Origin of the sequence: Virgibacillus sp. NKC19-16 (assembly GCF_021560035.1) — a bacterium.
Lineage (GTDB): Bacteria > Bacillota > Bacilli > Bacillales > Amphibacillaceae > Virgibacillus_L > Virgibacillus_L salidurans.
In genome coordinates this window covers 2,190,774-2,248,444 of the sequence record NZ_CP074373.1, presented here as the reverse complement: position 1 = coordinate 2,248,444, position 57,671 = coordinate 2,190,774, and the positions used below count along the sequence as shown (strand labels likewise).

General features: G+C 38.7%; 55 protein-coding genes, 1 pseudogene and 1 other annotated feature (2 of these 57 cut by a window edge). Of the genes and pseudogenes, 44 read left to right on the top strand and 12 right to left on the bottom strand.

The window, feature by feature from the left end; translation table 11 throughout:
- The 3 genes in view from KFZ58_RS11610 to KFZ58_RS11600 are tightly spaced (each overlapping or abutting the next) and all read left to right on the top strand, a layout consistent with a single transcriptional unit that may run on beyond the window.
- A protein-coding gene (locus KFZ58_RS11610; RefSeq protein ID WP_235791468.1) for a xanthine phosphoribosyltransferase crosses the window boundary here: on the top strand, positions 1-468 show its 3' portion. It extends 123 nt beyond the left edge of the window; the window shows 468 of its 591 coding nt (coding positions 124-591); its start codon lies off the left edge, out of view; the stop codon is at positions 466-468.
- Positions 465-1,757, top strand: coding sequence for a nucleobase:cation symporter-2 family protein (locus KFZ58_RS11605; protein WP_235791467.1), 1,293 nt, complete (start codon positions 465-467; stop codon positions 1,755-1,757). Before KFZ58_RS11610 ends, KFZ58_RS11605 begins: the two co-directional genes overlap by 4 nt.
- Positions 1,750-2,037, top strand: a complete 288-nt coding sequence (locus KFZ58_RS11600; RefSeq protein WP_235791466.1) for a hypothetical protein — start codon at positions 1,750-1,752, stop codon at positions 2,035-2,037. The genes KFZ58_RS11605 and KFZ58_RS11600 overlap by 8 nt, the downstream gene beginning before the upstream one ends.
- Here the strand turns inward: KFZ58_RS11600 and KFZ58_RS11595 are convergent.
- Positions 2,006-3,232 (bottom strand): DHA2 family efflux MFS transporter permease subunit, encoded by a 1,227-nt coding sequence (locus KFZ58_RS11595; RefSeq protein WP_235791465.1) that lies wholly within the window; start codon positions 3,230-3,232, stop codon positions 2,006-2,008. The two genes, KFZ58_RS11600 and KFZ58_RS11595, sit on opposite strands and share 32 nt — an antisense overlap.
- 499 nt (positions 3,233-3,731) lie before the next feature.
- On the opposite strand from KFZ58_RS11595, the gene KFZ58_RS11590 reads away from it, so the two are divergent.
- The 5 genes from KFZ58_RS11590 to KFZ58_RS11570 all read left to right on the top strand — a co-directional run bounded on the left by KFZ58_RS11590 (position 3,732) and on the right by KFZ58_RS11570 (position 7,662).
- Complete coding sequence (locus tag KFZ58_RS11590) at positions 3,732-4,559, top strand: dihydrodipicolinate synthase family protein (protein WP_235791464.1); 828 nt, start codon at positions 3,732-3,734, stop codon at positions 4,557-4,559.
- Between the two features lie 54 nt (positions 4,560-4,613).
- The gene (locus tag KFZ58_RS11585; RefSeq protein ID WP_235791463.1) at positions 4,614-5,093 is read left to right on the top strand and encodes a GNAT family N-acetyltransferase; all 480 of its coding nucleotides are present in this window, start codon (positions 4,614-4,616) and stop codon (positions 5,091-5,093) included.
- Between the two features lie 140 nt (positions 5,094-5,233).
- On the top strand, positions 5,234-5,986 hold the full coding sequence (locus tag KFZ58_RS11580) for a prepilin peptidase (protein WP_235791462.1): 753 nt from the start codon (positions 5,234-5,236) through the stop codon (positions 5,984-5,986).
- 74 nt (positions 5,987-6,060) lie between these two features.
- Positions 6,061-6,288, top strand: coding sequence for a hypothetical protein (locus tag KFZ58_RS11575; RefSeq protein WP_235791461.1), 228 nt, complete (start codon positions 6,061-6,063; stop codon positions 6,286-6,288).
- 72 nt (positions 6,289-6,360) lie between these two features.
- Entirely contained in the window at positions 6,361-7,662 is a 1,302-nt protein-coding gene (locus KFZ58_RS11570) for a DRTGG domain-containing protein (protein ID WP_235791460.1), read from the top strand.
- A 46-nt stretch (positions 7,663-7,708) separates the two neighbouring features.
- Here the strand turns inward: KFZ58_RS11570 and KFZ58_RS11565 are convergent, their stop codons facing one another.
- The gene (locus KFZ58_RS11565) at positions 7,709-7,999 is read right to left on the bottom strand and encodes a YtpI family protein (protein WP_235791459.1); all 291 of its coding nucleotides are present in this window, start codon (positions 7,997-7,999) and stop codon (positions 7,709-7,711) included.
- A gap of 92 nt (positions 8,000-8,091) precedes the next feature.
- On the opposite strand from KFZ58_RS11565, the gene KFZ58_RS11560 reads away from it, so the two are divergent.
- On the top strand, positions 8,092-9,039 hold the full coding sequence (locus KFZ58_RS11560; protein ID WP_235791458.1) for a DHH family phosphoesterase: 948 nt from the start codon (positions 8,092-8,094) through the stop codon (positions 9,037-9,039).
- Positions 9,040-9,092: 53 nt separating this feature from the next.
- Here KFZ58_RS11560 and ytrI read toward each other — a convergent pair whose 3' ends face one another.
- A complete protein-coding gene (ytrI, locus tag KFZ58_RS11555) occupies positions 9,093-9,602 on the bottom strand; it encodes a sporulation membrane protein YtrI (RefSeq protein ID WP_235791457.1) in 510 nt (169 codons plus the stop codon).
- Complete coding sequence (gene ytrH / locus KFZ58_RS11550) at positions 9,602-9,937, bottom strand: sporulation membrane protein YtrH (RefSeq protein ID WP_235791456.1); 336 nt, start codon at positions 9,935-9,937, stop codon at positions 9,602-9,604. Before ytrH ends, ytrI begins: the two co-directional genes overlap by 1 nt.
- A gap of 142 nt (positions 9,938-10,079) precedes the next feature.
- Here ytrH and dnaE point away from each other — a divergent pair, with 142 nt between their 5' ends.
- From dnaE to KFZ58_RS11510, 8 genes are all read left to right on the top strand, one after another.
- Complete coding sequence (dnaE, locus tag KFZ58_RS11545) at positions 10,080-13,433, top strand: DNA polymerase III subunit alpha (RefSeq protein WP_235791455.1); 3,354 nt, start codon at positions 10,080-10,082, stop codon at positions 13,431-13,433.
- A 120-nt stretch (positions 13,434-13,553) separates the two neighbouring features.
- On the top strand, positions 13,554-14,795 hold the full coding sequence (ystJ, locus tag KFZ58_RS11540; RefSeq protein ID WP_235791454.1) for an NADP-dependent malic enzyme: 1,242 nt from the start codon (positions 13,554-13,556) through the stop codon (positions 14,793-14,795).
- 11 nt (positions 14,796-14,806) lie between these two features.
- Positions 14,807-15,439 (top strand): FadR/GntR family transcriptional regulator, encoded by a 633-nt coding sequence (locus KFZ58_RS11535; RefSeq protein WP_370642269.1) that lies wholly within the window; start codon positions 14,807-14,809, stop codon positions 15,437-15,439.
- Between the two features lie 100 nt (positions 15,440-15,539).
- A complete protein-coding gene (gene accD, locus KFZ58_RS11530) occupies positions 15,540-16,400 on the top strand; it encodes an acetyl-CoA carboxylase, carboxyltransferase subunit beta (protein WP_235791453.1) in 861 nt (286 codons plus the stop codon).
- A complete protein-coding gene (accA, locus tag KFZ58_RS11525; RefSeq protein WP_235791452.1) occupies positions 16,397-17,356 on the top strand; it encodes an acetyl-CoA carboxylase carboxyl transferase subunit alpha in 960 nt (319 codons plus the stop codon). The genes accD and accA overlap by 4 nt, the downstream gene beginning before the upstream one ends.
- Positions 17,357-17,526: 170 nt before the next feature.
- Complete coding sequence (gene pfkA, locus KFZ58_RS11520) at positions 17,527-18,486, top strand: 6-phosphofructokinase (protein WP_235791451.1); 960 nt, start codon at positions 17,527-17,529, stop codon at positions 18,484-18,486.
- A 26-nt stretch (positions 18,487-18,512) separates the two neighbouring features.
- Positions 18,513-20,273 carry a pyruvate kinase gene (gene pyk, locus KFZ58_RS11515; RefSeq protein ID WP_235791450.1) on the top strand — a complete coding sequence of 587 codons (1,761 nt, stop codon included), beginning with the start codon at positions 18,513-18,515 and terminating at the stop codon, positions 20,271-20,273.
- A gap of 51 nt (positions 20,274-20,324) precedes the next feature.
- A complete protein-coding gene (locus KFZ58_RS11510; protein ID WP_235791449.1) occupies positions 20,325-20,714 on the top strand; it encodes an FxsA family protein in 390 nt (129 codons plus the stop codon).
- A 2-nt stretch (positions 20,715-20,716) separates the two neighbouring features.
- On the opposite strand, the gene ytvI is transcribed toward KFZ58_RS11510, so the two are convergent.
- The gene (ytvI, locus tag KFZ58_RS11505) at positions 20,717-21,823 is read right to left on the bottom strand and encodes a sporulation integral membrane protein YtvI (RefSeq protein WP_235791448.1); all 1,107 of its coding nucleotides are present in this window, start codon (positions 21,821-21,823) and stop codon (positions 20,717-20,719) included.
- Positions 21,824-22,102: 279 nt separating this feature from the next.
- Between ytvI and citZ the strand changes: the two genes are divergently transcribed.
- The 21 genes from citZ (at position 22,103) to KFZ58_RS11400 (ending at position 43,700) form a co-directional block, all read left to right on the top strand.
- Complete coding sequence (gene citZ / locus KFZ58_RS11500; protein ID WP_235791447.1) at positions 22,103-23,221, top strand: citrate synthase; 1,119 nt, start codon at positions 22,103-22,105, stop codon at positions 23,219-23,221.
- 89 nt (positions 23,222-23,310) lie between these two features.
- Complete coding sequence (gene icd, locus KFZ58_RS11495) at positions 23,311-24,582, top strand: NADP-dependent isocitrate dehydrogenase (RefSeq protein ID WP_235791446.1); 1,272 nt, start codon at positions 23,311-23,313, stop codon at positions 24,580-24,582.
- Between the two features lie 22 nt (positions 24,583-24,604).
- On the top strand, positions 24,605-25,543 hold the full coding sequence (gene mdh / locus KFZ58_RS11490) for a malate dehydrogenase (RefSeq protein WP_235791445.1): 939 nt from the start codon (positions 24,605-24,607) through the stop codon (positions 25,541-25,543).
- A gap of 492 nt (positions 25,544-26,035) precedes the next feature.
- A complete protein-coding gene (locus tag KFZ58_RS11485; RefSeq protein WP_235791444.1) occupies positions 26,036-26,512 on the top strand; it encodes a MaoC/PaaZ C-terminal domain-containing protein in 477 nt (158 codons plus the stop codon).
- A 126-nt stretch (positions 26,513-26,638) separates the two neighbouring features.
- Positions 26,639-27,331 (top strand): response regulator transcription factor, encoded by a 693-nt coding sequence (locus tag KFZ58_RS11480; protein ID WP_235791443.1) that lies wholly within the window; start codon positions 26,639-26,641, stop codon positions 27,329-27,331.
- Positions 27,328-28,701 carry a two-component system histidine kinase PnpS gene (gene pnpS / locus KFZ58_RS11475; protein WP_235791442.1) on the top strand — a complete coding sequence of 458 codons (1,374 nt, stop codon included), beginning with the start codon at positions 27,328-27,330 and terminating at the stop codon, positions 28,699-28,701. Before KFZ58_RS11480 ends, pnpS begins: the two co-directional genes overlap by 4 nt.
- Before the next feature lie 131 nt (positions 28,702-28,832).
- Positions 28,833-31,472 (top strand): DNA polymerase I, encoded by a 2,640-nt coding sequence (gene polA, locus KFZ58_RS11470; protein ID WP_235791441.1) that lies wholly within the window; start codon positions 28,833-28,835, stop codon positions 31,470-31,472.
- A 14-nt stretch (positions 31,473-31,486) separates the two neighbouring features.
- A complete protein-coding gene (gene mutM, locus KFZ58_RS11465; RefSeq protein WP_235791440.1) occupies positions 31,487-32,323 on the top strand; it encodes a DNA-formamidopyrimidine glycosylase in 837 nt (278 codons plus the stop codon).
- Between the two features lie 3 nt (positions 32,324-32,326).
- On the top strand, positions 32,327-32,932 hold the full coding sequence (gene coaE, locus KFZ58_RS11460) for a dephospho-CoA kinase (protein WP_235791439.1): 606 nt from the start codon (positions 32,327-32,329) through the stop codon (positions 32,930-32,932).
- Between the two features lie 103 nt (positions 32,933-33,035).
- Positions 33,036-34,067, top strand: coding sequence for a glyceraldehyde-3-phosphate dehydrogenase (locus KFZ58_RS11455; protein WP_235791438.1), 1,032 nt, complete (start codon positions 33,036-33,038; stop codon positions 34,065-34,067).
- A 693-nt stretch (positions 34,068-34,760) separates the two neighbouring features.
- Entirely contained in the window at positions 34,761-35,156 is a 396-nt protein-coding gene (locus tag KFZ58_RS11450) for a cytosolic protein (protein ID WP_235791437.1), read from the top strand.
- Positions 35,157-35,179: 23 nt separating this feature from the next.
- Positions 35,180-35,650, top strand: a complete 471-nt coding sequence (gene nrdR, locus KFZ58_RS11445) for a transcriptional regulator NrdR (RefSeq protein ID WP_235791436.1) — start codon at positions 35,180-35,182, stop codon at positions 35,648-35,650.
- Positions 35,651-35,675: 25 nt separating this feature from the next.
- Positions 35,676-37,037, top strand: coding sequence for a replication initiation and membrane attachment family protein (locus KFZ58_RS11440; RefSeq protein WP_304956796.1), 1,362 nt, complete (start codon positions 35,676-35,678; stop codon positions 37,035-37,037).
- 4 nt (positions 37,038-37,041) lie between these two features.
- A complete protein-coding gene (dnaI, locus tag KFZ58_RS11435) occupies positions 37,042-37,968 on the top strand; it encodes a primosomal protein DnaI (protein WP_235791435.1) in 927 nt (308 codons plus the stop codon).
- A gap of 139 nt (positions 37,969-38,107) precedes the next feature.
- Positions 38,108-38,962, top strand: a complete 855-nt coding sequence (gene ytxC, locus KFZ58_RS11430) for a putative sporulation protein YtxC (RefSeq protein WP_235791434.1) — start codon at positions 38,108-38,110, stop codon at positions 38,960-38,962.
- 350 nt (positions 38,963-39,312) lie between these two features.
- Complete coding sequence (gene thrS, locus KFZ58_RS11425; RefSeq protein ID WP_235791433.1) at positions 39,313-41,259, top strand: threonine--tRNA ligase; 1,947 nt, start codon at positions 39,313-39,315, stop codon at positions 41,257-41,259.
- Positions 41,260-41,404: 145 nt separating this feature from the next.
- Positions 41,405-41,529: a sequence feature (ribosomal protein L20 leader region), on the top strand.
- A 71-nt stretch (positions 41,530-41,600) separates the two neighbouring features.
- Positions 41,601-42,104 (top strand): translation initiation factor IF-3, encoded by a 504-nt coding sequence (infC, locus tag KFZ58_RS11420; protein WP_235794733.1) that lies wholly within the window; start codon positions 41,601-41,603, stop codon positions 42,102-42,104.
- Positions 42,105-42,133: 29 nt separating this feature from the next.
- Entirely contained in the window at positions 42,134-42,331 is a 198-nt protein-coding gene (rpmI, locus tag KFZ58_RS11415; RefSeq protein WP_222641629.1) for a 50S ribosomal protein L35, read from the top strand.
- Positions 42,332-42,356: 25 nt separating this feature from the next.
- Entirely contained in the window at positions 42,357-42,713 is a 357-nt protein-coding gene (gene rplT / locus KFZ58_RS11410) for a 50S ribosomal protein L20 (RefSeq protein WP_235791432.1), read from the top strand.
- 68 nt (positions 42,714-42,781) lie between these two features.
- Positions 42,782-43,060: a DUF1294 domain-containing protein gene (locus tag KFZ58_RS11405; RefSeq protein WP_235791431.1), complete on the top strand. Its 279-nt coding sequence runs from the start codon at positions 42,782-42,784 to the stop codon at positions 43,058-43,060.
- A gap of 67 nt (positions 43,061-43,127) precedes the next feature.
- Complete coding sequence (locus KFZ58_RS11400) at positions 43,128-43,700, top strand: TVP38/TMEM64 family protein (protein ID WP_235791430.1); 573 nt, start codon at positions 43,128-43,130, stop codon at positions 43,698-43,700.
- Between the two features lie 41 nt (positions 43,701-43,741).
- Here the strand turns inward: KFZ58_RS11400 and KFZ58_RS11395 are convergent, their stop codons facing one another.
- On the bottom strand, positions 43,742-44,134 hold the full coding sequence (locus tag KFZ58_RS11395) for a sigma-w pathway protein ysdB (protein WP_235791429.1): 393 nt from the start codon (positions 44,132-44,134) through the stop codon (positions 43,742-43,744).
- Between the two features lie 118 nt (positions 44,135-44,252).
- On the opposite strand from KFZ58_RS11395, the gene KFZ58_RS11390 reads away from it, so the two are divergent.
- The 3 genes and pseudogenes from KFZ58_RS11390 (at position 44,253) to KFZ58_RS11375 (ending at position 47,510) form a co-directional block, all read left to right on the top strand.
- Entirely contained in the window at positions 44,253-44,738 is a 486-nt protein-coding gene (locus KFZ58_RS11390) for a dUTP diphosphatase (RefSeq protein WP_235791428.1), read from the top strand.
- Between the two features lie 167 nt (positions 44,739-44,905).
- A pseudogene (gene iscB, locus KFZ58_RS11380) lies at positions 44,906-46,269 on the top strand (RNA-guided endonuclease IscB).
- Positions 46,270-46,424: 155 nt separating this feature from the next.
- Positions 46,425-47,510, top strand: coding sequence for a M42 family metallopeptidase (locus KFZ58_RS11375; RefSeq protein WP_235791427.1), 1,086 nt, complete (start codon positions 46,425-46,427; stop codon positions 47,508-47,510).
- 31 nt (positions 47,511-47,541) lie between these two features.
- Here KFZ58_RS11375 and KFZ58_RS19260 read toward each other — a convergent pair whose 3' ends face one another.
- From KFZ58_RS19260 to sspI, 6 genes are all read right to left on the bottom strand, one after another.
- Complete coding sequence (locus tag KFZ58_RS19260; protein WP_304956795.1) at positions 47,542-48,159, bottom strand: lytic transglycosylase domain-containing protein; 618 nt, start codon at positions 48,157-48,159, stop codon at positions 47,542-47,544.
- A gap of 66 nt (positions 48,160-48,225) precedes the next feature.
- A complete protein-coding gene (locus KFZ58_RS11365) occupies positions 48,226-48,897 on the bottom strand; it encodes an ABC transporter ATP-binding protein (protein WP_235791426.1) in 672 nt (223 codons plus the stop codon).
- A complete protein-coding gene (locus KFZ58_RS11360) occupies positions 48,890-50,029 on the bottom strand; it encodes an ABC transporter permease (RefSeq protein ID WP_235791425.1) in 1,140 nt (379 codons plus the stop codon). Before KFZ58_RS11360 ends, KFZ58_RS11365 begins: the two co-directional genes overlap by 8 nt.
- A gap of 2 nt (positions 50,030-50,031) precedes the next feature.
- Entirely contained in the window at positions 50,032-51,249 is a 1,218-nt protein-coding gene (locus KFZ58_RS11355; RefSeq protein WP_235791424.1) for an ABC transporter permease, read from the bottom strand.
- 49 nt (positions 51,250-51,298) lie between these two features.
- Positions 51,299-52,876, bottom strand: a complete 1,578-nt coding sequence (locus tag KFZ58_RS11350; RefSeq protein ID WP_235791423.1) for a DUF6583 family protein — start codon at positions 52,874-52,876, stop codon at positions 51,299-51,301.
- 179 nt (positions 52,877-53,055) lie between these two features.
- On the bottom strand, positions 53,056-53,280 hold the full coding sequence (sspI, locus tag KFZ58_RS11345; protein ID WP_235791422.1) for a small acid-soluble spore protein SspI: 225 nt from the start codon (positions 53,278-53,280) through the stop codon (positions 53,056-53,058).
- Between the two features lie 99 nt (positions 53,281-53,379).
- Between sspI and KFZ58_RS11340 the strand changes: the two genes are divergently transcribed.
- From KFZ58_RS11340 to pheT, 3 genes are all read left to right on the top strand, one after another.
- The gene (locus KFZ58_RS11340) at positions 53,380-54,135 is read left to right on the top strand and encodes a TrmH family RNA methyltransferase (protein ID WP_235791421.1); all 756 of its coding nucleotides are present in this window, start codon (positions 53,380-53,382) and stop codon (positions 54,133-54,135) included.
- 307 nt (positions 54,136-54,442) lie between these two features.
- Positions 54,443-55,477: a phenylalanine--tRNA ligase subunit alpha gene (pheS, locus tag KFZ58_RS11335; RefSeq protein WP_235791420.1), complete on the top strand. Its 1,035-nt coding sequence runs from the start codon at positions 54,443-54,445 to the stop codon at positions 55,475-55,477.
- A 15-nt stretch (positions 55,478-55,492) separates the two neighbouring features.
- Positions 55,493-57,671, top strand: partial view of a phenylalanine--tRNA ligase subunit beta gene (pheT, locus tag KFZ58_RS11330; protein WP_235791419.1) — the 5' portion only. 248 nt of this gene lie beyond the right edge of the window; the window shows 2,179 of its 2,427 coding nt (coding positions 1-2,179); it begins with the start codon at positions 55,493-55,495; the stop codon falls past the right edge of the window.

Below are 57,671 nucleotides of genomic sequence, written 5' to 3'. Positions count from 1 at the left end.
TTTTCCAAGCGATTCACAGGTTCCGGTATTACGAAAGTCTTGACCCTGGAATCATCCGGGATTGCACCGGCTGTTATGACAGGCTTGAGTTTGGGCGTTCCAGTGGTTTTTGCAAGAAAACACAAATCACTCACACTTCATGAACAGCTTTATTCAGCAGAAGTTTATTCGTATACCAAGCAAGAAGCAAATGACATAGCTGTTTCAAAAGATTATCTTGATGATCATGATAGGGTCCTGATTATTGATGATATTCTGGCAAACGGTCAGGCAGCGCTAGGAATGGTTAATATTATCGATCAATCCGGTGCTGCGCTGGAAGGAATCGGGGTTGTCATTGAAAAAGGATTTCAGGAAGGTCGCGAGGTACTGCGCAAACACGATATTCGTGTTGAGTCATTGGCAGCTATAGAATCACTGTCTGATGGGCAAGTCACATTTCAAACGAAGGAGGTGTTGTCACAATGAGAACAGCTGCCTTAAGTTTTCAGCATGTGCTTGCGATGTATGCTGGCGCAATTTTAGTACCGTTAATTGTGGGAGAGGCGTTAGGTTTAACATCCGAGCAGTTAACATATCTTGTACCAATTGATATCTTTATGTGCGGTGTGGCGACGATTTTGCAGGTTGTCCGTAATCGGTTTTTTGGCATTGGTTTGCCGGTTGTGCTCGGCTGTACATTCACTGCAGTTGGACCGATGATTGCCATTGGCGGTGAATTTGGGATAACAGCCATATACGGTGCCATTATTGTTTCCGGTATATTCGTTCTCGTTATCAGCCAGTTTTTTGGCAAACTGGTACGTTTTTTTCCACCGATTGTGACAGGGACTGTTGTTATGATTATCGGTTTGACATTGATCCCTACTGCTATAACCAATATGGGCGGGGGAGAAGGTGCTGCTGATTTCGGATCAATGGCCAATCTTTCACTGGCTTTTGGGACGCTTGTCTGCATTATTTTGTTATACCGTTTTACGAAAGGTTTTACCAGATCGGTTGCGATTCTTCTCGGTTTAACAGCGGGTACGGTTGCAGCGATGTTTATGGGGAAAGTTGATTTTTCAGCCGTTCAGGAAGCATCATTATTCCATATCGTTCAGCCATTCTACTTTGGCATGCCGACATTCGAATGGTCTGCCATACTCACAATGATTTTGGTGGCGATGGTGTCCCTTGTTGAATCAACAGGCGTTTATTTTGCTACGGGGGATATTGTGGAAAAAGATTTGTCAGAAGAGGATCTTTCTAACGGCTATCGTGCGGAAGGCCTGGCCATTTTCCTTGGTGGGATTTTCAATGCTTTCCCGTATACAGCTTTTTCACAAAATGTTGGTCTGATGCAGATGACAGGTGTCAAATCGATCCGTGTCATCATGATCGCCGGTTTGATGCTCGTTGCGCTTGGGCTGATTCCAAAAATAGCTGCCATAACAACGATTATTCCGACTGCCGTGTTGGGTGGTGCCATGATCGCCATGTTCGGAATGGTTATTGCCCAGGGGATAAAAATGCTGAATGGGGTCATTTCAGAATCCACGGGCAACGCCATGATCGTTGCTTGTTCGGTCGGCATGGGCATGGGTGTGACGGTCGTACCGGAATTGTTTCAGCACTTTCCATCAGGTGTTCAAATTTTGACAAGCAATGGAATTGTTGCAGGAAGCATAACAGCTATTATCCTGAATATCGTCTTTAATATGAAACCAAAGTGGGCACAAAACCAGGCAGCCACGGTACATCAGGAAAGTGCGTGAAGAATCATTTTGTGAATTAAAAAAGCCCAATTTCCCTCTAATAATTAACGGGAAATTGGGCTTTTCACTTTTTATTTACCCAGTAGATTATTTCTCTTTACTCAATAAAAGAGAAAGCAACAGTCCTGTAATGGCAAATAAAAAAGCAACGAAAAAGGCGGTTTTTACTCCGGTTAAGAAGTTTAACGAATATGTCGTGTCGGATCCAGCGCTTGCACTGGTGATAAAAGAGATAATAAATGTTAAACCTATTGATCCCCGAATTGGCGAGCAGTATTAATAATCGCTGTTCCATGAGCAACCAAAGCATCAGGCAGCGCGTTTATACCCGCGGTCATAATCGGCATGTTGATCAAAGCAACGCCGGCCATGGCCAACATGAATAAGATAGATACGATAACGAGAGATGTGTTTAACCCAAGGAAAAAATGGTATGAAAGTGTACTGATAGATAGCAAAACAAAACCGATAATCGCTATGATTGTGCCACCGTATTTATCGTACAATGTTCCTGCAAAAAGTGACATCAAAGCAAGCGTTAACGCCCCAGGGGTAACGACAAGTCCCGCGTGTAAAGCTGGCAGTTGCTGCGCGTTTTGCACATACATAGGTAAAATCGTTTCAATTGAAATCAGCAAACTGAAGGAAAATATAGAAATTACTGTAACCAGAGCAAAAAGTGGAACTTTGAGCACGCGCAATTCCAGGATCGGTGTCTTTAACCGCAATTGTCTTACCACAAATAAACCAAGTGACAATACGCCTATACTTATGCTAATAATTGTACTTGCCCCAGAAACTCCAGTCGATTCTATTGAATTAAATCCGTATAGAATGCCACCAAAACCAATAGTTGACAGCAGTATAGAAAGAATGTCAATTTGTGTCTCTCGTTGCTGGGTAACATTGCGCATAAAGACGTAAATCAACAGCAAAATCACTGCCGCAACTGGAAGTGTTAAGAGGAACAAGGAGCGCCACTGGAAATAATTAAGCAGCACACCGGATATCGGAGGGCCAATGGCAGGTGCCACATTAATAACGAGTCCAGCCAATCCCATCGCATAACCTCGCTTTTCCCGTGGATAAACGAGAAAAAGTAATGTTTGCATCAATGGCATCATCATCCCGGAACCCATTCCTTGGATGATTCGTCCCGCAAGCAACACTTCAAAGGAAGGAGCAAACAAACCGAGTAACGTACCTAAAGAAAACAGGGTCATTGCGCTCATCATTAATGTCCTTGTTTTAAATCTATCAATCAAATACGCCGTAATAGGGATAAGAATGGCCAATGCTAACATATAGCCAATGGTTAACCACTGCACTTCACTTGCGTTAATCTCAAATTCAGCCATGATTTTTGGAAAGGCTGTAATCAGGAGAAATTGCGTGAGGACGGATAGAAAAGAACCCGACAGTGCGATCGCAACAATTAAACGTCTATGTCTAAGTGATAAATTTACCTGTGCCATCGTTTAACCCACCTTTCTCATTAACTGCAGAAAATAGATTTATCTTTATTTTGCTTCCCATATAGACCTTACGCTTCATTAATTATGTTGTCAATTTCTTGAAAAATGTAAAGAGATTGTGTCTATGTAGTTGTGCTAACATCACGTGAAAAAAACACTGTATGTGAATTAGGAAGATTAAATAGTGAAAAAATAATCGGATTGATAGATATGGGCTAAAAAGTGAAGGTCTATCTTTTCTATTGGAATATAATGTATAATGAAAATATATGAGATGGTTAAGAACATGGAGAAATTACGAAACATCTCTTCAAAATAATATCTTTGAGGAGGAAAAAATTAATGGCAATAAATTTCGATAATACCAAAGACATAAAAAGAGAGCAATTAAAAAATTATATAATGATGTACAATGGTATGCTTATACGGATGAATTTTACTTCTTATGCTAACTGACAGTTTAGTTTAAGTAGATAAAAAGAATAAAGGGGAGCACATAATGCTAACAGAAAAAGTTCATATTGCTGTGCCAACAGCTTTTTTTGAGGATGAATCCTTAAATACACAAGGGACAATAAGTCATATAAGAGACTTGTATAAACAAGGAGTAAAATCTGTTCTCGTCTCTGGAACTACTGGTGAACAGCATAGTTTAAACCTTCAAGAGAAAATTGAAATAATACACGGTTTAGAACTGGAAGAAGAACTGATTCGTAATATGGAAATCATATTTGGTGTGGCTTCCTTTAGACAGAAAGAGGCAGAGGAATTGGCTGAAAAGATTCGACACACAAAAATATCCGGTATCATGCTTGGGTATCCACCGTATGTTATACCGACACAAGAAGAAGCATTCGTTTATACAAAGAGGATTATGCACCTTAGTAATAAACCTACTATCTTATATAACAATCCAAAAAGAACTGGATTTGATTTATCAGAAGAAAGTATTATTCAATTAAGTAAGATAGACTTAGTGGTTGGAATAAAAGATGCTGGCAACAAAGAAAAAGTGGAACGGATTAAAAACGGTATGCATAAAAATGATTTATATTTTTATGCTGGTGGAGAAGTGGATTTAGAAGAAAAAGTATTACATGGATATGATCGCCTTTCTTCCATTGCTGGGAATGTTTCCCCAACAGAAATAACTCAATGGTTTCAAAGAATAATTATGAAGCAAAAAGTAAGTAAAGAAGAAAGCGAAAAAATAGAACATATTATGGGAACCGTTTATCAAGGAAATGCTATTGTGAATCTAAAAAAAATCATTAATTCCAAGGGTATTCCAATGGGGATTTGCAGGAGGCCAATAGGAAATAAATAATTAGCTTTATAAAAATGAACCTGAGTTAAATATTTGAGAAAAGAGGATAGACTAATGCAGATTCGTGAAATTGAAGAAAAAGACAATAAAATGATTGAGCAAATTATTAAACGCTCATTGGAATCATTTGACTTAAACATTCCAGGAACGGCCTATTTTGACCCTCAACTAAGCAGTCTAGCAGAATTTTACAAACAACAACCTAATGCAAAGTATTGGGTGGCGGTGAATAAACAAGATGTAGTGGTAGGAGGTGTAGGAATTGCACCATTTGGACGGATGACGGGGGTTGGCGAGCTGCAAAAGCTATATATTGCGCCCGAAGCTCAAGGTATGGGTCTCTCAAAGGGGTTGATGAAAGTAGCACTCGATTTCGCCAAGGAGAATTATACATACTGTTACCTAGAAACCATGGAGAAACTTCAGACAGCTAATCGCCTTTACTCTCAATTCGGTTTCCAACAACTTGAACGTCCACTAGATGGTTCAGTGCATAATACTATGGATGCTTGGTTTATAAAAGAATTATCGTAAAATATGGATTTGAGAGCGAGATATTTTAATCAAGCCCACTTTTTAAAATCTTCATGATTTTAAACAACAAAAATGATACAATAGTATAAAAGTACCAAATAATCCAAAGTCAATGAAATTTTAACTGAGGAGCAAGAATCATGGATGTAATTTTCGCAGTACTCTTTTTCTTATTCGGCCTCATCTTCGGCTCATTCTTCAATGTAGTAGGCCTGCGCGTACCCAAGAATCAGACATTCTCCAATGACAGGTCGCTCTGCCCAGAGTGCAGGCACATATTATCCTGGTATGAACTAATCCCTGTTCTATCATACGTCATTCAACAGGGGAAATGTACGCATTGTCGTGGAAGGATATCACCTACATACCCGGTAATTGAATTAACAACAGGATTTTTGTTCATAACTAGCTATGCAATAATAGGAGTGCAACTGGAATTAATCACAGCGCTATTACTAGTTTCCATGCTTGTGATTATACTAGTTTCGGATGTGAAATACATGTTGATCCCAAACAAAGTACTCCTATTTTTCCTTCCGCTTTTTATCCTAATGCGGATTGTTCAACCGCTTGATCCTTGGTGGTCAGCGTTTGCTGGGGGATTAATAGGTTTTGCGATTATTGCGCTTATAATTCTAGTTAGTCGTGGTGGTATGGGTGCCGGGGATATGAAGTTGTTTGGCTTATTAGGTGTTGTTCTAGGGATTGAGAAAGTCTTATTAGCTTTTTTCCTATCATGTATAATTGGTGCGGTTATTGGGATTATGCTGCTTTTATTTAAGATAATTAACCGAAAGCAACAGGTCCCCTTTGGGCCATATATTGTTGTAGCTGCTCTCCTTACCTATTTCTATGGTGATTTCCTATTAAACTGGTATTTCAGCCTTTTTTAACCAGATGACTCGCAGAATAATAGTTCTGAAAAATATCTTCTCTTCATAAAATAACTATGAAGGAGGGGATTGCATTGCGTCATTACGCGATATTACGACTATTATTAGCTGGATTTTTTCTATATTTTGCTTGGCCAATGATACCTGAGGCTTCAACATCGATTGAGATGATTTTTTGGGGTGGATGGCTTGCATTTTTTGTATTAGTGGTTGGTGCAAATTTTGCTACACTTTTACAAATGACGAAGCCTCCTGTAATGGAACAGGAAAATGTAAGGCAAAGACAAACTGATAATGATTGAGTTTATGCCAACTCAACTGTATAATAAACAGTAATTCATATACTAGTACAGTTTGAAAGTTGGTGGCAACAATTGGCAACGAAACATGAACAGATTATCCAACATATTATTGCCCTACCGATAGGGAATAAGATATCTGTAAGAGGAATTGCGAAAGATTTAAATGTGAGTGATGGTACAGCATATCGTGCAATTAAGGAAGCAGAAAATCAAGGAATTGTTAGTACAATCGAACGTGTTGGTACAATTAGGATTGAGCGGAAGAAGAAAGAGAATTTCGAGCGGCTAACATTTGCCGAAGTGATTAATATTATTGATGGACAAGTTTTGGGTGGGAGGGAAGGATTGCATAAAACCCTAAATAAATTTGTCATTGGTGCGATGGAACTGGATGCGATGATGCGCTATACCGAAGCGGATTCTTTATTAATCGTCGGTAACCGGGTGAAAGCACATGAATTAGCATTGAATGAAGGTGCAGCAGTTTTAATTACAGGTGGCTTTGATACAGAAGATCACATAAAACGTCTTGCTGATGAAAGAGAATTGCCAATCATATCAACGAGTTATGATTCCTTTACGGTTGCGACAATGATTAACCGGGCAATTTATGACCAATTAATCAAGAAGGAAATCGTTTTTGTAGGAGATATTTTTACGCCTTTCGAGGAAGCATTTTATTTAGATGCAAAAGATACCATTAAACAGTGGTATGAGCTGAATCAGCAGTCAACACACACTAGATTTCCTGTTGTAGATGATAAAAAACAAGTTATCGGTATGGTGACATCGAAGGATATTATCAGTAAAGACAGTAATGCCCTAATCGAAAAGGTAATGAGTAAAAATCCTTTAGCTGTACAAGAAAAAACTTCGCTCGCATCTGTGGCACATATGATGGTTTGGGAAGGAATTGAAGTTGTTCCTGTTGTTGGTCAAGCGGATAAATTACTCGGAATCATTTCAAGACAGGATGTGTTAAAAGCATTGCAGCAAATCCAGCGGCAACCGCAAGTCGGCGAGACAATTGATGATATCGTATCAGCGAATCTTGTTGCATCAGAAGAGGAAGCCTTTCAAACAGTGGTAAGCCCGCAAATGACAAATCAGCTTGGGACCCTGTCATACGGGGTTTTCACAGCCTTGATTACAGAAGCCAGCAGCAGATTGCTATTGTACCGGAAAAAAGGCGACATGGTTGTTGAGAATTTAACGGTATTTTTTATTAAACCAGTGCAGATAGATAGTAATTTGACCATAAAGCCAAAAATACTGGAAGCTGGTCGTATGTATGCTAAAATCGATGTAGAAGTTTATAATGAACGAAGAATTGTAGGGAAAGGATTAATCATGGCCCAGCTGATTTATCGGTAAAAAGCTGACTATATACTACAGTCAGCTTTCAGGGGGCAATTGATTTTTATGCATTCAGTCGTTTCCATTCTTTCCGGTAATGCTTTACTTCTTTGAAAGCATCATAAAGGAGAAAGGCTCCAAGTAGAACAAAAACGATACCGATAAATAAAGAGATTCTTGTTTGGTAGAAAATGTACTGATTTATACCGAAAAAGAAGACTAAACTACCGAGACATAGACGGGACTTTCCGTTAAAGTAGGCTTGTGTTAGTCTATCTTCACTTTTGACAATGGCAACTTTATAATATACATATAAAACAGCTGAAAGTACGATAATAATTGGGAAAATAAACATATTATCTCTCCTAATATCAAGTAATATTCGTTCTTATTGTAACTTGTTTTTATCATTTTAGCCAGCAATTAAAGTAGATAAGGAGCAAAATAATGAGCATTAGACAAATCATTCAAGCAATTGAAGAATACGATACAATTATTATACATAGACATGTAAGGCCAGATCCAGATGCGTTAGGGTCTCAAGGCGGGTTGAAAGAAATGATTAAACAATCATTTCCAAATAAAAATGTGTATGCAGTTGGAGAAGAAGAACCGACATTGTCATTTTTGGTAAGGATGGATCAAATAGACGATCAGGTATATGAAAATGCGCTTGTAATAGCATGTGATACCGCAAATGCACCACGAATTTCAGACGAACGCTATTCTTTAGGTGAGAAACTGATAAAAATCGATCATCACCCGAATGTAGATCCGTTTGGAGATATATTGTGGGTGGATGACTATGCAAGCTCAACAAGTGAGATGATCTACGAATTATACCTTTATAGCAAGGAAGCGGGCTTTAAGATGAATAATGTAAGTGCGCGTCTCCTTTACGCTGGTATTGTCGGAGATACGGGAAGATTCCTGTTTCCTAGTACAACGAAAAAAACATTTCAATACGCTTCAGAACTGGTATCATTTGAATTTGACCGTCCGACTTTATACGATGGCATCTATAATATAAACGACAATATTGCAAGGCTCAAAGGGTATATCCTGCAGAACTTTACCCTTTCCACGTCAGGAATGAGTTCCGTTACATTGACGAAGGAAATTTTAGATGAATACGGATTAAACCCATCAGAAACCGGACAACTGGTCGGTACACTAGGTGATGTTGAAGGTATTCAAGCATGGGTTATTTTTGTGGAGGAAGAAGATGTCATACGGGTACGCCTTCGTTCTAAAGGCCCGGTCATTAATGGAATTGCTGCAAAATACGATGGTGGAGGACATCCAATGGCTTCAGGGGCATCTGTGGAAACATGGGAAGAAACAGAAGCTGTTATTGAAGATTTAGATGAGGCATGTAGAACTTTTACTAAATAAAGGATGCTGATTCCATATATTGAGGTATGGAATCAGCATTATTTTATTCTTGGCTACGGTTCATTTGAAAGTGTTGCTTCAACCGTTAGAATCATATTTCTTGAAACCGTTAGTTGGGTTACTTCAAAGTAATAGGTAAAATCATCAACGGTAAATCCCTTGTTTTCAATACTTGAGCGTAACAGCTGGCTACTGTCATCAATCATTGTAACGTTTTCCCCGATCAGATGATTTATTTCTTCATTAATTAAGTCTTCCAATTGATGAACAATGAGTCTATCAAGTCGCAACTCTTCGTCGTTCGTAATGTTTATTTCAATCGTCTCCACGGTTATTGGCTGCTGTGTTTGTTCATCTAAATCTTCTTTATCCTGTGTCAATGCTTCGTTCTGCCTTTCTAATTCTGTTACTTCTGCTTCTAGTTCAAGGTTTTCTTCCAGAAGTTGTTCATACAGAGAACCATAGATATATAAATAAACACCATAGGATAGAATGGCACCAATAACAGTTCCAATAAAAAAACGTTGCCAAGTTGCCTTTTTATGATAAGGAGGAATATGCATTAGGTGATATCCTCCTGGATGAGCCATTCCAGTAAAGTGATTGCCGTTTTAACGCCGCCCATGGCTGATAATATTAACAATGCCTGTTTAAATATATCCATAGTTGAACCATCAAACAGGCCTCTTTCAAAATTGGCAATGGCATCAAATGTGCCTCCAATTGCAGCTGCAATTGCCCATATACGTAAATTTCTAGCTATTCGTCCAATGGAGGTTAATGGTGCATTGCCTGTAGCAAATTCTCCAATACTACCAATGATAGCCCCGCCAATAATGACACCAAATGCAATAAAATAACAATGAATAAAAGAAGCAAAAAAACGTTCATCGACCATGTGCGCTCCACCCCTTCCAGAGGCATGTTCCTTACATTTTATGAACCTACAGGACGAGTTATGATACTTTTTGAACAAGCATTCCATGTGCATGGCTCGTGTAGATTGTTATAATAGATATAGAAGAAAAAGGCGGGATACGATGGCATACACACATTTACAAGTAAGAAGTGGATACAGCCTGATGAATAGTACGATTACAATCGACAAGTTAATAGAGAAAGCTAAAGATTTAAACTTCGAGGCATTGGCACTTACAGATGAACAGGTGCTATATGGAGTGGTACCTTTTTATAACGCTTGTAAAAATAATGGAATAAAGCCAATCATTGGAATGGTTGTACATACAATGGATGACCAAGAAGACATGCATTCCTGTATTCTATTGGCAAAATCAAATGTAGGCTATCAATCACTTGTTAAAATTAGTACACACATGCAACGTCTTAGGATGACAAGTATCGGGGTGGAAGAGCTTCTTGATTATGCAGAAGGTCTCGTTTGTATTTTACCAGCAACTAATAGGAAGCTTGCAACCTTACTTGAAACAGAAAACCATGATAACGTGATGGCTTATCTAAGTGAATGGAGGAATTTGGTTCAACAAGGTGATTTTTATTTGGGTGTACAAGATCATGGAATGGAACATGAACAGCGCATACAAAAGCCACTGAAGGCTTTTCATGAGAGGTATAATATTCCTGTTGTTGCAATTAATGACGTTCGGTATTTAAACGAAAAGGATGATATCGCATATGATTGCCTACAAGCAATGAAAAATGGGGATCGCTGGGAGATGCAGATCACGGATACCGAGGCGGGTCAGAAACATTTGCGTTCCTCTTTCGAAATGGAGCAATTATTTTCCTCTTTTTGGCCGGAAGTAATCAAAGAAGCAGAGGCTATTGTGGAAAAATGCAATGTAACATTCGACTTCAATCGGCGTATGATCCCGTCTTACCCTGTGCCGGAGGAATTGAATGCACATACCTATTTGGAAAAAATATGCTGGGAAAATTTGCATGAAAAATATGATGGAAATACAGAAAAGGCTGCGGGTCGTTTAAGCTATGAACTAAGTATTATTCAATCCATGCAGTTTAGTGATTACTTTTTGATCGTTGCCGATTTTATTAACTATGCAAAAGAGAATCATATACTAGTCGGACCTGGAAGAGGATCTGCTGCAGGTTCGTTGGTTGCATATGTATTGGGGATAACGGATGTAGATCCGATTGAATATGATTTGCTGTTTGAGCGTTTTCTAAATCCAGAGCGACTCACCATGCCTGATATTGATATTGACTTTTCAGATGATAGACGTGATGAGGTGATTGACTATGTTCGGAGTAAGTACGGAGAAGAACATGTAGCACAAATTATCACATTTGGTACGTTTGCTGCCAGGTCCATTCTTCGCGAGCTAATCAAAACAATGGATGTTGACGAGAGGGATGCTGATTATATATTAAAGCACATTCCAGTTTCCCAGAATAAACGTATTGCAGAGCTTGTCAAGCAATCTGAGGACTTAACGAACTATTTGAAGCAATCGGGAAAATTGAAGGCATTATTTAGAGTCGCAACAAAGCTAGAAGGATTACCAAGACATATCTCTACACATGCAGCAGGTGTCGTCATTAGTGAGAACCCTTTAATGGAGCATATTCCACTAACCATTGGAGCGAATGATACGAATTTAACACAATATCCAATGAATGATCTTGAAGAGCTAGGGTTATTAAAAATCGACTTTCTAGGATTGCGCAATTTAACATTACTCGAGCGAATTATACGATCGATAAACCATACAGGAAATAAAAATTTGTCTCTGGAAATGATTCCGGAAAATGATTCGAAAACATTCGCTCTTTTGCAGACCGGGAAAACAAACGGTATTTTTCAACTGGAATCACAAGGGATGAAGAATGTACTTACAAAATTAAAACCATCCACATTTGAAGACATTGTAGCAGTTAACGCGCTTTTTCGTCCCGGACCGATGGATTTTATTCCAACCTATATTAATCGTAAATATGAGCGGGAGAAGGTTACCTATCCACACCCGGATTTGAAACCTATCTTGGAGAAGACATACGGTGTTTTGGTCTATCAGGAACAAATCATGCAGATCGCAAGTCATATTGCCGGATTTTCACTCGGGAAAGCGGATATACTCAGGCGTGCCGTTAGCAAAAAACAGCAAGACGTGATGGATGAACAACGAGCCGCCTTTATTAATGGCTGCACAAAAAATGGATATGAAAAATCGGTAGCACAAGAGATTTTTGACTGGATTGTGAAATTCTCCAATTATGGTTTTAATCGAAGCCATGCTGTGGCATATAGTAAAATTTCGTATCAGCTCAGCTACTTAAAAGCACATTATCCGGCCAACTTCTTCGCCGCCCTGCTCAGCTCTGTTGCTAATCAACAGGATAAAGTAAACACATATATGAAAGAGATGAAAGATTTAAATCTTACCATCCAACCACCATCCATTAATAAAAGTTATGGGACGTTTTCGGTGGAAGGCAAGCAAATACGGATGGGTCTTATAAGCATCAAGGGAATCGGGAACCAGGTAATGAAAGAAATTATTACCGTCCGTAAACAGGGTCCGTTTAAAAATTTATTTGACTTTTGTTTGCGTGTTTCATTGAAAACTGTAAACCGGGCTGCATTGGAACTTCTTATCATGGCCGGGGCTTTTGATGACCTGCATTCGAACAGAGCAAGCCTTTTGGCATCCACTGATCATGCGATGGAACAAGGGGAGCTTTTTGGCGAATTTAATGATCAACAAGCTTTATTTCAGGATCAAATCAAACTTGAGACAAGCTATGTCGACATGGAGGATTTTAGCTTAGTGAAAAAATTAGCAGACGAGAAAGAGCTTCTTGGTATATACGTGTCCAGTCATCCGTTAAAAGAGCATAGAAACAAGCTTCGGGCCAATGGGTATGTTTCGATCAATCATGCCAAAAATTTAGTTGGCAAACGGAATATAAAGAGCGCAGCGATTGTCCAAACAATAAAGACGATCCGAACAAAACGAGGGGATCCAATGGCTTTTATCACGATTGGGGATGAGGTGGGTGACATGGAAGCTGTTGTTTTTCCGGAAGTATATCGCGCTTCCAATACATGGCTTAAAGAAGAAATGATCATTCTGTTAGATGGGAAAATTGAATCCAGGAATAATCGTATTCAATGGCAACTATCGGATATCCAACCATTTGACGAAAACGAATTGAAAACGGGGGAAGATAAGCGTTTGTTTATTAAAATAGCGGGTGAAAATAGTGAAATTGCACTTCAGGAAATTAACAGAATCGCAAGCCTTCATCCGGGAAGTACCCCGATTATTATTCATCATGAAGGAAGCAAAAAGACATACAAGTTAGCAAATAGCTATTCCATCAACCCAAATCCGGACTGTGTTGAAGCACTATCTGCGTATTTCGGGAAAACAAATGTCGTTTTGGAAAAGTAATTTTTCTTACTTTACAGTGAAACCCCATCTGTTATAATGAAGGAGTTAAGGGTGGTCTGACCACCCCTCGGACTTATACATGCTATTATTTTCTACTTCAAAAAGGAGCGATTAAAAAATATGGCCAGCTTGAGAGATGAAGCTTTGCAGATGCATAAGGAAAACAAAGGAAAATTAACGATGAAATCGAGGGTGCCTGTACGTAATGAGAAAGATTTAAGTTTAGCCTATTCCCCTGGCGTTGCGGAACCTTGTAAAGAAATATATGATAGGAAGGAAACCGTTTATGACTATACGATGAAGGGAAATATGGTTGGCGTCGTAAGTGATGGATCCGCGGTTTTAGGACTGGGAAATATTGGCCCTGAAGCAGCTCTGCCTGTTATGGAAGGGAAATCCGTATTGTTTAAAAATTTTGCTGGTGTTGATTCCTTTCCCATTTGTTTAGATACACATGATGTTGAGGAAATTGTTCGCACGGTGAAGCTAATGGAGCCAACGTTTGGTGGTATTAATTTAGAAGATATTGCAGCACCTAATTGTTTCATTATTGAAGAACGATTAAAAAAAGAAACAAATATCCCTATTTTTCACGATGACCAGCATGGAACAGCGATTGTAACGGTTGCTGGATTAATTAATGCATTAAAACTTGTTGGTAAATCTTTTTCCGATATTAAGGTTGTAGCAAATGGTGCAGGGGCAGCCGGAATCGCAATCGTTAAATTATTATATAGTTTTGGCGTCCGTGAGATGGTAATGTGTGATTCCAAGGGTGCTATTTTTGAAGGTAGACCTTATGGAATGAACGAAGTAAAGGACAATGTTGCCAAGTTCACTAATAATGCCAAAAAAGAAGGCTCACTTGAGGAAATGATTGAAGGTGCGGATGTATTTCTTGGTGTATCCGTTGCTGGGGCGCTATCTAAAGACATGGTTGAAAAAATGAACGATGATGCGATTATTTTTGCTATGGCAAACCCGGATCCTGAAATCATGCCGGACGATGCTAAAGCATCCGGCGCGAAAGTAATTGGAACGGGTAGATCAGATTTTCCAAACCAGGTTAATAATGTATTGGCATTTCCAGGTATTTTCCGTGGCGCTTTAGATGTACGGGCTACCAGAATTAATGAACGAATGAAAGTTGCAGCAGCAAATGCGATAGCAGATCTTATTACAGATGAAGAACTCAATGAAGATTATGTGATTCCTAATCCATTTGATGCTCGTGTTGCCCCAAATGTAGCTGCTGGTGTTGCCAAAGCTGCAATGGAATCAGGTGTTGCCAGAATCGAAGTTGACCCGGATGCGGTTGCTGAAAATACGAGAAATTTAACTTTAAAAGAGAATGAGGGTTAAAGGAGTGAATCATGGCTGTGTCCATGTCACCAAAACAGAAAGTATATCAAGAAGTATTACATGAAATCCGTAAATTTATAGATCGTAATGACTTAAAACCTGGTGATAAGCTCCCTTCTGAAAGGGAGCTGTCTGATACATTGCATGCAGGCAGATCTTCTATCAGAGAAGCATTACGGGCGATGGAATTACTGGGGCTGATTGAAACGAGACATGGGGAAGGGACGTATTTAAGTATGTACCAACCCTTTCAAACAGTTGAGCTATTATCATCTTTTATCCTGCGGGAAAATAGAATAAAGCATGATTTAATACGAACGAAAAGCCTTTTAGAGAAAGAGGTAGCAAAAGTAGCTTTTGATCATGTGAATGAATTGGATCTAAAAGAATTGGATCTGATTATAAACGATATTGAAAAGGATCCGTATGATAGACATATCGCATTTTTTTACTATTTATGTAAAAAAACGGGGAATCTTTTGTTAGCAAAGGTATGGCAGCTAATGGAGGAATTTTCTCATACGTTGAACAATCAATACTATGATGAAACGTTTTATAAGGAGCTCATTCAATTATATGTACAGGAAAAATATCAATCCATCGAAATATTATTCAACAATGCAGTTCCATCTGCTGAAGAATAATAATTGGTTTGTCGACGGGTTTTGACCCCTTTTTTAAGTTGAATTTTGTTATAGTATTAAAATGAATGTGCCATGGTTTGTTGAAAAAGGAGGAGTTACCTTGCTTAAGGATTTTTTTGGCAAGCGAAGGAAATATGCATCCATGCCAAGTGAACAAGCCAAACAGGATATTCCTGAAGGTTTAATGCAAAAATGCAAGGGATGCCATAAAATTTATTATCGTAAGGAAATGAAAAAGAATTTAAATGTGTGTCCAAACTGCGGCTTTCATCATCAATTAACGGCTTGGGAGCGAATTCAATATGTATGTGATGAAGGGACTTTCCAGGAGTGGGACAAGCAGCTTGTTACTGGTAATCCACTTGAATTTCCGGAATACGAAGAAAAGATCGCCCGTGATCGTGAGAAAACGGGGCTTAATGAAGGTGTGATAACTGGCAAGGGAATGATAACTGGTCAGGCCGCAGCTTTTGGTGTCATGGATGCAAGCTTTAGAATGGGGAGTATGGGCTCCGTAATGGGCGAGAAAATTGCACGAGCAATTGAAAATGCGAAAGATGAATCATTACCTTTTATAATTTTCACTGCTTCTGGTGGTGCTAGAATGCAAGAAGGGGTCCTAAGTCTTATGCAAATGACAAAGACTTCTGTAGCTATTAAGCGTTTCAGTGAAGCAGGCGGATTAATGATTTCTGTTATGACTAATCCAACTACAGGCGGTGTATCTGCCAGTTTTGCTTCGCTCGGGGATTATAATTTTGCTGAGCCTAGTGCACTGATAGGTTTTGCAGGGAGACGAATTATTGAGCAAACAATTCGTGAAAAATTACCAGAGGATTTTCAAACAGCTGAATTTCAATTAAAACATGGTCAACTGGATCAGGTGGTCCATCGGCATGAGATGAAAAGCCTCCTTTCGACATTACTCGAATTTCATCAGAAGGGCGGGGAAATCTCGTGAAGCAAATATTGGAGTTTGAGAAACCTATCGTAAATTTAAAAGAAAAGATAGCCGAATTGAAGCGTTTTACCGAGGATGGTGATATTGACTTATCAGAGGAAATTACCACATTGGAAAAACGGCTGGCAGAGTTAGAAGATGATATTTACGGTAATCTAAAGCCTTGGGATCGAGTTCAAATGGCCAGACATCAAGAGCGTCCAACGACACTGGATTATGTAGAGAAATTATTTACCAACTTTTTAGAATTCCATGGAGATCGCCTGTATGGTGATGATGAAGCAATTGTAGCAGGTATAGCGTATTATAAGGGTACCCCTGTAACCCTCATTGGTCACCAGCGAGGAAAGGGCACAAAAGAGAACATTCGGCGAAATTTCGGTATGCCTCATCCTGAGGGATATCGTAAAGCATTACGGCATATGAAGCAGGCTGAAAAGTTCAATCGTCCGATCATTTCGTTCATTGACACAAAGGGTGCTTACCCTGGTAAAGCTGCCGAGGAACGTGGACAAAGTGAAGCCATTGCCCGTAATTTAATGGAAATGGCAGGACTTACTGTGCCCATTATTTGCATCGTTATAGGCGAAGGGGGCAGTGGTGGAGCTTTAGCCATAGGTGTAGGGGATCATATTCATATGCTGGAGAATGCTACATATTCTGTAATCTCCCCAGAAGGAGCTGCTGCCTTGCTTTGGAAAGATGCAGGCTTAGCTCAAAAAGCAGCCGAAACCATGAAAATAACGTCCTATGATTTGAAAAAATTAGATATAATAGATACAATTATTCCAGAACCAAAGGGTGGGGCGCATGGTGATATAGATCAGCAAGCGGCATATATGGATCAAGTTATAGAGCAGTCATTAACGGGTTTGACTAAATATAAAACGGAAGAATTACTGGAAAAAAGATGGGAAAAATATAAACAAATTGGTGATTATGAGATTTTAGGATAACCCTTTTTTGGAGGAGGCTGACAATTTGTCAGCCTCTGATTGTTTTTTTCTAAATCATAAAAATACTTCTATATACTGTATAATTAATTGCTATTTTAGCTTTTTCGCATTATCTTTAAATAGGATGATGATATAATGAAATTAATTTATGTTTAAAGGTGGAAAGAACGATGAAACGAATTGGTGTTTTAACTAGTGGCGGCGACGCCCCTGGAATGAATGCAGCTATCCGTGCTGTTGTTAGAAAAGCCATTTTTCAAGATATTGAAGTATTTGGGATTAAAAATGGATTTCAAGGATTAATTGAAGGTAATATTGAGCAGATGGAAATCGGTTCGGTCGGTGATATGATACAACGTGGCGGTACGATGTTATTATCTGCAAGAAGTGAGGAATTTAAGACAGAAGAAGGACGACAAAAGGCGATGGAGCAATTAAATAAATATGGTATTGAAGGTTTGATCATCATTGGTGGTGATGGAAGCTTCCGCGGGGCACAGAAGCTAACGGAACAAGGCTACCCTTGTATTGGTGTTCCCGGTACGATCGATAACGATATTGCTGGGACTGACTTCACGATTGGATTTGATACAGCATTAAATACGATTATTGAAGCAATTGATAAGATCCGTGATACAGCAACATCCCATGAACGAACGTATATCATTGAAGTTATGGGTAGAGATGCAGGGGATCTGGCTCTTTGGGCAGGGTTGTCCGGTGGGGCTGAAAGTATCATAATCCCTGAAAAAAAAGAGGACTTCTCAGATATTGTTAACCGTCTGAAGCGCGGCCATGAACGAGGTAAAAAACACAGCATTATTATTGTTGCTGAGGGTGTTGGCAGCGGATTTGATTATGGGGATCGGATTCAAGAAGCTACTTCTCTGGAGACGCGTGTAACGGTACTTGGTCATATTCAGCGTGGTGGATCACCAACAGCGTCGGATCGTGTCTTAGCCAGTCGGTTAGGAGCAAATGCCGTAGAATCATTACTGGCTGGTAAGGCCGGAAAAATGGTTGGTATTCAAAATAACCAGCTAGTTGATCGGGATATTTTGGAAGTCTTAGCAGAAGAGCATCAAATTAATAATGATTTGTACCGTTTATCACAAGAACTCTCTATATAGATATGCAACTGAAGGAGGAAATTATAATGAGAAACACAAAAATTGTGTGTACAATCGGTCCTGCATCTGAATCGATTGAAAAACTGGAGCAATTAATTGAGTCAGGAATGAATGTTGCACGTTTGAATTTTTCCCACGGCGATTACGAAGAACATGGTGCACGAATCAAAAACATACGAAAAGCAGCTGAGAAGACAGGAAAAACAGTTGCCATATTATTAGACACAAAAGGCCCTGAAATAAGGACCGCAAATTTTAAAGATGGACAAGCTGAAATTCTTCAAGGAACGGTTGTTTATGTGCAGATGGAGAATATTGAAGGCACTGCAGAACGATTTTCAATTACGTATGATGGCTTAATTGATGATGTGTATGAAGGGTCAAAAATCTTATTGGATGATGGTTTGATTGAATTAGAGGTAGCAGGAATTGACAAAGATAAAAATGAGCTTAAAACAATTGCATTAAACTCAGGAATTATAAAAAATAAAAAAGGCGTTAATGTACCAAATGTATCTGTGAATTTACCTGGGATCACCGACAAAGATGCCAGCGATATTAAATTTGGTATTGAGCACGATGTTGATTTTATTGCTGCTTCTTTCGTCCGTCGTCCATCAGATATAATGGAAGTACAAGCCTTACTCGAAGACCACAATGCCAATCATATTCACATTATACCTAAAATCGAGAATCAGGAAGGTGTAGACAATATTGAGCGTATTTTAGAGGTGAGTGATGGCCTGATGGTTGCTCGTGGTGATTTAGGTGTAGAGATTCCTTCAGAAGATGTACCTCTTGTGCAAAAAGATTTAATTAAGCGATGTAATACAGCAGGTAAACCGGTTATTACGGCAACACAAATGCTTGAGTCGATGCATCAGAACCCTCGGCCAACAAGAGCAGAAGCTTCAGATGTTGCCAATGCTATTTTTGATGGTTCAGATGCTGTCATGTTATCTGGAGAAACGGCTGCAGGGAATTACCCCGTTGAAGCTGTACAAACCATGAGTAATATTTCATTAAAAGCAGAATCAGCATTAGATCATAAAGCAATTTTAGAAACTCGTTCTAAAAATGTAGATATGACGATCACAGATGCGATTAGTCAATCTGTAACACATACGGCAAGGAATCTTTCCGTTAGTGCCATTATTACTCCGACAGAAAGTGGCCATACGGCAAGAATGATCTCCAAATACAGACCAAAAGCGCCTATTGTGGCGGTTACCTTTTCTGACAGCGTGGAGCGTCAATTGTCCTTGGTTTGGGGAGTACATGCAGTGGCGGGCAAAAAAGCCAATACAACGGATGAAATGCTTGATGTTGCTATTGATTGTGGATTAAGTACGAATTTATTCGATCGTGGAAGCAGAGTAATTATCACTGCAGGTGTACCTGTTGGAGAAAGTGGAACAACGAACTTATTGAAGGTACATGTAATTGGTGATGTTGTTGCAAAAGGACAGGGAATTGGCAAGCGCAGTGCCTACGGTAAGGCTGTAGTGGCTACCACATCAGAAGAAGCTACCCGGAAAGTGAATGAAGAAGACATTCTTGTTACTTATGGAACAGAGAAAGACATGATGCCAGCATTGGAGAAAGCCAGTGGGATTATTACAGAGGAAGGTGGTCTAACATCACATGCTGCCGTAGTTGGTTTGAGTCTTGGTATTCCTGTAATCGTTGGAGTGAAAGATGTTTTTGATGTGATTAAAGACGGTCAGGAAATTACATTGGATGGTTCGAAAGGTGATATTTATAAAGGTCATACTCGCGTTCTATAAGCGAGCTAACGCAACATGTACTGTAAGTAAATAATTTAAGGGTGAATAACTATGAGGTGGCTACTGCTAACATTATTACTTATGTCCGCACTGGAAATTGGAGTTTTTATTTGGATTGGCGACATGATCGGTCCATGGTGGGTGGTCGTGATCATTGTTCTAACAGGAATTATTGGTGTTATGCTTGCGAAACAACAGGGAATAGAAGTATGGAACCGCGCGCGGTTTTCCATGAATAACGGAGAAGCTCCGACCGAGTATATCATTGACGGCATTTGTATTTTTATTGGTGCGGTGTTTTTATTCACACCAGGTTTTATAACAGATACGGTCGGATTCTTGCTCGTTATTCCAGTCACCCGGAAACTGTTCAAGAACAGTATACGAAAGTTTATCAAGCGGATGATGGATAAAAGCACAATCATTTATCGCAGATGGTGACATTAACCTTTAATAAATAGCCATAGTTGCTTCGTGACACCGGCCTGGTGAAACGCATTTAATACAACCAGGAGAATGGGGGCAACTATTATCCCTATAAATCCCCACAGCTGAAGACCTATAAATAATGCTACGAGTGCAGCAAGCGGATGTAATCCAATACTGGTGGACAGGATTTTTGGCTCCAGAATTTGACGTAGTACAATAATGAACATATATAAAAGGATCAAGCTGATCGTCATTGAATATTCACCTGTAATAAACAAATAAATAATCCATGGTATAAATATAATTCCTGTTCCAACATATGGCAGCAGGTCAGCAGCAGAAGCTAGCAATGCAATTGTTAAAGCATGTTCGACTTGAAAAAATAATAACCCGATGAAAATAATACCGGCTGTAATGGAAATGAGTATTAATTGTGCTTTAGCGAATCCAAACATTGCCTTCTTAAGATGTTTTAACACATGCCCGGTTGATGTCTTTACAGAAGATGGTATTATTTTTTTAGTGGATTTCTCCAGCCTATACCAGTCATTTGTGATCAGAAATGTAGCTAAGACAATAAATACGAAAACAGTTAGTGAATTAGGAAGCATGGTTATAAAATCAGGTATTTTCAATAAGAAATCCTGCAAGAATGTTGCGCCTGTTGTAGCAATATGACTAGCGAGTTGTTGTATATGTTCTTGAATGTTTAGTTGCTGGGATGGATCAAGTGTATGAAAAAAAGACAACAACTTCTCGTAAATAGGAAGGATTGTCGTATTAAAAAAATCCTCCATATACGTGATAAATGCATGAAATTGTTCAGGGATTTTATTTGCTAAATAAGCTGTTCCCTGAATGACTTCTGCAACAATAAGAAATATCGCACTAATCACGATGCCAAACATTGTACTAATAACTGTGATTGCCGCAACCGGTCTGGGAAATTTAAGCTTGTTTTCCAAAAGGTTTACAAATGGGTTAATGAGATAGGACATAACCATTGCCACTAAAATTGGATATAAGATTGGAAACGTATATTGTATTAGCAGGTAGCTGATAAACACAGTGATAATAAGAAAGAGAACTCTTAGGATTTTAAATAAGAAGGACTTGGACATATTTTTACCCCATTTTTAAAAAGCTTGTATTATGTTTTATATGATAAAAATGAGGGAAATAGACATTCAGAAAGGCAGTTACATAGATTGATTTATTTCCCATAAAATGGAATAATAGAGTTTATTTGGAAGTAAATTATTTTTTCTTGATAAAATTAATCGATTTCAATTCACATTACTTTCAAAATACATTATAATTGTCCTAGGGGGATGGCTATTTGATAGAAAATTGTCGAATCTGTTATAACCATTAATTTAAGAAAAAGGAGAGGGTCTGTTATGACATCAACCAAAGGTCTCGAAGGGGTTGTAGCAACTCAATCGTCTATCAGTTCCATTATTGATGATCAACTAACTTACGTTGGCTATAAGATTGACGATTTAGCTGAGAATTCCAGTTTCGAAGAAGTAGTTTATTTATTATGGAATCAAAAGCTACCAAACAAATCGGAATTAGATACATTTAAAACAGAACTTGCCACAAATATGGAATTACCTGAGGCAATTATTGATCACCTGCGTTCCTATGATTTATCAACCGTTCATCCAATGGCGGCAGTACGTACTGCCATTTCCCTGCTTGGATTATATGACGAGCAGGCGGATGTAATGGAAGAGAAGGCGAATAAACAAAAAGCTATCCGTATACAGGCAAAAGTTCCAACAATTGTGACTGCATTTGCAAGAATACGTCAAGGCAAAGAGCCAGTGAACCCGAAAAAGGATTATGGGTATGCAGAAAATTTCTTATACATGCTTAATGGTGAAGATCCAAAAGACATTGAAGTGGAAGCTATTAATAAGGCATTAGTACTTCATGCCGATCATGAGCTAAATGCCTCCACGTTTACTGCCAGAGTATGTGTTGCAACATTATCAGATATCTATTCCGGCGTTACAGCAGCAATTGGAGCACTAAAAGGGCCGCTACATGGCGGTGCAAATGAGCGTGTTATGGAAATGCTCACTAGTATCGGTGAAATAGAAAATGCAATCCCTTACATCGATGAAAAGTTTAAAAACAAAGAAAAAATCATGGGAATGGGACATCGTGTATATGAAAATGGTGACCCACGTGCCAAGTATTTAAGAGAGATGTCGAAAGAGCTGGCAAAAGTTTCCGGAGAAGATAAATGGTACAATATGTCTGTGAAGATTGAAGATTATATTAAAGAGCATAAAGGCCTACCGGCAAATGTGGATTTTTATTCTGCTTCAGTTTATCACAGCCTGGGAATTGATCATGATCTGTTCACACCGTTATTCACAGTTAGCCGTATGTCCGGCTGGTTAGCTCATATTCTGGAACAATATGATAACAACCGCCTCATTCGTCCGCGCGCTGAGTATGTAGGGCCGAAATCACCGGAATATGTAAAGATTGAAGATCGTAAGTGAAAAAACTGTATGCAAAGGACAAGCGATCGTACTGAAAAACTATGATATGTTAAACTAACGATACAAACATTACTAGGAGGTATTTTTTTATGGCACAAGGAGAAAAGATTATCGTTGAAAATGGAAAGATGCAAGTACCGGACAATCCGATCATTCCTTTTATTGAAGGAGATGGAACTGGCCCGGATATTTGGGCAGCGGCAAGAAATGTTATCGAAGCATCCGTAGATAAAGCGTACAATGGCAAGAAAAAAATTGATTGGACCGAAGTGTTAGCCGGACAAAAAGCATATGACAAAACGGGTGAGTGGTTGCCACAGGAAACCTTGGACACCATCAATGAATACAAAATTGCGATTAAAGGCCCACTCACGACTCCAATTGGTGGAGGAATTCGTTCCCTGAATGTTGCATTGCGCCAGGAGTTGGATTTATTCACATGCCTGCGTCCTGTTCGCTATTTCAGTGGTGTTCCATCCCCTGTTAAACGCCCGGAAGAAGTTGATATGGTTATTTTCCGTGAAAACACAGAGGACATATATGCTGGTATTGAATGGCAGAAAGGTTCCGCTGAAGTTAAAAAAGTGATTGAGTTTCTTAAAAATGAAATGGATGTAAAAAATATTCGTTTTCCTGAAACGTCTGGTATCGGAGTGAAACCGGTATCTGAAGAAGGAACAAAACGTTTAGTACGTTCCAGTATTGACTATGCATTAAACGAAGGTCGCAAGAGTGTTACTTTAGTACATAAAGGTAACATCATGAAATATACAGAAGGTGCGTTTAAAGCGTGGGGCTATGAAGTAGCGGAAGAAGAATATGGCGACAAAACCTTTACATGGGCAGAATATGATCGCATTGTTGAGCGTGATGGAAAAGATGCAGCTAATAAGGCGCAAGACGAAGCAGTGGCTGCCGGAAAAATTCTTGTTAAAGATGCAATCGCCGATATTTTCCTGCAACAGATTTTAACACGCCCGAAAGAATTTGATGTTGTAGCATCAATGAACTTGAATGGGGACTATATCTCTGATGCCTTAGCAGCACAAGTTGGCGGAATCGGAATTGCGCCTGGTGCAAATATTAACTATGATACAGGCCATGCGATTTTTGAGGCAACACATGGAACTGCACCAAAATATGCAGGAATGGATAAAGTGAATCCTTCATCTGTCGTACTTTCAGCAGTATTAATGCTGGAGCATCTTGGATGGAGAGAAGCAGCAGATTTAATTACAAAAGCAATGGATAAAACAATTGCGTCTAAAGTTGTGACATATGATTTTGCAAGATTGATGGATGGTGCTACGGAGGTTAAAACATCCGAATTTGGTAATGAATTAATTAAAAACATGGACTAATTGGATAGGAGACTGACGTACAATGGCAATAAAAAGAAATAAAATCTCAGTAATCGGATCAGGCTTCACCGGTGCCACTACGGCGCTAATGATGGCACAAAAAGAACTGGGAGATGTTGTACTGGTAGACATTCCAGATATGGAAGATCCAACAAAAGGAAAGGCTCTTGATATGCTTGAAGCCAGTCCTGCTCAAGGATTTGACGCTATTGTTAAAGGGACTTCCAATTATGCAGATACAAAGGATTCTGATTTAGTCATTATTACTGCAGGTATCGCTCGTAAGCCGGGCATGACTCGTGATGATCTTGTAAACACAAATGCAAAAATCATGAAATCTGTTACAAGCGAAATTGTAAAATATTCACCTGAAACGTATATTGTTGTCTTGACAAACCCGGTTGATGCAATGACATATTCGGTGTTTAAAGAATCAGGTTTTCCGAAAGAGCGTGTTATCGGGCAATCCGGTGTACTGGATACTTCCCGTTTCCGCGCATTTGTAGCACAAGAACTAAACCTGTCTGTTAAAGACATTACAGGGTTTGTGTTAGGTGGACATGGAGACGATATGGTTCCTTTAATTCGTTATTCCTATGCTGGAGGCATCCCACTGGAAAAATTGATTTCCAAAGATCGTTTGGATGAAATAGTTGATCGTACACGAAAAGGCGGGGGAGAAATTGTAGGCCTGCTTGGTAATGGCAGTGCATACTATGCTCCTGCTGCATCGCTAACCGTTATGGCAGAAGCAATTCTCAAAGATCAGCGACGTGTGCTTCCATCCATTGCTTATCTGGAAGGGGAATACGGTTATTCCGATATTTACCTTGGTGTACCAACAGTACTGGGCGGAAAAGGAATCGAAGAAATCATTGAATTAGATTTAACCGACGAAGAAAAAGAACAACTGGATAAATCAGCAGCATCTGTTAAAAATGTTCTTGATGTACTAAAATAAAGGCTCTTTTCGTAAGTTTTGTTGCTTATCCTAGCAGTTGATTAAAAATGCGACTCAGACTATCGCTACGGAAATACACTACGCTTTCCGCGGGCGGCTGGTGAGCCCCCTCGTGCTATCGCACTTCGGGGTCTCACCTATGCCTTTCCTCCCGCCGGAGTCTCCGTGTATTTCCTCCGCTGTTATTCCGGTTTCTGCTGATATACTATATTAAGAATGGACCACTTTACCAGCCCGGGTGAGCGAAGGGTGGTGACTCCCGCGGAAAGCATCCGCCCTGAGCGATCCCGGACGGCGATTATTGCAAATACTTATTAAGCAGTAATTACTTCGCAGTTTATATCTTTTGCGTAAACAACAAACTTTTAGAAAACAGCCAAAATAAATGAATGATAAAAAAGCTTCTTATAACACATTATGTTGTAAGAGGCTTTTTTTATTTGAAAATTTTTGTTATAATAGAAAACGCTTACATATATGGAGGTGATTACCTTGATCGGTAAAAAACGAAAGCTGGGCAAAGTAATGAGTGAGTTAAAGATAGGTGATACCTATACAGCGGTTAAAAAGATTGAGGATAAAGATTTGTTGTTATTCTTAGGGTTAACAAATGATGCGAATCCACTGTACATTCAGCATGATTATGCATCCCAAACAGGATATAAGCAACCTATCATACCTTCTGTTATGTTATATGGAATGGTATCTTCTATAATTTCCATGCATCTGCCTGGCCCGGGGAGTCATATCACCCAGCATGAAATGATTTTTCCAAACCCTGTGCTGCATGATGCAGAGGTGACGCTTACGATTGAAATTATTGCAATTGACAAAGACAACCATAAAGTAGCTTTATCAGTCATTGGCTTTGATACGAATGGCGAGGAAGTTGTGAATGGAAAACTATATGTATCTCCTCCCAGCAATCCAAATACGTTAACAGCAAGCTCATTGGATAACTTTTTCTGAAAAAGCATATTAGTTACGGGCAATACGTTTAAATTGTAAATTTTTATTTACAATTATTCACTTTTTCCTTCCTTCAATGTAGAATGAAAGTAGCAAAGGGTTTATTAGGAAATGGGGATTAAAATAATGGAGCAAAAAATTCTTATTGTTGATGATGAATCGTCTATTGTTACATTGGTAAACTACAATGTGGAGAGAGCTGGGTTTCAGACGGATGTAGCCTATGATGGATTAGAAGCAGTTAAGAAGGTTGAAGAAAATGATTATGACCTTATTATACTTGATTTAATGCTTCCGGGGATGGATGGGATGGAGGTATGTAAACATTTACGAAGTAATAAAATCGAAACTCCCATTTTAATGTTAACAGCAAGAGATGATGAGTTTGACAAAATATTAGGCTTGGAACTTGGCGCGGACGATTATCTAACCAAACCGTTCAGTCCTAAAGAAGTTGTTGCCCGGGTAAAGGCGATTTTAAGAAGAACAAACAGGGAACAGCCTACATATAAGACGGTACGTGTAGGTGATTTAGTTATTTTTCCTGAACGGTATGAAGCAGAAATGGATGATGAGATTATAACATTTACTAGAAAAGAATTTGAACTTTTATTCTATCTCGCAAAGCATAAGGGGAAGGTTATATCGAGAGATCAACTGCTCAATCGAATTTGGGATTATGACTTTATTGGAGACACAAGAATTGTCGATGTACACATAAGTCACCTGCGAGATAAGATTGAACCAACTACTAAAAAGCCCACGTATATTAAAACAGTAAGAGGGCTTGGCTATAAATTAGAGGAGCCACTAACATGAAGGCGTTATTTACAAAACCATTAATCACGTATGTATCAGGTATATTCATCTTATTAGCAGTTACAGGATTCGTCTTGAGCCTGCTGACCGACAATTATATACTGCTATTTGCAGTATTATTGACGTTATATATCATTTTAGTGATCGTGATGCGTCATATTTATGATAGATATATAAAACCGATAAAAAAGGTGACAAAAACAGTTGATGAAATGGTTAAAGGTAATTACCGGGCTAGATTCCAACATACTGAACACGGAGATATCGGTGAGTTAAGCAGTAAAGTTAATCAGTTGGCACGCAATTTAAGTGAACTTTCCATCCAGGAGCAAATGCATTCAAGTCAATTGTCTTCTGTCATTGATAATATGGAAAGTGGGTTAGTACTTATTGATGAAAAAGGCTATATTCATCTTGTAAATCGTAAATTTATTTCTTTGTTTGGGAAAACATCGAAGGATTACGTTGGGTATCTTTATTATGAAGTGGTAGATAATCAAATTATTCATGAAGCAGTGCAAAATACATTTTTATATGAGAAAAACATGAAAGAATCGTTCACGCATTATAGAGGTGTCCATAAACATTATTTAGAAATTGTTGGTGCACCAGTTTTTGACGAACGAAATATGTTAAAAGGTGCCGTGCTTGTATTATATGATATTACGGAGATGAAAAAACTGGAACTGATGCGCAAAGACTTTGTTGCAAATGTGTCGCATGAATTAAAAACGCCTATTACTTCGATCAAAGGCTTTGCAGAAACTCTGATGGACAGTGAATTTGATGATGATGAAGCAAGAGGCGAATTTACGGGGCTTATCTACAATGAAAGCCATCGTCTGCAACTGCTCATTGAGGATTTATTGACATTATCCAAATTGGAGCGGGAGGACTTTCAACTTGACTTAACAGAAGTACACACAAAAACGTTAGCAGAAGAAGTTGTACCCGCACTTGAGTTTAAAGCAAAACAAAAACGGTTAAAACTTTCGAGCAATGTCGAGGAGATTTCCTTTATTGCTGACAGAGGAAGAATCAAGCAAGTATTTATTAATCTTTTGGATAATGCCTTTCACTATACACCGGAAAACGGTGAAGTATTGTTACAGGTAGATGCTACAGAGGAATATGTACACATTCAAGTTGCGGATACCGGAATTGGTATTGAGCAGAAGTTACTCACACGCATATTTGAACGATTTTATCGAGTTGACAAAGCACGGAGCAGAAATACAGGCGGCACTGGTTTAGGTCTGGCAATCGTCAAACATATTGTTGAGGTCCATAATGGTGAAATTACCATTGACAGTGAATTAGATAAAGGAACTACCGTCCATGTGTATTTGCCCAAAAAACCTGATAAATAAACGATAACACCCTCCTTGGACCTCGAGGGTGTTTTGTTATATGTACAAAAAAGGATAGGTTAGTTTTCCTTTACTGATACAATAATGATAAAATAGACATAATGAGCAATTAAATAGGAGGAAGCGTACATATGTCAAACAAACTCGTTTTAATTGATGGAAACAGTATTATTTATCGCGCTTTTTTTGCATTACCTTTATTAAATAATGATAAGGGTGTATATACGAACGGGGTTTACGGATTTACAACGATGCTTCTTAGAATCTTGGAAGAAGAAAAACCAACACATATGCTTGTCGCTTTTGATGCTGGAAAAACAACATTTCGCCATGAAACCTACAAAGAATACAAAGGTGGTCGTCAGAAAACACCGCCGGAATTATCGGAGCAGTTCCCACTCTTGAGGGAATTACTTGATGCATTTCAAATAGCCCATTATCAATTAGAGAATTATGAAGCGGATGATATTATTGGTACACTTTCGACGCAAGAAATAGACGAGGGTTGGGATGTAACGGTTATATCAGGTGATAAAGATTTACTGCAGCTGGCTTCTGATAATGTAACGGTTCATTTAACGAAAAAGGGAATCAGTGAAGTGGAAAAATACACCCCCGCTTTTATGAAGGAAAAAATGGAGATATCACCTAGTCAGATTATTGATTTAAAAGCATTAATGGGAGACAGTTCGGATAACATACCCGGAGTTCCTGGGATAGGACAGAAAACCGCTACAAAATTATTGAAGCAACACAACACTCTGGATGAAGTTTATAACCATATCGATGAAGTCAGTGGAAAGAAACTGAAGGAAAAATTAGAAACGTACAAAGAGAACGCATTTATGAGTAAAGATCTCGTTACAATCAAACGTGATTCCCCTATAACCGTAAAGCTTGATGACTTGATTTTTGAAGGATATCAAGAGACAAAAGTTAGTAGCATATTTAAAGATCTGGGATTTCAATCACTGTTAAATAAAGTTGATGGAGAATCAACTAGCACGGAGGATAATGGAAATGAATTAACAGATATTGATTTTTCTATTGTCAATGAAGTCACATCTGATATGTTCATAGGAGACGCGGCTTTAGTCGTGGAAATGATCGGTGAAAACTATCATACGGCGAAGGTCGAAGGGATTGGGATTGTAAATGAAACAAACGCGTACTATGTACCGACTGATGTAGCGCTGGAATCAGATGTGTTTAAACAATGGGCCGAGGACGGGAGTCAATCAAAAAGTGTTTTCGATGCCAAGAAATCATTAGTCGCATTATTAAATCAAGGCATCCATCTTCAAGGAATTACATTTGATATGCTCCTCGCCTCTTATTTAATTAATCCATCTGAAAACAATCATGATATTCCCGCAATTGGTAATAGAATGGGGGAAACAAATGTCTTATTTGATGAAGAGGTCTATGGCAAAGGCGCAAAATTAAAAGTGCCTGAGGAGTCTATTTTAGCTGAACATGTTGTGCGGAAGGCGAGTACATTATATTCCTTGAAAGAAGACATGGAAGCCCGTCTTAAAGCGAATGAACAATATGAATTATTTATAGAGCTGGAGATGCCGCTTACGCTTATCTTAGGGGAAATGGAGCATGTAGGTGTACAGGCGGATATTCAACACCTAAAAGAAATAGGTATTGATCTTAAACAGCGGTTAAATGATTTGGAAAAAGAAGTATATGAACTTGCCGGTGAAGCGTTTAATTTGAATTCCCCGAAGCAACTTGGACCTATTCTCTTTGAAAAGCTTAAACTGCCGGTTATTAAGAAAACAAAGACAGGGTATTCAACAGCAGCAGATGTTTTGGAGCAATTGAAACAGGAACATGAAATTATACCGAAACTGCTTTTATACAGACAGTTAGGCAAGCTTCAATCAACCTATATCGAAGGTCTATTGAAAGTTGTAGATAAGGATACACATAAAATCCATACACGCTTTAATCAGGCATTAACGCAAACAGGAAGATTAAGCTCCATGGAACCAAACCTGCAAAATATTCCTATCCGTTTAGAGGAAGGAAGAAAAATCAGACAAGCATTTATACCAGCGAAGAAGGACTGGATCATGTTTGCTGCAGATTATTCACAAATTGAATTACGTGTGCTAGCACATATTGCAAATGACGAAAAGCTGGTTGCTGCTTTTAACAATGATGTGGATATTCATACACAAACTGCAATGGATGTTTTTCATGTAAATAAAGAAGAAATAACTGCGAATATGCGACGTCAGGCAAAAGCGGTTAATTTTGGCATTGTGTACGGGATAAGTGATTACGGCCTTTCGCAAAGCCTCGGGATTACTAGAAAAGAAGCGAAAGCATTTATTGAACGTTATTTTGCAAGTTATCCAGGTGTGAAAACCTATATGGAAGAAATTGTCCAAGAAGCAAAACACCATGGTTATGTGACGACATTAATGAAACGCAGAAGATACCTACCTGAGATCACGAGTCGAAACTTCAATTTGCGCAGTTTTGCTGAACGTACAGCGATGAATACACCTATTCAAGGCAGTGCTGCAGATATTATTAAAAAAGCAATGATCGATCTTGATGCTAAGTTAAAAGAAGCTAGCCTTGAGTCTCGTATGCTGCTGCAAGTACATGATGAATTAATTATTGAAGCACCAAAAGAAGAAGTGGATCAACTAAAAAAAATAGTGCCAGCAACGATGGAGCATACGGTAGACTTAAATGTACCATTGAAAGTAGATTATGCTTATGGAAGCAGCTGGTTTGATGCAAAATAAGGAGAATCATTTACATGCCGGAATTACCAGAAGTAGAAACAATAAAAGAAACATTAAAGCAACTTATCATAAATAAAACAATTCAGGACGTAGCCGTTTATTGGCCGAATATTGTCAAGGAACCCGATGATGTGGATCATTTCAGGACGCTCATGGAAGGACAAACGATTCAGAATTTAACACGAAAAGGAAAATTTCTGCTATTTCAATTAGACGATTATGTGCTTGTTTCCCATTTGCGTATGGAAGGAAAGTATAGTGTTCATAAAGCGGCTGAACCTATAAAGAAGCATACTCATGTTATTTTTACATTTACAGATGGAGAAGAGCTTCGCTACAATGATGTGCGTAAGTTTGGTACCATGCATCTTTATAAAAAAGGGGAAGAACGCTATAATAAACCGCTGAACAAGCTGGGGCCTGACCCCTTTGATGAAGTTTTTACCTTTGATTATTTTTATAATAAGTTAAAAAGAACAGACCGTGTGATTAAAGCTGTTTTGCTGGATCAAGCTATTGTAAGCGGGCTTGGAAATATTTATGTTGATGAAACATTATATAAAGCAAATGTTCACCCACTAAAACAATCCAGTAAACTAAAGAAAAACGAGATAAAAGCAATCCAAGAACAAACAATATCGACCTTGGCTGACGCCGTCAAACAGGGCGGTACTACTATTCGTTCGTATGTGAATGTCCAAGGTGATATGGGTATGTTCCAGTCTGAGTTATTTGTTTATGGACAAGAAAATAAACCCTGTCAAAAATGCGGAAGCCCTATCGTCAAAATGAAAGTTGGCGGTCGGGGTACACATGTATGTAATACCTGTCAAAAAAGTGAAGAGGTGTAGAAAATGGCGCTGATTATCGGATTAACTGGCAGTATCGCAAGTGGAAAAAGCACTGTTTCCCTAATGTTCGATGACTTCAATATACCAGTAATTGATGCAGATAAAATTTCAAGAGAAGTGGTAAGACCCGATGAAAAAGCCTATGAAAAAATCGTTCATGTATTTGGTGAGGACATTTTACGGGAGGATAGAACACTGGACCGGGAAAAGTTAGGTTCCATCATATTTGCTGATGAAGAAAAACGTAAGCAACTGAATAGTATTGTACATCCGGCAGTTAGAGAAAAAATGCTGGAGCAAAGAGATGCCTACGTAAAGGCTGGAGAGGCTTTGGTTGTTCTTGATATCCCTTTATTATTTGAGAGTAAGTTAACCCATTTTGTTGATAAAACGGTAGTCGTCTATGTGGACGAAGAAGTACAGTTCAGGCGTTTAGTGAATCGGGATGGTTATACAGAAGAAGAAGCATACCAGCGTATCCATTCTCAAATTCCCGTTAAAGAAAAAGCGGAAAAAGCAGATGCTATTATTAATAATAATGGAAGCAAATACGAGTCATATCAACAGTTGGAGCGGTTGATAAAAGAATGGAAAAGAGAGCCCCTTTAAGTTAAGAACAAAATAAATGAATTGGGTGACACATTTTAATCCTAATATGTTATACTAATTATATAAAATTAAAAATTAGTATAACATATTAGGAGGATTACCGATGGATAAAACCCGAATTGCTATAAATGGATTTGGCCGGATTGGGCGAATGGTCTTTCGCCAAGCGATTATGGATGAAAACTTAGAGGTCGTTGCAATTAATGCAAGCTATCCTCCAGAAACGCTTGCACATTTAATTAAATACGATAGTGTTCATGGAATTTTTAACGAAGAAGTGAAAGCGTTTGATGATACGCTGAATGTTAATCATAAAGAAGTTTGGATTGTAAGCTCGCGTGAACCAGATAAACTTCCATGGAAGCAGTTGGATATTGATGTAGTCATCGAGGCAACAGGTAAATTTAAAACAAGAGAAGATGCGGGTCTGCATATGCAAGCTGGTGCAAAGAAAGTTATTATTACAGCTCCAGGAAAGCAAGTAGATAATACAATTGTAATGGGTGTTAATGAAGATAAATATCATCCACAGAAAGATGATGTTATATCAAATGCCTCATGCACAACGAATTGTTTAGCACCAGTAATGAAGGTGTTGGATGATAACTTTACAGTCACCAGTGGCATGATGACAACCGTTCATGCGATTACAAATGATCAAAAGAATTTAGATAATCCACATAAGGACTTGCGTCGTGCGCGCGGATGCACCCAATCCATTATCCCAACCTCAACTGGTGCGGCAAAGGCAATTGGAGAAGTAATGCCTCATTTAGATGGAAAATTACATGGCATGGCGTTAAGGGTACCTACACCTAATGTATCCCTGGTAGATTTAGTGGTGGATGTCGAAGAATCTGTCACGGTTGAAGCGATTAATCATGCATTTAAAAAAGCATCTGAAAATAATTTGAAAGGAATCGTGGAATACAGCGGGGACCCACTCGTATCCGTTGATTATACAACAACCAATTATTCAGCAATTATTGATGGTTTATCCACCATCGTTATGAACGATAATAAAGTTAAAGTACTGGCATGGTATGATAATGAATGGGGCTATTCTAAGCGTGTCCTTGACTTAGCAAATTATGTTGGCAGCTACCTGCACCAGGAACAGGTGCAAATTTCATAAATAATATAAGGGTGTTCTCTAAAAAATGTTGTTTTTGACACAAAAGATATAAACTGCGACATTATGTGCAATACTCGCCGTCCGGGATCGTTCCGGGCAGTCGCGGACCTTAGGGCACGGCTTCAGCCTTCGACGCACAGGACGTGCTAGTGCAGGTGTTGCGACAGGACGTCGCGAACTTAACCTGCCTCGCGGAAGACCACCGCTGCGGGGTCTTCAGATACGTGCTGGGACTGCGCGTAAATGCTCGTCCCACCGAAGACATTTGTTTCCGCAGGAGTCGACTGCCCTCCACTCACCCGGACTAGTGATAGCAACGAAACTGTTTTGTTTTATTACACAAATAATTATATAGTAAGCCAATGCTAGCGGAGGAAATATACGGAGACTCCTGTGGGAGCTAAAGGCTGGTGAGACCCCGCAGAGCGGAGCTTGAGGAGGCTCAGGCAGCCGCCCACGGAAATCGTAGTGTATTTCCGTAGCGGGTAAATACACCAACCATCATTTCCTACTACATCGCAGTTTATATCAACTGTGAGGATTTAAAGCAACGATGCTTATGAAAAGGACCAAATATAATAAAGCATCTATCGATTGTGATAGATGCTTTTTTGGATAGAGGATTTAGACGAAACGTGTTAAAATAAAGTAATATACATATTACGAGTGAAGTTTAATCGGTGGGGTGGGAGAATGTCATTTCGTAGTACAATCAATAAGTATTTTAATAACCATGCAGAGTCTAGCGAAAATCATGAGGATACATCACTTCAGACACATTATTATAAGACAACAAAAGATAAAGGGTTGAGTATGCTGGAGAATTTCTTTACCAATTCTGAGGTATATGAGGTTAATTCCATTTCTAAAGAGCATGGTGAAATCAGTGTGCTTATTAAAAAAGGTAGAAAGGCATTTATCGTTGCTACTGTGATTATGGTCAGGCCATATCAGACAGCAATTGACTTTTCAGTAACAACGGAATCTGTTCTTCCTTTTGATTTCGGCTACAGCACAAAAGTCATTCAACATTTATATAAGGCGATTAATAAAGATCTGCCATTAATCACAACAAGGGGAACTAGTTAATAACGGAAACGGAGGCGTGCGAAATGAGATGTTCCAATTGCAATAATAAAAATACAAGAGTGCTCGATTCACGTCCGATTGAAGAAGGGGAATCTATACGCAGACGTAGGGAATGTGAAAATTGCGGTTTTCGATTTACAACGTTTGAGAGGATTGAAGAAGTGCCGTTAATTGTGGTAAAAAAGGATGGGAACAGACAAGTATTTAGCAGGGAAAAGTTGGTTCGGGGATTAATCAGAGCCTGTGAGAAACGTCCGATACCCCTTGATAAAATGGAGGAAATTGCCTTTTCTGTTGAAAAGGAACTTCGTAATACTGGTGTTTCCGAAGTGGACAGCAAGGAAATTGGTGAAATAGTAATGGACAGGCTATCCAAAGTGGATGAAGTAGCATACGTTCGTTTCGCCTCTGTATATCGTCAGTTTAAAGATATCAGTGTCTTTCTCGATGAATTAAAGGATTTAATTAATACAGACAAACAAAATAAATCCTGATGTGCTATAAAGAGGGAGAGTATGAATGATGAGTTTTATTGGAAAAATTTTGCCTATAGAAGGGTATTATGTTGTATTAAAATCTTATTTGCCTGTAGACTATGGGAAATCATTAACCCATCTGTATCAGCCGCTTATTGGTATTCAAGCAGTCACATTATATCAGACACTCCTGCATGACATGGAATTGCAACGGGAGTACGAAGCCCAAACACATCATACATTAATGAATTATTTAAATATACCGTTGGATGAAATCTACCAGGCAAGACTGAAGCTTGAAGCTATAGGACTGTTAAAAACATATAAAAAAAATACAGAAACAACAAATACGTACACGTACGAGTTACAAAGCCCATTTGCACCAAAGGATTTTTTCAGGGATGCCATGCTTACGCAGCTTCTTTTTCACCATATCGGTGAGGCTAAGTTTAACGACTTGAAGGATCATTACGTAACAATACAGAACAAACAGACTGGAACAAACATTACAGCATCTTTTCATGATGTTTTTCAAACGTTCGAGCCTTCCGTTGAGGCCACTGGAGTACCCTTAAGTGAAGAAGACCCGTGGATTTCGGTGGATAAAACAGACTTTTCCTGGATGGAAATAATGTTAAAACAGCGGATGATTCCTGTGGGTAAAGTCTTAACAGTAGAAAACAAAAAATTGATTTCACAAATGATGCAATTATATGACCTTGTCTCCCATGAAATAGATAAATGTGTATTATGGGCATTAACTCCAAATAATAGACTGGATCAAGAGGAATTTAAAACAGCTTGTCATGACTTATTTAAAGCAAAATATAATGAAACACCAATTCAATTAAAAAATAAAACCATACCTAACCAACAGGAAGCAACAAAGAAACCCGAGACAAAAGAGGAACAGCTTATCCATGAATTAGAAACAATCTCACCGAAGCAATTGCTTGAAGACCTCTCCAGTGGTAATCATGCTTCAGAACAGGATATGCGAGTCATTCAGGGTGTTATGACAACACAAGGCCTGCCTTCACCTGTTATGAATGTCCTTATTCATTATGTGTTACTACAATCAAACATGAAGCTGTCGAAAGCATATTTGGAGAAAATCGCGAGTCATTGGTCCAGGGCCAATTTAAAAACAGCTAAAGAAGCCATGACCTTTGCCAAAAAGGAAAAAGAAAGATATCAAAAGGGCACAACACAGAAATCCAAATCCAATTACAGAAAAGCCGCATCAAATGAAGTTGTTCCGGATTGGTTTAAAGAAAGAAACAATAAAAAGAGTAATCAACAGCCAAAATCAAATGCTGAAGATCTAACTAAAGAACAAGAAGAAGTTGCTGCTATGCTGCGTCAGTATTCAAGCAGAAACAATAATAATCACATCCAAGGATGATAATATGGAACCAGTACAATCTACATTAAGAAAATGGATGCAGGAAAATGAACATTTCAAAGAAAATTATATTAAAGTAAAACAGAAAGTTTTAAGTGATCCTGAAATCAAGGAATTTTTAGCCAAATATCCGCAATTAACCGAAAAGGAAATCGAGAAAAATCTGATTAAACTATATGAGTACAAGACACAATCCAAGCAATGTGATCATTGTTCCTCGTTTGGCGGATGTAAGAATATGATTCAAGGATATTCGCCTATTTTACATGTTGAAAACAATGAAATTCGCCTCTCTTATGAAAAATGCCATAACCGGATAGCACATGAAAAACAGGTAGAACAGCAAAACCTGATTCAAAGTTTATATATGCCAAGGGAGATATTAGAGGCAACGATTGATGATATTGACAATGATATAGAAAGAGTTAGTGCGATTCGTGAATTAATTAATTTTATCGAGCAGGCAAAATCTGATTTGCCACAAAAAGGAATCTATTTTCACGGTCCATTTGGTGTAGGAAAAACATACTTTTTGGGGGCTCTTGCAAACAAATTAAAAGAGTATAATATTTCATCAACATTAATTTATATGCCGGAGTTTGTCCGGGAAATGAAAGCTTCCATGAAAGATGACTCTATTAACGACAAAATAGAACTTTTTAAGAAAGCAGATGTATTGATGTTGGATGATATTGGTGCGGAAATGCAATCTGCCTGGTTTCGTGATGAAATACTTGGGTCAATATTGCAATATCGAATGATGGAAAGACTACCTGTATTCCTTACATCCAATTATACTCTAAATCAATTGGAAAGTCAGTTGGCAGCAACCCGTTCAGGAGTTGAAACGGTAAAAGCAGGAAGAATTATTGAACGGATTAAACAGGTCAGTAAATCGGTTGAAATTATAGGTGAGAATCGTAGGGAATAATAAAATGAGTGAAAGCTGGTAGATAAGCATCTCTTATCTACCAGCTTTTCTTAACGGAACTAGTTTCAATGGTTTATACATGTTTTCAATCATCTGTCCATATAATGTAACAGTTTGGTGTTGGGTGAGGGTGATTGTATTGCTTGAAATTTATTTCGAATCGGATAAGGAAGTTATTCGTTTTTGTGAGCAGTTATTCAGTTACAATAAGCAAATTGAATTACACTGGAAAACAAATAAAGATTGGGGGAATCATTTACAATTAGAAAATAGGCTAGCCGAAAATGGACTGATAGAGGCCATAGCACAATCAATGACGGATGTTTTTATTGCACATCGATTACGGAACATGATACAAAGCACCATCAAAAGGATTTATTATTATACAAATAGCGATGAAATAGAACGGATTTTGGATTTGACAGAATGGATTTTTGCTGGAGAAGATGCCGATAGTCTGAGGGTAAGGAGTACGGAAGATCCAAGTCAAATGCTGAAATCCCTATTTAGCGCATCGATCAAAAAAGAAACAACGATCCATTATGATTCAATCGTACAATTTCGTCTGAAAGATTTTAGAGATCAACTCGTCCATTATGTGGGACTGGCCATTGATGAATTTAAGCGAGAGGAAGATCACCAAGCATTTGTGAATATGCTTCGTGAATACATCGTAAAAAAAGATCCAAGCTTTGATACGATTCATGTACTGCAGGGGGATGCGTTTACATTTTATAGACAAAACGGGAAACAATTTTCGAAAATGGAACTTAGAAGACTCATGAAAAGCGAGCCACTCTATATTGTTGGATTGGATGAAGATGAATTAAATTTGGCTCCACTTGTTGCCATGGCGCCGAAAAAGATAAAAATGTATGGGGATGACCCATCGGAGCCAAAGACGTTAACGGTCATCAATGTTTTTCAAGAAAAAGTAGATTTCAAAGCCCATCATCATTTTCCATTTCCACATTCGTTAAAAAAACAGAAATAGGCTTGATTTTATTATTATAAACCGCTATAATACGGATTATATATCATTTAGATAAAAGGTAAAGACAAGGATACGATTATTTTGTCTTCTGTATAGAAAAGAGAAGGAAGTCAGCGGCTGAAAACTTCCACTATACATACAAATAATTACCGCCTTCGAACCCCGCTATGGAAATAACAGTAAATAGTGGCGTATTATCTGCGTTAAAGATGTATGAAGCCATCGAATGATGGAAATTAGGGTGGAACCGCGACGTATCAGACGCTCGTCCCTTTGCGTAACTTGCAGAGGGATGGGCGTCTTTTTAACGTCAATTTATACATTACATTCAATTTGAAGGAGCGATTACCATGGCAGCAGAAATTTCAATTACATTTCCGGACGGAACAGTGAAACAATTCCCGTCAGGTACAACTGGAGAAGACATTGCAGCTTCGATTTCTTCAGGCTTAAAGAAACAAGCAGTCGCCATTAAGCTGGATGATGAACTTGTTGATTTAAAACGGGGATTGGAACATGGTGGAAAGATTGAAATTATTACGTGCAAAAACCAGGAAGGCATAGAGGTAATGCGCCATTCTACGGCACACCTAATGGCCCAGGCGATTAAACGTATCTACAAAGATGTTAAATTCGGTGTTGGTCCAGTAATTGAAGAAGGCTTTTATTATGATATAGACATGGATCATAAAATAACACCGGAAGACCTTCCGAAAATAGAAAAGGAAATGAAGCGGATTGTTGATGAAGCACTTGAGATTCAACGCATTGAAGTAACTCGCGAGAAGGCAAAAGAAATGTTCCGTGAAATCGGGGATGATTTGAAGCTGGAATTGATTGATGCGATTCCTGAAGGAGAACAAGTTTCCATTTATCAGCAAGGTGAATTTTTTGATCTATGCCGTGGAATTCATGTACCTTCAACAAACAAAATTAAAGCATTTAAACTGTTAAGTATTTCGGGCGCATATTGGCGTGGAGACAGCAATAATCAGCAACTGCAGCGTATTTATGGAACAGCCTTTGAAAAACAATCCCAGGTAGACGCGTATCTGAATCTATTGGAAGAACGCAAGGAACGTGACCACCGCAAGCTTGGAAAGGAACTGGATATTTTCACAGTTAATCAGCAGGTTGGACAAGGCCTGCCACTTTGGCTGCCTAAAGGTGCAACAATTCGGCGCCAGATTGAACGCTATATTGTAGATATCGAAGAGAGACTTGGCTACGATCATGTGTATACACCGGTTCTGGCAAATGTGGATCTGTATAAAACAAGCGGTCATTGGGAGCACTATCAGGATGACATGTTTCCTACCATGGAGATGGATAATGAGGAGCTTGTATTACGTCCCATGAACTGTCCACATCATATGATGGTTTTTAAAAATCAATTATGGAGCTATCGTAATTTGCCTGTCCGTATTGCAGAACTGGGAACAATGCACCGTTATGAAATGAGTGGTGCACTTGCAGGACTTCAGCGAGTAAGGGCAATGACATTGAATGATGCTCATATTTTTGCAAGACCGGACCAATTAAAAGAGGAATTTACCCGGGTCGTGGAGCTTGTACAAAGGGTTTATAAAGACTTTGGTATAGATGATTACTATTTCCGTCTGTCCTACCGTGATCCAGAGGATAAAGAAAAATACATTGACAATGATGAAATGTGGGAGAAAGCGGAAAGCATGTTGAAGGAAACAATGGAAGACATGAACCTGGATTATGTTGAAGCAATAGGAGAAGCCGCTTTTTATGGACCAAAATTGGATGTACAAGTAAAAACAGCACTAGGTAAGGATGAGACCCTTTCAACTGTACAACTAGATTACCAACTGCCGGAACGTTTCGATTTAACTTATATCGGAGAAGACGGAAAAGAACACCGCCCAGTTGTTATCCATCGTGGAGTTGTGTCAACAATGGAACGTTTTGTTGCATTTTTGATCGAAGAATATAAAGGAGCGTTTCCTACATGGCTTGCGCCGGTACAGGCAAAAATTATTCCGGTGTCACCACAGGTTCATCTGGATTATGCCAAAGAAGTAGAGGATAAATTAAGACGTCAAGGCTTGCGAGTGACGATTGATGAACGCGACGAGAAAATCGGTTACAAAATTCGTGAAGCACAAACACAGAAAGTACCTTTTTCATTAGTATTAGGAGATAACGAAAGCAAGGAAAATGCAGTGAATGTCCGGAGATATGGCGAGAAACAATCTGAAACGCTAAGTTTAGACGACTTTGTTGCATTGATAAATAAGGAAGTTGAGGAAAAGACGCTACGGAAATAATATAGAACAAGGCCAGGAATACGATTTGTATTCTTGGTCTTTTCACATAGACATGTTATACTATACGTAACCTTAGTTTAAAAGATTTATTTGACACGATCAGATAAAGATGCTATTCTATATAGGTTGCAAAAATAAATGATCTAAAGACAAGTAGAAGCACCCGCTTCTCACCTGATCGACACTTTACAGTAGTTGACTGGTTCAGACCCTTTTAATAATGATTAGGAGACGTGTGGGTGCATATTGTACCGACACTTTTTTACATTAAAATTCCGCTTGTCCATAATAGATCGATGCAGTTCAAAAAAATTCGGAGGTGGCTGGCTATTAGCAAAGAAATGAATGTCAATGAAAAGATTCGTGCTAAAGAAGTACGTCTTATCGACTCAAATGGTGATCAGCTTGGTGTGAAATCACGTAACGAAGCATTGGATATTGCACAAACCAGAAATCTGGATTTAGTGTTAGTTGCTCCTAATGCAAAACCACCAGTTTGTCGTATCATGGACTTCGGGAAATATCGCTTTGAACAGCAAAAGAAAGAAAAAGAAGCGCGCAAGAAACAAAAAGTAATCAACGTAAAAGAAGTTCGTTTTACCCCGGGAATTGGCGATCATGATTTTGAAACAAAATTAAAGAACGCTAGAAAATTCCTTCAAAAAGGGGATAAAGTAAAAGCAGCAGTTCGTTTCCGCGGACGTGCGATTACACACAAGGAACTTGGTCGGGAGGTTCTGGATCGCTTTGCTGAAGAGGTTAAAGATATAGCAACGATTGAATCCAAACCAAAAATGGAAGGCCGTAATATGTTTATGATGGTCGCTCCAATAAAAGAGAAATAATCATTCATGTTAACAAGGAGGAACTCACTATGTCTAAAATGAAAACACACAAAGGTTCTCAAAAACGTTTTAGAAAAACAGGTACTGGTAAACTTAAACGTTCGCATGCTTACACAAGCCATATGTTTGCACATAAATCACAAAAGCAAAAACGCAAATTACGCAAGAGTGCGATTGTATCAGCAGGAGATTATAGACGTATTAAAACAATGATGCCTTATAAATAAAACGATTTTCTAGGAGGGAATTAACATGGCACGTGTAAAAGGTGGAACAGTAACGCGCAGACGTCGTAAACGCGTCTTAAAACTAGCAAAAGGTTATTATGGCTCAAAAAGAGCATTATTTAAAACAGCAAAACAACAAGTGATGAAATCAGGTATGTATGCATACCGCGACCGCAGACAGAAAAAACGTGATTTCCGTAAATTATGGATCACTCGTATTAATGCTGCAGCTCGCATGAATGATTTATCCTACAGCAAATTAATGCATGGATTAAAAGTAGCAGGTGTTGACATTAACCGTAAAATGTTGTCAGACCTTGCTATTAATGACGAGCAAGCATTTAATCAACTAGCAACAAAAGCGAAAGATGCACTCAAATAAAGGAAAATTTTAAGACCAAATCCAGGCCTGAGAATGGATTTGGTCTTTTATGATTAAGGGAGTACGCGATGAATGAATTGAACACTATCCTGATTTATATATTAGGTGTGAATGGAATTACCTTTTTCTTAATGGGCAGGGACAAACAGAAGGCAAAAAAGCAGCATTACCGGATACCTGAACGGACATTTTGGACGCTGTCTGTTCTTGGTGGCTCGCTTGGTTCCTATAGTGGAATGAAAGTGTTTCGGCATAAGACAAAACATCGATCCTTTGTTGTTGGAATGCCTCTTTTGATTATTCTTCAGGTTATAGGAATTGCTTACATATTCGTTTCCATGTCATAAAGGCTCGTCTATTGTCATATACATGTACGAGGAACAATCAAATCAGCAAAAAAGAAGGAGGTTAGGTATGGAGGTTTTTGGGAATTACTTGATGGCCTTCATTGGGACTGGTGGATTGTTCGCCCCAATACTTTTCATTAGTTTCCATTTACTGCGGCCATTGTTTTTTCTCCCTGTTGTTTTCATATGCATTTCAGGCGGTATCTTGTTCGGGGCGGTTGCAGGAACAGTATATTCGATTATCGGTATTACATTATCCAGTGTTGTTTTTTACTTTATTATAAAATGGATGCCCAAATCGTTTGATAAACTGCTACGTGTTAAAAAGAAAATGATGGGTGGTCATGCTGAACTAACAACATCTCAAATTACACTACTACGCCTTGTACCCTTTATTCATTTTCATCTTTTGTCTCTCTGTTTAATTGAAATTTCGGGAAGCTTTAAAGATTATACGAAATCATCCTTACTATCCAATATCCCTTTAGCATTTGTATACACGTCCATTGGTGGCTGGATATCTAATTTAACCCCACTTCACATCTTCGTATTTTTAACCGCATTATTACCATTTATTTATCTATTAAGAAGAAAAGAGATTATTATTAAATGGCAGGAATTTTTCCAGGTAAGCACGTAGCAAAAAATCACTCGTCTATATAAAAATAGATGAGTGATTTTTTATTCCATGCCAGTTAATAACAGCTGATTAATAGGATGCTTCCACTCAATTTTGGCATGGGGGTAGCGTATAAGGATTTCACCCTCTAAAAAATATAGATCATCCCGTGTTAATCCTCGTAACTCCAGTGGATCACGGGCAGTAACATGTATATTGACGACTTCAAATGCCTCTTCGGTTGTACCAAGGTACTTTTCCCCTTCAAATAAACATCCTTTGTATACAAACTGCAGATTTTTTTTGCTATTTTCCGGTTCGTCCAGAAAGAAGAATGTTTTGGATTCTTTGGCAATACGCAATCTTCTTTGCGGGTTGCGAACATATTGAATCAATGTATACACGAGGAGAGCTAGTGCTATAAGAATTAATATCCGAAATAAAATAACGATCATATTTAACCGTCTCCCTGTTGTTTGTTATCCTATTATACGATTTAAGTCTCTACTTGGTTTCACTATTCCCGAGAATTCATGATACAATCATAAAAAAAGGAAATGAGGGAATATTAAATTGGACTGGAAGGCATTATATTCGATGCAAGAGAAATTGGACAAGTATATTGAAGAAAAACATGACTTATTGGATAAGGATGTTTTTCAGGAAAAATATCTCGCACTACTTGTAGAGCTTGGTGAACTTGCAAATGAAACAAGATGTTTTAAATTTTGGAGTACGAAACCAAGGAATGAAAAAAGCGTCATATTGGAAGAATATGTTGATGGAACTCATTTTATTTTATCATTAGGAATCGAAAAAGGGTATCAATATGATGGCAGAGAATTACGGTTAACTTTATTAAACGAAACCGAACAATTTAATAATGTATTTGAAGCCTGTACGGTTTTTAAACAAGACCCAACAAAAGAAAATTATGTACGCCTGTTTGAAAACTACTTACTGCTTGGGGAATTACTGGGATTTACAGAAGCAGATATTCAGGACGCTTATCTAAAGAAAAATGAAGTTAACTATGCGCGACAGGATCAAGGGTACTAACGTCAACTACCCACCACTTATCGAACTTTCAGTCTGATTGAAGTGGGGGCTTGAAAAAAGCCTTTAGTTGTCTAGCCTAAATCTTCATTGACTACGTTGGTTTGGTTATCACACCCTCGGATGATACCCTAGTCCGTTGCTCTGTGCAGGCGCTGTAATTGTTCTGAATGGGTAGGAACGGTCAACCTGACTTTGGCTTTTTAGCAAAGTCATACCAACATTTGGCGAAGGGTAACCACTCTGAGAGGAGGAACACTATGGTAGTGTTCGTTATTAATAAGCATGGAGAACCTTTAATGCCATGCAAACCTAGAAAAGCAAGACTGCTGCTTCGAGAAAAGAAGGCAAAAATCGTATCCCGTAACCCGTTTGGCATTCAATTGTTATATAAAACCAATCATTACACACAAGAAGTGAATATCGGGGTGGATCTGGGAGCGAAACATGTTGGCATCGCCATTACAAATGAAGACAAGGTACTAGCTAAAGGGGAACTGGAATTGCGTCAGGATGTCAAAGCTGACATTGATACCAGAAGAACTACAGACACTCCAGGAGAAACCGGAAAACACGTTATCGAAAGCCTCGCTTTCAAAATCGCAGCCGGGAGAAAGGATGGCTACCACCGAGTATCCAGAGCCGGGTGGAAAATACCTTCTTTTGGATCAACAAGTTTTACGATCTTGTGCCAAATCCTGCGTTAACCATAGAGGTTGGCAAATTCGATGTGCAAAAGATGATCGACCCGGATATTGCCAGCGTTGCCTACCAACAGGGTCAGACGTATGGCTATCATGACGTGCGTTACTTTGTATTTGCGAGGGATAACTATACGTGTCAAGTGTGCAAACAGAAAGACAAAATTTTGAACACCCATCACCTCTTATACCGTTCACATGGAGGTTCCAATCGGGCAGACAACCTGGTTACCGTCTGTACGGACTGTCACACACATGAGAGCCACCAGAGTGGAAACATTCTTTGGAAATGGATGATCGAAGGAAAAAGGTTGCCACAATACAAAGAAGGGCCGTTCATGAATAGCTTTCGCCGAAAGGTATTTATCAAGTATCCACACGCAGCAATCACCTATGGATCAGTAACTACGCCAAAGCGTAAAGAACTGGGATTGGAAAAAAGCCATATGAATGATGCGATTGCGATCAGTGGCATTTCATTCATCAAAGAAAACACCAGAGACACCCTCAAAATCAAGCAATTTCGGAAAAAGAAACGTTCCCTTCATGAGGCGACGGCCAGAAAAGGACGTAAAACGAAAAACACGCTAAGCAAACGAAATGAAAAGAACAAGAAATACCTCAAGGGATTTTATTTGAATGACAAAGTAAGGGTATATGAAAAGACAGGCTATATTACTGGATTTACAGGAACAAGTGGGGCTTACGTCAAGTCCATCGAAGGGGGATATATCACCATGCCCAATAAAAGCTATAAACAGGTTGGTCTTAAGGATTTGACGCGAATCAGCCACAACAATAATTGGCAGTTTGAGCAGAAAGCATTAGGCTGACGCCAGCCGAAATTCATCTCCCACCTACTCATTGGGCTATCGCTCTTCATATTCCTTGAGGTGGGAGACTTCTTTCGGAGTGTTAAATATTTTTTTCTTTTATACAAAGAGGGTATAATAATAATGGTATAAAACAAAGGAGGATTTAGGTACATATGGCTAACTCAGATGAAACGTTAAATATGTTAAAAGATTTAACAGATGCAAGAGGTATTCCGGGAAATGAAAAAGAAGCAAGAGATGCAATGGAAGGATATATCAAGCCTTATGCGGATGAAATTTTTACAGATAACCTGGGAAGCTTAATTGCCAAAAAATCAGGCGATGAGGATGGCCCAAAGATTATGATTGCCGGGCACTTAGATGAAATTGGTTTCATGGTAACTCGAATTGATGATAATGGATTTGTCTATTTCCAGACAGTTGGGGGCTGGTGGAATCAGGTAATGTTGGCACAACGCGTAACCATTATGGGAGATAACGGGGATGTAACAGGAGTAATTGGTTCAAAACCGCCACATGTTCTTTCCGCAGAAGAACGGAAAAAACCGGTCGATATTAAAGAAATGTTTATTGATATTGGGGCATCGAGCAAAGAAGAAGCAGGGGAATTTGGTGTAACACCTGGTAATTCTGTTGTCCCTTACTTTGAGTTTACGCAATTAAAAAATGAGAAAATGCTTCTGGCAAAAGCATGGGATAATCGAATTGGGATTGCAATTGCAATTGAAGTGTTAAAACAACTTAAAGATGTAGATCATCCAAATATAGTTTATGGTGTTGGAACCATTCAGGAAGAAGTTGGACTGCGTGGTGCCAAAACTTCTGCACATGCCATTGAGCCGGATATCGGATTTGGTGTAGACGTAGGTATTGCTGGTGATACACCTGGTATTTCTGATAAGGATGCGGATAGCAAATTAGGAAAAGGTCCGCAGATTATTCTATATGATGCATCTATGATTTCACATAAAGGGGTACGTGAGTTAATTGTTAACACAGCAGATGAGCATGAGATTCCATACCAGTATTCTTCCATGCCAGGTGGTGGAACAGACTCCGGTTCCATTCATCTGACAGCAAACGGTGTACCATCCTTGTCCATCACGATTGCAACACGTTATATTCATACACATGCAGCTATTTTACATCGTGATGACTTTGAAAACGCGGTTAAACTAATTGTAGAAGCAATTAAGAAATTAGATAAAGATACAGTAAAAGATATTGTTTTATCCTAAAAAATAAAGGCTGCCTCCTGGGCAGCCTTTATTATGCCAAATAAGAATTCATCACTTTTTCTACATAGTTTTGTGTTTCGTTAAATGGTGGTACTCCTTGATATTTATCAACATTTCCGGGCCCTGCATTATATGCAGCAAGCGCGAGTTCAAGGTTACCATTATAACGATTTACCATCCGGCTTAAATATTTTGTTCCACCTTCGATATTTTGCCTGGGATCAAAGGTGTTGGAGACCCCGAGACCTTTTGCTGTTGCAGGCATTAATTGCATTAAGCCTTCTGCTCCAGCCATACTTTCGGCATTTGCATTATAATTGGATTCCGCCTCAATCACAGAATGAATAAGTTTCTCGTCAATACCGTACTTTCCAGCCGAGTCGGCTATATAAGTATCAAATGGTGTTGCTGTTGATGTGTTACTTGAGTTGAATACTGCAGGTTTTAATGTATTCAAATACGGATATGTAGCCATGGCACTGCTTCCGTTGGTAGCCTGTCGTTGTGGCAGATGATTTATTCTTTCCTGAAGCAGCCCTTTGAAAGCTAAATCATCCACTGGGGGATAGTTTGAGACCGAGTTGTTTTTTGATGTTACTAAAGACATTGCCTGATTTTGGATCATCGATTGTAAATCATTTATCTCCATTTAATGGGCCCCTTTATGCCATTTATTTCTATTTTACTATAATTACCGGTAGAAGCAATAAAAACTTTAAAAAGAAATTACTTCTTTGCCGGCATTTATAAGGATCTCTTCATAAAAAGGATCGTCACCTATACATATAACACGGTCACATAAACTAATAATTTCATCCATATCATGTGTTGTATAAACAATTAACGTTTCTTTTTTTATGGCCAATTTTTTTAAATAGGTCCCAATTTCTTTGCGAGATTTCAAGTCAATGCCAACCGTTGGCTCATCTAATAACAAAAGACTTGGATTATGGATGAGGCTAATTGCCAGGTTTAATTTTCGTTTCATCCCACCGGATAATGTCTTAACTGGTTCCTTCCATTTATCAAGCTTCATATCTAGGCAGATTTGATTTAGTTCATCTTTGCTTTTCTTTTTCCAGGAGAGTTTTTCGAAAAAAACCATATTCTCTTCCACTGTAAACTCATCCCAGATGGCAATATCTTGGGGAACAAAGCCAATTTGTTTTCGAATATCCTTTTTATGTTTATGATAGGGCATGTCTAATAAGGAAAGCGTCCCTTTTGTAGGCTTTTGCAATGTTGCAATGATTTGGAGCAGGGTGGATTTTCCTGCTCCATTCTCGCCTACAAGTCCGATGACTTCCCCTTCCTTTGCTGAAAAAGATATGTCTTTCAGAATCGACTTTTTACCGTACATTTTGGATAAAACATTCACGTTAAGCATTGGATTTCTCCCTTCTTAGGTACCAGATTAGGATGACGATAAGAAACAGGAATAACCAGACATTCACACTATTTCCTGATAAAAAAGGCTCTAGCGGATTCATGAATTCCAGCCACTCAAAATAATTTGTAATCCCATCAACTGGTATTACCGCACCACTTGTAATTGCAATGATTAACGTAATAGCAAAAGACACGCTGTAGTACAGGTATAAATTTTTAAAGACTAATGCAAGAAGAAAAGTACCTGTATTTAATGTGAAACGGTAGATCAGCAATGCGCCAATGAATGATAGACTTATTTGCTCATCATGAAGGAAATAAAAAACAAGCGCAGCTGTAAGATCCATTAAAAACAGCAATACCGTATACAATAAAACATTTTGCAGTAAGTAATCTTTGAACGGAATACGTATAAATGCAAAACGCGAGATTAGGCTTGACCTTCCTTCTTTAATAACCCAATCAAACAGAAGTAGGGTGGATAATACACTGAAAACAGCCCACAGGCCCCATGTGGTCCATACTGTAACATCATGCTCGTCATTTTCCGCATTTTCATCTCCAACTGAAAAAGAAAACGTTGTGCGCAGTAAATTTTCATCTGTTTCTATTTGCTTGCTTTTTTCAATAATGTCTTCCCAGGTCCATTGTTGGTTCGGGTTATACCTTTCACTTAAGTCATCCACCGTATTCGCTGCTTTTGTTCTAGCAGTATCCTGTTGTACGTAGGAGATAATCATTTCTCGTACTGGTGTATATGCAAATGAAAGATCCGATTGATAGCCTGTAATTAATTGATTACGGCTGCCGCTTCGGACTTGCTCCGCGTATTCTTCTTCAATGACGAAAACACTATCTAGCTCATGTCTTTCCAACAGAAGAAGCCCATTTTCTTCTGTTGTTTCATAAATGCGAAGAAGCGGTGTTTCTTTCATTGATTGCAAAAGAGCCATAGCAAGCGGTGTCTCTTCCTCGATCACAATGCCAACCGGAATTTTACTTTCCCCCTGGACAACATCTGTAGCATGAATGATGACATTTGTTGCAATGATAGGAAGCAGAAGCCAAAAGAGAAGGGCAGTCCATTGCTTCTTCCAATGGAGCAGACGTGTTTGAAATATACTGGTCATTCTCACGCACGCTCCTTCCATAGAGAAAGTCCAATGAGGATAAAGAAGCCTACTGCATTCATCAGGAGTAATGGAATATAATTAGCATACAGGCGCCCGCGTAGAAGGATTTCTTGTAACCAGTTAAACGCCTCATGTGAAAAACTATACATAAGCACATCCTGTATATATAACGGAAAATAGATGGTTGGAATGATAGCACCACTACATAATAGCAATATTACAGATATTAATGATTGTGAAAATAAACGAAGCTTCTGTGACGTTAGAATAATTTCCACAATAGAATAGCTTTGTAGCAATAAAAAACTGTATAAAAGTGTAATCAGCATTATTCGCATATAACCATCGATAATCAGGTCAAAATTTAGTGCATTTTGCAACAGAACAAAAGAACCAGCTGCAAAAACAGCAGCCACCAGTAATGTAACGAACATCCTTGCAAAGACTTGCCTAATTTCCGTGACACCATAAAGCTTCATTCGCTGCTTCATGCGTAAGCTTTCTTCTTTGCTTAGAAAATTATAAATGCTTAAAAGCCAGAGAGTAAGTATAATAAACCATCCCGCAATCCCGTAATAGTGAACTGGTGAGGATGTAGCGCTATTTAACACCTGCTCATCATTCATAATTCTGTCTTTGCCGATGGTATAAAAAAGAAATCCCTGAAACTGTTCAAACAATAAATCATTGCGTGCTTCTGCGTTCAAACCTAATTCCCGAGCATAGTGGTTAATTGTTAAAATATTCGCCTGTGCGGTACTGATATGCCTTGTAATACTTTCGACAAGCCCCTGGATGACATAACTTTTCGTTGGCTCTTCTGGATTACCGATGATTGGAAGTTCAACTGGGGTCCCCTGATATAAATTCTCTGTAAAGCTAGCTGGAAAAATAACATAAGAACTCAGCTCATTATGCTCTATCGCTTCAGCCGCCACGTCTTCTGACATGCTATGTATTTGAATATATTCACCCAACAAGGAAGATTCATCAATAAATTCGACCATTAATTGGGTCTCATTTGATTGATCCAAATCTACCAAACCCAACTGAATGGGATCATCCTCGGGTGGGAGAATGAGCGTAATAACAATTGTTGCAATCAATCCCACAATTAAAATTGGGAAAACTAAAAGAAGAGGAAGTGAGAGCCACTTCCTCCTGAGCTGCATAAAATGATTCTTCATAAATAATAAGATATGTCTAATGGAATGCATGGTTCCACTCCCGTTTCATTTCATGTTTCAAGTGGCAGTTTCAGAGTTTCTATTGAAATCCTGGACCGCCACCCATTAAACCAAATAGCCATTGCTGAAATTGTGGTGTGACTTCAAGTTCTACAAAGTCCATGAGTTCAGTTTCACTCATACTGCCCAAGTCACGTACATCCTCTTCACTAGGCATTTCAACACTGTCTATGGTTTGTGAATCAGTCATTACTTGAAGTGCAAACATATCTTGGCTGATTTCAGGACTTTCAACGGAAAAATTATGCTCTGCATTCATTTGATCATTATCATAGGTTGAAGAGCCGGACCAGATCAGGCTTCCACCACTGCCTGCTTGATCAAAGGAAAATGTTCGGTCAAAATCTCTCGTGCCATCACTTAAAGATTCCGTGCCTTCATACGCCAGTGTAACGTCTTCTACTGTTAGATTAATAGAGTCTGTTGCATTGTTATCCTCCCAGGACAGATCACCTGCAATATTAACAGTACCATCAGTAGAAGAATCAGAGATACCTAGATCGTAGTTAAAGGTTTGATTCGCATCACGTAGCAATTGTGTTCCGTTCACGCTAAAGCTTACTAACTCCTCGCCAGTAGGCCCCATTTCGACTTGGAAATCACGCTGGGCAATAACATCATCATGAATCCAAATGGTGGAAGTTAACCCATCAGGAATCTGAAAATCTTCTAAACCGTTTACGACATCACCTATGGCAGTTTCATATTCATTTATAAATTGATCGATTTCACCTTCCATAGCTGGTGTACCCATGGACCCTGCAACAAATTGCTCACGCATCATTTCTTTAATTCGATCATCCTGTTGCATTTTCTCAAAAACGATTGTTATTAATTCTTTTAATTGTTCTTCTGTAAGGTGAAAGGTGATTTTCTCTGTATCTAATGATTCGTCATTTACTTGAATAGTTTCATCTGTAGATTCAAATGCATCGTCAGGTAATTCATTGTATACCATTTCTCCGTATTCTTCTTGGAAATATTCGATATCCTCATTGAATGTATCCGTACCTTCAAATAAGCTCTCCAGATTCATATTCTCTTCGCCTGTAAAAGCATTTGGATCGAGTTGTTGCATCAGACTTCCAAAATCCTCATCTTTTAACTGAAGCAATTCATTCATAAATGGCAGACCAGCTGTTACATCTTCTGCGGTTACATAGAAGTTAAAGCCGTCTATCTCCATACCACCGATATTTGCCTGTATTTCAGCAGATGCTTGCTCATTTTCCATATCACTAGCGCCAGTTATCGAAATAGTGGAATTGTTAATGATTTGTGAGGGGCTAACTGTACCAATGCCACTCATTTCATTTGGGTCATTATATTCCGCAGCCAGTTCCACTGTTTGCTGCATGGGGGTTTCCTGGGACTGCTCCAGCCAATCCAGTTCCTGTTGATAACGTTCTTCCATTTTTTCTCCCATAAATTCCAGTGAGTTTTTCTCTGCTAAAAAGTACTGCTCTTTTTCCGAAAAGTTTAATAAGACAAATGCTGCTACACTACCACCAGCCACTACAACGACTGTAATAATAATAGCAATTAATCCTTTGGAAAAACCCTTTTTCTTCTCCCCATTATTCACTGTTTCTCCCATTCCATCTCTCCTTTCTTTTTTGCACTTTATCATTATATGTATTAGGAATGATAAAGACCTATACAATAAAGTATATGGTATTTTTATAGCATTTACGACAAATATAGTCAAATTTTTCATAAAATAGAAGTAAAAAAAGAGATAGATGCTTTTTTAACACCCATCTCGTTTATTTTTATTTATTGTGTATCCACCGCTTGTTTAACGCCTTGTTCCAATGTGCCAACCATGTTTTGTTTCTCCTGTTCATCTGCTTGTTTCCATATTAATTCAAAGATAACGCCGAGCCCTGGGAGCATTTTTTCTTCTCCTTCTTGAATGGCATCAACAATAGTTGCTTCCAACTGATCTTGATCATTTGTAGCAATATTAGATAGAATGGCTTTTCGTAAGTTTAAATCCATTTACTTCACCTCATTTTTAAATTTAACTAAGGATAGTTTGACCAGTAACACTGATAATATGTATGATAAAAATAGACATAAGGAAGAGGACTGAAAAATATGATTACATCAGTTAAAAATAATAAGGTGAAAGTATGGCGTAAATTACATAAAAGAAAAGGGCGCATTGATACAGGTGTGTTTCTTATCGAAGGGTTTCATTTAGTGGAAGAGGCTTGGAAAAGTGAGTGGACAATTGATGAGATCATTGCAATTGACACGATTGAATTACCAGACTGGAGCAAAGAAGTTTCTGTTGAATGCGTAAGCGATCATGTTTTTCAGCATATTTCCCAAACAAAAGCACCACAAGGCATAGCTGCAATCGTGAAAATGAATGAACCTGTTAAGTTAGGAGGTAATAATGTTCTGCTGATTGATTCCGTGCAGGATCCCGGTAATCTCGGTACAATGATTCGAACTGCAGATGCCAGCGGGTTTGATGGAATTGTTTTAGGTAATGAGACGGTGGATTTATATAATGATAAAGTTATTCGAGCAACACAGGGATCGCTTTTTCACATTCCTATTTTTCAAGCAAATCTGAAACGCGAAATAATGGAATTGAAGAAGAATGGATTTAATATATGGGCAACGGCACTGTCGGATGATGCAAAAGCCTATAATGAAATAAAAAAGAGTGATAAAATAGCATTAATGGTGGGCAATGAAGGTGCCGGAATCCAAACTGAATTACTGCAACTTGCTGATACAATTGTAACAATACCGATTTACGGTAAAGCGGAGTCGCTTAATGTCAGTGTCGCTGCAGGGATTTTAATGTATCACGTAAAAATAGTTGCAAGCTCTAATTAAACTAATTATAATAGATGGTAATATTGCATAACCAAGTATCGAAAGAGCCAAATAACAATTTAGGAGCGGGAAAGGGAAGAAATGCCTGGACTGAGAGTATTTCTACCGTATTAAATGTTATTATTTCACTCTGGAGCTGGCACTTAGACCTTATAGACATAAGTAAAGGTGTTCCGGATTTAATCCGTTATCATATCTAAGTTGGACACACGTGTGTGTGTCAACAAGGGTGGTACCGCGAATTTACAGCCTCGTCCCTTTTTAGGGGATGGAGGCTGTTTTTTATTTTTAAGGAGGTAAGACTTGGATGAAAGATCAATTAGAAGCAATACAAACAGAAGCGCTGGAAAGTATTAATCAAGCAAAGGGGCTAAAACAACTTCAAGATATTAAAGTTGCCTATTTAGGTAAAAAAGGCTCGTTAACCAGTGTGTTAAGGGGGATGGGCAATCTTTCAAAAGAAGAACGTCCCGTTGTTGGTGAAATTGCAAACCGGGTAAGGGAGAAGATATCCAAAAGCCTGGAGCAAAAAAACGAAGAACTGGAAAGACTAGCGCTTGAAAAACAATTGGAGGCAGAAAGGATCGACGTGACGCTTCCGGGCCGCCCTGTGCAAGTAGGCGGGCCACATTTATTAACAAAGATTATTGAAGAGATTGAGGATTTATTTATCGGAATGGGATTTGAGGTAAGGGAAGGTCCTGAAGTAGAAACCGATTATTTTAATTTCGAGGCATTGAATTTACCGGAAAACCATCCTGCAAGAGATATGCATGATACATTTTACATTACAAATGACCTGTTATTACGCACACATACATCACCAGTACAAGCGAGAACCATGCGTTCCTATGATGGCGGAAATACGGTAAAAATGATTTGTCCCGGTAAGGTTTATAGAAGAGATACAGATGATGCGACACACTCCCATCAATTCACACAAATCGAAGGACTTTATGTAGACAAGCATGTGCGGATGAGCGACCTGAAAGGTATATTAGACGTATTTGCTAAAAAGATGTTTGGAGAAGACCGTGAAATAAGGTTGCGTCCAAGTTTCTTTCCATTTACAGAGCCTTCTGTCGAAATGGATATTTCATGTAAAGCTTGTCATGGCGAGGGCTGTTCTATATGTAAGAACTCGGGTTGGATTGAGATTTTAGGTGGGGGTATGGTTCATCCGAATGTCCTGGAAATGGCAGGGTTTGATCCTCAAGTCTATAGTGGCTTTGCGTTTGGTATGGGACCTGACCGTATTGCGATGCTGAAATATGGCGTGAATGACATTCGTCAATTTTATACCAATGATAAACGATTCTTAAAACAATACCATAAAGCATAGAGGAGGTAAGTATTGATGTTCGTATCATTAAATTGGTTAAGAAATTATGTTGATTTAGGACACTTAAGTCCTGAAGAGCTTGCTGAAAAGATTACAAAGTCCGGAATTGAAGTAGATGGAATTGAATATATAGCTGAAGAAAACAACGATGTAGTTATTGGTTATGTCGATTCTTGTGAGAAACACCCCAATGCGGATAAGCTAAGCCTTTGTAATGTCGATGTTGGCGAGGAAAAACTGCAAATCATATGCGGTGCACCAAATATAGCGCAGGGCCAAAAAGTGGCTGTCGCAAAGCCTGGTGCTGTTTTACCTGGAAATGTTAAAATCAAACAAACAAAATTACGTGGTGTCCAGTCAAATGGTATGATTTGTTCACTAAAAGAATTAGGACTGAAAGAAAAATATCTGCCAAAAGAGGTCTCAGATGGAATCGTTGTTCTTCCTGACGATGTTTTAACCGGTGAAAGCGTTCGGCCGATATTAAATTTAGATGATGTGGTGTTGGAATTTGACCTAACCCCAAACCGGGCTGACAGTTTGTCCATGTTGGGTGTTGCTTATGAAGTAGCTGCTATTTTAGATAAACCGATTCTTCTGCCGGCTGAAGATGTGGAAGTAAGTGATGAAGAAACGAGTGCATACATTGATGTAGAGGTTGAAGATACGGATTTAAATCCATATTATGGTGCTTTTATTATTAGAAATCTTGAAATAAAACCTTCCCCGCCATGGATAGCTAACTATTTGATGGCTGCGGGGATACGTCCAATCAACAATGTAGTTGATATTACGAATTTTGTATTACTTGAATATGGGCAACCATTACACGCCTTTGATTACGATCGTTTGCAATCTAAAAAGATATTGGTTCGTCGTGCCAGACAAGAGGAGAAGCTAGTTACCCTGGATGAAAAAGAAAGAATATTATCAGAAGATCATCTCGTGATTACGAATGGAGAAGCCCCGATTGCGCTAGCTGGAGTGATGGGAGGAGCGAGTACAGAAGTAACGGAAGAAACTACTACTGTTTTATTGGAAGCAGCCTATTTTGCACCATCAGCGGTAAGGACGACAGTCAAAGATACTGGCCTGCGTAGTGAATCCAGTACCCGATTTGAAAAAGGCGTGGATCCAAACCGTGTGAAATCAGCAGGACTTAGGGCAGCTCAGTTATTAAAGCAACATGCTGGAGGAGAAGTACTAGCAAATCCTGTGGAAGTTGACAAGTTAGATCATTCCGAAAAGACAGTAGTAATGAATGTGGATGAAATCAATAAACGACTAGGCACAGATATTTCCGGCCAGGAAATCGTCCATATTTTAAATAAGCTGCGTTTCAATTTCAAACAGAATGACAAAGACTTTACCGTCTATGCCCCAACAAGGCGTCAGGATATTCAGATATTTGAAGATATGCTGGAAGAAGTTGCTCGAATTTATGGGTATGATCATTTACCATTCACATTACCATTCGGCAAGTCACATGCAGGTGCTTTAACCGAGCGACAGCTATTAAAACGAAATGTAAAAAATTACCTTGAAGGTGCTGGGCTGATGGAAACAATAACCCATTCTTTAACAAACAAGGATAATATTTCAATGTTAATCAGTCCGGAAATGAAAGCGAAAGGTCCAAAGCCTGTTGAGTTAGCTATGCCAATGAGTGAGGATCATAGATATTTGCGACTAAGCATATTGCCGGAATTATTAAGCACGCTAGCTTATAATCAGGCCAGAAATCAAGCTGACTTGAGCTATTACGAACTTGGTGCCATATTTATTTCAGATGAAGAAGTGTTAAAAGAACAACCCGATGAGTCCTTGCGTTTAGCTGGTGCATTAACAGGAAAATGGATGGAACAGCCGTGGCAGCAAGAGAAGAAAGCTGTTGATTTCTATGTCGTTAAAGGAGTATTGGAAGGATTATTTGACTACTTACAAATCCCGGTTACATTTGAACAGGCAAAACTTCCTGACATGCACCCTGGAAGATGTGCAACCATGCTCATCCGTAATAAGGTGATCGGTTTTATGGGACAACTTCATCCCCTACTGGAAAAGGACATGGATCTGAATGAAACATATGTGTTTGATGTCAATATAGAGGAAGTTTTGGCAGCTTATTCGGACAATCCGTCCTATCATCAAATACCTAAATATCCATCCGTCGCAAGGGACATAGCCTTTATCC

What these genes read in the sequence shown, in the direction of transcription:
- KFZ58_RS11605 (WP_235791467.1), top strand. Translation starts at nt 465, where the DNA reads ATGAGAACAGCTGCCTTAAGTTTTCAGCATGTGCTTGCGATGTATGCT.
- KFZ58_RS11595 (WP_235791465.1), bottom strand. Translation starts at nt 3,232, where the DNA reads ATGGCACAGGTAAATTTATCACTTAGACATAGACGTTTAATTGTTGCG.
- KFZ58_RS11590 (WP_235791464.1), top strand. Translation starts at nt 3,732, where the DNA reads ATGCTAACAGAAAAAGTTCATATTGCTGTGCCAACAGCTTTTTTTGAG.
- KFZ58_RS11585 (WP_235791463.1), top strand. Translation starts at nt 4,614, where the DNA reads ATGCAGATTCGTGAAATTGAAGAAAAAGACAATAAAATGATTGAGCAA.
- KFZ58_RS11580 (WP_235791462.1), top strand. Translation starts at nt 5,234, where the DNA reads ATGGATGTAATTTTCGCAGTACTCTTTTTCTTATTCGGCCTCATCTTC.
- KFZ58_RS11565 (WP_235791459.1), bottom strand. Translation starts at nt 7,999, where the DNA reads ATGTTTATTTTCCCAATTATTATCGTACTTTCAGCTGTTTTATATGTA.
- KFZ58_RS11560 (WP_235791458.1), top strand. Translation starts at nt 8,092, where the DNA reads ATGAGCATTAGACAAATCATTCAAGCAATTGAAGAATACGATACAATT.
- ytrI (WP_235791457.1), bottom strand. Translation starts at nt 9,602, where the DNA reads ATGCATATTCCTCCTTATCATAAAAAGGCAACTTGGCAACGTTTTTTT.
- ytrH (WP_235791456.1), bottom strand. Translation starts at nt 9,937, where the DNA reads ATGGTCGATGAACGTTTTTTTGCTTCTTTTATTCATTGTTATTTTATT.
- dnaE (WP_235791455.1), top strand. Translation starts at nt 10,080, where the DNA reads ATGGCATACACACATTTACAAGTAAGAAGTGGATACAGCCTGATGAAT.
- ystJ (WP_235791454.1), top strand. Translation starts at nt 13,554, where the DNA reads ATGGCCAGCTTGAGAGATGAAGCTTTGCAGATGCATAAGGAAAACAAA.
- KFZ58_RS11535 (WP_370642269.1), top strand. Translation starts at nt 14,807, where the DNA reads ATGGCTGTGTCCATGTCACCAAAACAGAAAGTATATCAAGAAGTATTA.
- pfkA (WP_235791451.1), top strand. Translation starts at nt 17,527, where the DNA reads ATGAAACGAATTGGTGTTTTAACTAGTGGCGGCGACGCCCCTGGAATG.
- pyk (WP_235791450.1), top strand. Translation starts at nt 18,513, where the DNA reads ATGAGAAACACAAAAATTGTGTGTACAATCGGTCCTGCATCTGAATCG.
- KFZ58_RS11510 (WP_235791449.1), top strand. Translation starts at nt 20,325, where the DNA reads ATGAGGTGGCTACTGCTAACATTATTACTTATGTCCGCACTGGAAATT.
- ytvI (WP_235791448.1), bottom strand. Translation starts at nt 21,823, where the DNA reads ATGTCCAAGTCCTTCTTATTTAAAATCCTAAGAGTTCTCTTTCTTATT.
- citZ (WP_235791447.1), top strand. Translation starts at nt 22,103, where the DNA reads ATGACATCAACCAAAGGTCTCGAAGGGGTTGTAGCAACTCAATCGTCT.
- icd (WP_235791446.1), top strand. Translation starts at nt 23,311, where the DNA reads ATGGCACAAGGAGAAAAGATTATCGTTGAAAATGGAAAGATGCAAGTA.
- mdh (WP_235791445.1), top strand. Translation starts at nt 24,605, where the DNA reads ATGGCAATAAAAAGAAATAAAATCTCAGTAATCGGATCAGGCTTCACC.
- KFZ58_RS11480 (WP_235791443.1), top strand. Translation starts at nt 26,639, where the DNA reads ATGGAGCAAAAAATTCTTATTGTTGATGATGAATCGTCTATTGTTACA.
- pnpS (WP_235791442.1), top strand. Translation starts at nt 27,328, where the DNA reads ATGAAGGCGTTATTTACAAAACCATTAATCACGTATGTATCAGGTATA.
- polA (WP_235791441.1), top strand. Translation starts at nt 28,833, where the DNA reads ATGTCAAACAAACTCGTTTTAATTGATGGAAACAGTATTATTTATCGC.
- mutM (WP_235791440.1), top strand. Translation starts at nt 31,487, where the DNA reads ATGCCGGAATTACCAGAAGTAGAAACAATAAAAGAAACATTAAAGCAA.
- coaE (WP_235791439.1), top strand. Translation starts at nt 32,327, where the DNA reads ATGGCGCTGATTATCGGATTAACTGGCAGTATCGCAAGTGGAAAAAGC.
- KFZ58_RS11455 (WP_235791438.1), top strand. Translation starts at nt 33,036, where the DNA reads ATGGATAAAACCCGAATTGCTATAAATGGATTTGGCCGGATTGGGCGA.
- KFZ58_RS11450 (WP_235791437.1), top strand. Translation starts at nt 34,761, where the DNA reads ATGTCATTTCGTAGTACAATCAATAAGTATTTTAATAACCATGCAGAG.
- nrdR (WP_235791436.1), top strand. Translation starts at nt 35,180, where the DNA reads ATGAGATGTTCCAATTGCAATAATAAAAATACAAGAGTGCTCGATTCA.
- KFZ58_RS11440 (WP_304956796.1), top strand. Translation starts at nt 35,676, where the DNA reads ATGATGAGTTTTATTGGAAAAATTTTGCCTATAGAAGGGTATTATGTT.
- dnaI (WP_235791435.1), top strand. Translation starts at nt 37,042, where the DNA reads ATGGAACCAGTACAATCTACATTAAGAAAATGGATGCAGGAAAATGAA.
- thrS (WP_235791433.1), top strand. Translation starts at nt 39,313, where the DNA reads ATGGCAGCAGAAATTTCAATTACATTTCCGGACGGAACAGTGAAACAA.
- infC (WP_235794733.1), top strand. Translation starts at nt 41,601, where the DNA reads ATGAATGTCAATGAAAAGATTCGTGCTAAAGAAGTACGTCTTATCGAC.
- rpmI (WP_222641629.1), top strand. Translation starts at nt 42,134, where the DNA reads ATGTCTAAAATGAAAACACACAAAGGTTCTCAAAAACGTTTTAGAAAA.
- rplT (WP_235791432.1), top strand. Translation starts at nt 42,357, where the DNA reads ATGGCACGTGTAAAAGGTGGAACAGTAACGCGCAGACGTCGTAAACGC.
- KFZ58_RS11405 (WP_235791431.1), top strand. Translation starts at nt 42,782, where the DNA reads ATGAATGAATTGAACACTATCCTGATTTATATATTAGGTGTGAATGGA.
- KFZ58_RS11400 (WP_235791430.1), top strand. Translation starts at nt 43,128, where the DNA reads ATGGAGGTTTTTGGGAATTACTTGATGGCCTTCATTGGGACTGGTGGA.
- KFZ58_RS11395 (WP_235791429.1), bottom strand. Translation starts at nt 44,134, where the DNA reads ATGATCGTTATTTTATTTCGGATATTAATTCTTATAGCACTAGCTCTC.
- KFZ58_RS11375 (WP_235791427.1), top strand. Translation starts at nt 46,425, where the DNA reads ATGGCTAACTCAGATGAAACGTTAAATATGTTAAAAGATTTAACAGAT.
- KFZ58_RS19260 (WP_304956795.1), bottom strand. Translation starts at nt 48,159, where the DNA reads ATGGAGATAAATGATTTACAATCGATGATCCAAAATCAGGCAATGTCT.
- KFZ58_RS11365 (WP_235791426.1), bottom strand. Translation starts at nt 48,897, where the DNA reads ATGCTTAACGTGAATGTTTTATCCAAAATGTACGGTAAAAAGTCGATT.
- KFZ58_RS11360 (WP_235791425.1), bottom strand. Translation starts at nt 50,029, where the DNA reads ATGACCAGTATATTTCAAACACGTCTGCTCCATTGGAAGAAGCAATGG.
- KFZ58_RS11355 (WP_235791424.1), bottom strand. Translation starts at nt 51,249, where the DNA reads ATGCATTCCATTAGACATATCTTATTATTTATGAAGAATCATTTTATG.
- KFZ58_RS11350 (WP_235791423.1), bottom strand. Translation starts at nt 52,876, where the DNA reads ATGGGAGAAACAGTGAATAATGGGGAGAAGAAAAAGGGTTTTTCCAAA.
- sspI (WP_235791422.1), bottom strand. Translation starts at nt 53,280, where the DNA reads ATGGATTTAAACTTACGAAAAGCCATTCTATCTAATATTGCTACAAAT.
- KFZ58_RS11340 (WP_235791421.1), top strand. Translation starts at nt 53,380, where the DNA reads ATGATTACATCAGTTAAAAATAATAAGGTGAAAGTATGGCGTAAATTA.
- pheS (WP_235791420.1), top strand. Translation starts at nt 54,443, where the DNA reads ATGAAAGATCAATTAGAAGCAATACAAACAGAAGCGCTGGAAAGTATT.